Genomic DNA, 57671 nt, shown 5'->3' with positions numbered 1-57671 from the left:
ATAACCATACCCTGCGATAAAGAGAGGCACTTAATGACTATCACAGCAGCAACACATGCGATTTCCATTGACCCTACCAGCGGTGAAAGACTGACGGCGACGCCGTGGGCCAGCGTGGAAGAGATTGATCATGCGCTGAACCTTGCAGCGAATGGCTATAGCGAATGGAAACACACTTCCGTTGAGCACCGTGCGCAAACGCTGCGCCATATTGGGCAAGCTCTGCGCCATCGTGCGGAAGAGATGGCGCAGTGTATCTCACGTGAAATGGGTAAACCCATTAAGCAGGCGCGGGCTGAAGTCGCTAAGTCAGCTGCGTTGTGTGACTGGTACGCCGAGCATGGACCGGCGATGCTCAGTCCGGAACCCACGCTGGTGGAGAATAACCAGGCGGTGATTGAGTATCGTCCGGTAGGAACTATTCTGGCGATCATGCCGTGGAACTTCCCACTCTGGCAGGTAATGCGAGGTGCCGTCCCGATTCTGTTGGCCGGAAATGGTTACCTGTTAAAGCATGCGCCTAACGTAACCGGCTGTGCTGCAATTATTGCGCAGGTTTTCGCTGATGCGGGTGTACCGGCGGGGGTTTACGGTTGGGCGAATGCCGATAACGCAGGGGTCAGTCAGATGATCAATGACCCGCGTATCACGGCGGTAACGGTGACGGGTAGTGTTCGTGCTGGTGCGGCGATTGGTGCCCAGGCGGGGGCCGCGTTAAAAAAATGCGTTCTTGAACTGGGGGGCTCCGATCCGTTTATTGTCCTTAATGATGCAGACCTCGATCTGGCCGTTAAGGCGGCGGTCGCCGGGCGTTATCAGAATACCGGGCAGGTTTGTGCGGCAGCCAAACGCTTTATTATCGAAGAAGGGATAGCGGCAGAATTTACTTCACGCTTTGTGGCCGCTGCGAGCGCACTCAAAATGGGCGATCCGCTGAACGAAGAAAACGATCTGGGGCCGATGGCGCGATTTGATCTGCGTGATGAGCTGCACCAGCAGGTTGAAGCCACCCTTGCCGAAGGGGCGCGGTTACTTCTCGGCGGGGAAAAAATTGCGGGTCATGGTAATTACTATGCCGTGACGGTACTGGGCGATGTTACTCCAGAGATGACGGCGTTCCGCCAGGAGCTGTTTGGTCCGGTTGCGGCAATTACCGTGGCGAAGAATGCGGAACATGCCTTAGCGCTGGCGAATGACAGTGATTTCGGCTTATCTGCCACGGTGTTTACTGCGGATGAAGTGCTGGCGCAGAAGATGGCGTCACGCCTGGAGTGTGGTGGCGTATTCATCAATGGTTACAGTGCCAGCGATGCCCGCGTTGCGTTTGGCGGTGTGAAGAAAAGTGGTTTTGGCCGAGAGCTTTCGCACTTTGGTTTGCATGAGTTTTGTAACGTGCAGACCGTCTGGAAAAACCGCCTTTGAGGGTGTAGGTGCCTCCGCTGGGGGCACCTGTCTTATTTCTGCAATTTTTCTGTCATTTACTCTCCGTACACTCGCGTCTAACGCTTTGATACAGAAGAGTAATATGAACATAACGCAAATTTTCAGTCGTCTTATACCCCGTCAGTTTGGTCTGTTAACCGGCATTTTTTGCATTATTGCGCTGTTCTCTATTTTGCAGGTCACGTCCTCCTTAATGCTTTCGGCCTCAGTCAGCGGCGCACAGCATAATGAAGAACGTAATCAACTCGCGCTTATACAGCAGGCGAAGGTTGATGAAGCGCGGGTGGCGTTATTATCTGCCAGCGATTTACTTAACCGTGCGGGAGTTTATTTTATGCAGGATGCCGCCACCGGTTCGGACGGGAGTTGGCGTCCGTTAATGGAAGAGGCGTACCGGGCGCTGGCGCAGTCAAAAAGTGCATGGGATGCCTGGCGGGATATGAAACCGCAGCCGGATCTGGATCTAACGGAGAGCTATCAGCGTTTTTATAGCGGTATTCAGGAGCAGGCGGATGGGCTGATGCAGTCAGGTTCCATTGATGCTTTTTTTGCCGTACCCGCGCAGGCCTTTCAGACGGACTTTAACGCTAATTACGCGCGCTTTCAGCAGAACAGTGGGCGACATGCGGAAGCTGGGCGTCAGCAGCTGTTGACCAGTCTTGAGCGTTTACAGAATCTATTTTTGTTTATTCCTCTCGTGCTGGTGGTTATCGCCTTTCTGGTCTGGCGCAGTATGTCCCGTTGGGTGATTATGCCACTGCGACGGCTGATCGATCATATCGATATTTTAGCAGCGGGTGACCTGTCTCGCCCGGCCCCGCAGGTGAGTCAGTTTAATCGGGAAGTGACGCAATTAAGTTCGCGTATTGCTGCAATGCAGCAAGGTCTCTGCGCGCTGGTGCAGCAGGTGAACGACGCTACCACTGCAATGGTAGGAAATATCAACGAACTTGCGCAGAACAATAAACAGCTATATCAGCAGTCGGCGAAACAAAGTGAAGAGTTAAGCAGCGTGACATCGCATATTTCGTTGCTGGAAATGCATGTTGAGGATAACAGCAGCTTTGCTGAACTGGCGAATCAACGCGCTGTGCAGGCGCGAGATGTTGCGGCAGGCGGGGACCAAATGATGGCGACGGTAAATACGTCAATGCAGGCGATTGTGACACGTTCGTCAGAAATGCGAGGTATTACAACGCTTATCGATAATATTGCATTTCAGACAAATATCCTGGCTCTTAACGCGGCAATCGAGGCAGCACATGCCGGGGAGCAAGGGCGCGGGTTTGCCGTGGTTGCGAAAGAAGTTGGGCTGCTGGCGCGAAAAAGCGGTCAGTCTACGCAAAACATTCAGACACTGATTAAACACTCGTTACAGGGCATTGAAGAGGGCTTTCACGCGGTTAACGGGCTGGATAAGAATTTGCAGCAGGTTATCGCACTGGTTGAGAATCTTGGCGCGTTGCTGAACGACATTTCGACTGCAACTTTAAATCAAGGGAACAATATTCACCAGTTGACTCGAAAGCTGCATGTCCTGAACGGCGAAGCCCGGCAAACCAGCGAACTGGTGAATGCTGCATCTGACTCTTCCTTGCAGCTACACCATGAATCCCGCCAGCTTATGCAGGCCGTGGCCAGATTCCGCCTTCCGGCCTGACGCTGCGTATTCAGCTCTGTTATACTCGCAGGCCTTTCATACCTGCGAGCAAGGAGCATGTTGTGGCCAGGGCCATGGACAATTCAATTTTAGAGACCATTGTGCAGCAGGTTCGTCCGCTGATTGGTCAGGGTAAAGTCGCTGATTATATTCCGGCATTAGCCTCTGTCGACGGTTCAAAACTGGGTATTGCTATCTGTACCGTTGATGGACAGCACTATCAGGCGGGAGATGCGCAAGAACGTTTTTCTATTCAGTCGATTTCAAAGGTGCTCAGCCTGGTCGTGGCAATGCGTCACTATCAGGAAGAGGAGATTTGGCAGCGTGTCGGCAAAGATCCTTCTGGCCATCCTTTTAACTCCCTGGTGCAGCTGGAAATGGAGCAGGGTATCCCTCGCAATCCCTTTATTAACGCCGGGGCGCTGGTGGTTTGCGATATGTTGCAAGGGCGTCTAAGCGCACCGCGTCAACGGATGCTGGAAGTGGTACGGGCGTTAAGCGGTGTTTCGGATATCGCTTATGATGCGACGGTCGCGCGATCAGAGTTTGAACACTCGGCGCGTAATGCCGCAATTGCCTGGCTGATGAAATCCTTCGGCAATTTTCACCATGACGTGACCACCGTTTTGCAGAATTACTTTCACTACTGCGCGCTAAAAATGAGCTGTGTGGAGTTGGCGCGAACCTTTGTCTTTTTGGCAAATCAAGGGCATGCCTTTCATCTTGCGGAACCCGTGGTGACGCCGATGCAGGCCAGGCAGATCAATGCGCTAATGGCGACCAGCGGCATGTATCAGAACGCAGGGGAGTTTGCCTGGCGGGTCGGGCTTCCGGCGAAATCTGGTGTGGGTGGCGGCATCGTGGCGATCGTGCCTCACGAGATGGCGATTGCTGTCTGGAGTCCGGAACTGGACCCGGCGGGAAATTCACTGGCCGGTATCGCCGTGCTGGAGCAATTAACACAACAGCTGGGGCGTTCGGTTTACTGATGAATACGCTCGATCCTCTTTTTGCCCGGTTGGCGAAATCAACGTTTCGCTCACGGTTTCGTCTTGGTCAGAAAGAAAGGCAGTATTGTCTGGATAAAGGGGCGCCGGTTATCGAACAACATGCTGCGGATTTTATTGCTAAACGACTGGCGCCTGCGTTTCCCGCCAATGATGGTAAACAGACTCCCATGCGTGGTCACCCGGTATTTATCGCTCAACATGCTACGGCAACGTGCTGTCGAGGGTGTCTGGCGAAATGGCATGATATACCTCAGGGCGTAGCGCTAAACGATGAACAAAAACGTTACGTTGTCACGGTTATTTATCACTGGTTAGTGCTTCAGATGAACAAGCCATAGATAACATTATCCTATGATATGACCCCTTGTGTTGTGTAATTGTTAAAAGCAGTATGAAGGGGTCAATCTAAGGAGAAATCATGGCTTCCGGTAAACCCTGCTTTGTGCTGAGTGCGGCACAGATTCTGTCGCGAATCGACGAGCTCAGCGATGTTCTTGAGCGGTGCGTCAATGACGGCGCCTCCATCAGTTTTATGCTGCCCTTTAATCGCGAAAAATCAGAGCCTTTCTGGATGAACGTCGCGCAAAGTGTTTCTCGCGGAGAACGGATCGTTCTTGGTACGCAGAACGCGCAGGGGGCGCTTGTCGGTACCGTCCAACTCATTATCGATCAACCTGAAAATCAACCTCATCGTGCTGATGTTGCCAAACTGCTGGTTCACCCCTCAGCGCGGCGCGGTGGCCTGGCTCGTGAATTGATGAACGAACTGGAAAGTTGCGCGCGTCAACAAGGTAAAACGCTGCTGGTGCTTGATACGGCGACGGGCAGTGGCGCGGAGTTGTTCTACCACAATTGCGGGTGGAAAAAGGTAGGGGTGATACCTGACTATGCCCAAATGCCCGATGGGACGCTGACCGGGACCACACTTTTCTATAAAACGCTCTAATTTGTCGCCGGGGATTGATCAAAACAGGGTTTCAATGTATTAAAGTTTGCTAACCTATTGGACCAATTCAATCAGGTTGTATGACTAATCATAAAGGGAACCCATTGTGCAAACACTAAATCGTCGCGATTTCCCCGGAGCTCAGTATCCTGAACGCATTATTCAGTTTGGTGAAGGAAACTTCCTGCGCGCCTTTGTAGACTGGCAGGTTGATTTGCTGAACGAACATACCGATCTGAACGCTGGTGTGGTCATTGTTCGTCCTATCGAAAGTACCTTCCCGCCATCGCTGAGTACGCAGGATGGCCTCTATACTACTATCATTCGTGGTTTGAATGAGAAAGGCGAGGCTGTCAGCGATGCTCGTCTAATTCGTTCAGTTAACCGTGAAATCAGCGTTTATAGCGAATACGATGAGTTCCTGAAGCTGGCACATAATCCTGATATGCGTTTTGTGTTCTCTAACACCACGGAAGCAGGTATCAGTTACCACGCGGGCGATAAGTTTGACGACGCGCCAGCGGTAAGTTATCCGGCTAAACTGACGCGTCTGCTGTTCGAACGCTTCAGCTATTTTAACGGCGCATTGGATAAAGGCTGGATTATCATCCCTTGCGAACTGATTGATTATAACGGTGATGCGCTGCGTGAACTGGTTCTGCGCTACGCTCAGGAATGGATGCTGCCGGAAGCGTTTATTCAGTGGCTGGATCAGGCCAATGCATTTTGCTCTACGCTGGTGGACCGTATTGTTACCGGCTATCCGCGTGATGAGGTAGCTAAGCTCGAAGCTGAACTGGGCTATCATGACGCTTTCCTCGACACGGCAGAACACTTCTATCTGTTTGTCATTCAGGGGCCGAAGTCATTAGCCGCAGAACTACGTCTGGATAAGTATCCGCTGAATGTCCTGATTGTGGATGACATCAAACCGTACAAAGAGCGCAAAGTGGCGATTCTCAACGGTGCTCACACTGCGCTGGTTCCTGTTGCCTGGCAGGCAGGATTGGACACCGTGGGCGAGGCGATGAATGACGCAGAAATTTGCGCCTTCGTTGAAAAAGCTATTTATGAAGAAATCATTCCGGTACTGGATTTACCGCGCGATGAGCTGGCGTCCTTTGCCAGTGCGGTGACGGGGCGTTTCTGCAACCCGTACATCAAGCATCAGCTGTTGTCGATTGCCCTGAACGGCATGACTAAATTCCGTACCCGCATATTGCCGCAACTGCTGGCCGGGCAACAGGCCAGCGGTCAATTGCCCGCACGTCTGACGTTTGCGCTGGCGGCGTTGATTGCGTTCTACCGCGGGGAGCGTAACGGTGAGTCTTATCCGGTCCAGGATGATGCGCACTGGATTGAACGTTTCCAACAACTGTGGAGCCAACATCGCGATCGCCAGATAAGTACTGAGGCGTTGGTGCGTACTGTACTGGCGGTCAAAGAACATTGGGAGCAAGACCTGACCCAGGTTTCTGGGCTGGTGGAGCAAGTTTCTGCCGATCTGGATGCCATCCTGGCAAAAGGCATGCGTGAAGCCGTGAAACCACTGTGCTAAAAAATGCTTAATATTCATTTATAAGCTTTTTATTTTAGCAGGCCGCAAAGGTGTTTAATTCAGGGAGAGGTTACTCTCCCTGAGCCATTTTGTTTTGTAATACAAATTATGTTTTTTTCCGTAGTTCACCCGTGCAAACTATACTTTTTTTAATTATAAAACTATAGAATTACACCACACACCGTAATAGCATCGTGATGAAAGTAGTCCCCATGGGTATTATCACCACCATTATCTCTAACGACATATAAAACTAAGTGCATTTTATCTGTTTCCGCATATAACATTTTTGATTCAACCTGTAAAAAAAGTTATAAATAAAGCTATATAAAAACCATGAAAAAATGAAGGCTTTTAGTGGGTGGGGATTACAAAAATTTCATTAAAAGATACCAATTGAAATTTTTGATGAGATATTTGTCGCGTAAGTTATTATCAGTAAGGAAATCTTAGGAAATAATTATGTTTTAAGTTTTTTTCGTTGATTAAATAGTTGTTGATTTAATTTTGAGCCTGTTGATAATCGATTCAGCTTCTCAGAGAGACTCTGCTCTTTTGAAATGCACAACAACTCGTTATATTTTTATCAGGAACAACATAATGAAAAAAATCGCCGCTATCGTTGCATTCAGCAGCGTATTTGCTGTCTCTGCTGTTCAGGCAGCCGGAAATGGCACTATTAATTTTACTGGTGCGGTAAATAACCAGACCTGTAGTGCTACGATTAATGGCGCAACAGGTAGTACTGCGGCGGCTGTGACGCTGCCAACTGTTCAGGCAAATATTTTAGGTACCGCAGGTAATGTCGCGGGTCAGACATCTTTTAAAATGGATGTCACTGGGTGTGCGTCGACTAACCCAGCAGGCGCTGGCACTGTTAAGGCCTTTTTTGAAAGAGGAGCAAATGTAGACAGTAATGGTCGTCTTGTTAATACCAATACAACAGGTGCGTCCAATGTTGTGCTGGAGCTTGTCGACGGTTCCGGGAATACGCCAATTAAGGCAGGCGACATTGCGCAGAACACGGGTAACTACGTGCCTATTAGTGGTGGTAATGCAACTCTGCCATATGCCGTACGCTATTATGCAACGGGGGCAGCTACCGCTGGTGCGGTTGCGTCTAGCGTAACGTATTCGCTGATCTATAACTGATATCAGAATATTACTTAAGAAAATTTGGTAAAAGTATTTCTCCGAATAGTATAGATAAACATTTTCAAAGTGTTCTATAAACTCCAGTAATTTTCTTACTTCGTAACAAGCCGGAGTGGAAGGTTTTATGTCGAACCTTCCTCTCCGGATTTTATAAAAATAAAGAGCATATCGTTAAATATTCTGTTCTAAAGGCAATAATACTATGAAACTGCACCGATTCTTTTCTGCTACAGCGCTTTTACTGGCTACGGGAATACCAGCGACGTATGCCAGTATTCAAATCAATACCACCCGAGTCATTTATCATGCTGCGGAAAAAGATATCAGCGTGCAAATTACGAATCCAGGAAAATATCCGGTATTGCTGCAAAGCTGGACCGATGACGGTAATCCAGAAATTAAACCGGACGCAATGCGCACTCCTTTTGTTCTGACTCCTCCATTGACGCGGGTGAATGCCGACGCAGGACAAACGTTACGCCTGTCATATACCGGGACTGCTTTGCCCGCCGACAGAGAGAGCGTTTATTGGTTAAACGTGCTGGAAATCCCGCCTGTAGGTGAGAAAGGGACAAATCAGGTGCAGGTGGCCTTTCGATCAAGGATCAAGCTGTTTTATCGCCCTGTCACACTTGACGACAAAGGCGCTCGTACGGCAATCGCGCAGCTGCGCTGGCAGGCGCAGGGTAATCATATCATCCTGAGTAATCCGACGGCGTACTACGTTTCTGCCGTGGCTGTAACCGCGACGCACGCAGGCAAAAAAACAACGATCCCCGCCGATATGCTGGCACCGCACGGCAGTCTCGATCTGACGCTTCCCTCTGGTGTAGTGGCGGATGGCCTTACCGTGGAAGCGATTAACGATTACGGCTCATCGGTTACAGAACCTGTAAACCGGTTGTAATACCAGGGGATACTCATGCGTAAAACTTATCTTGCTGAAATGCTGTCGGCAGGGCAGCCCGTTGCCTGGATATATGCGTCATTACTGATCATACCTGTTATGGCAACGGCAGCGCCAGACGATGACGTTGAGTTCAACACCACATTTCTTGGCAGCGCGTATACAGCGGGTATCGACTTGCAGCAGTTCAGGCAAGGAAACAGCTTGCCGGCGGGAGAGTATTTAGCGGATATCTGGCTAAATGATGAGTTGGTGGCAACGCAGAAAATGACATTCAATAAAACGTCTCAAGGAACGGTTGCTGCCTGTATGACTCCTGAGTTGCTGGCTCACCTGAATATTATGCCGTCCGCATTGCACGACATGGATAAGCTGACCCGCGGCAACTGCGTGCCCGTAGAGCAGGTGATTCCATCAGCGAAACTCACATGGAATAACAGCGAGCAAAAGCTGGTTATTGCCGTACCCCAGCAGGATCTCGCGAAAACGGCGCGCGGTACCGTGCCGCCATCGCTCTGGCAGGATGGCAGTCTGGCGGCATTTATAGGTTACAACGCCAGTGCCTATCAATCATCATCTGGCGGTGAAACGTTTAACTCTCAGTATTTGAGTCTGAACAGCGGACTTAACGTTGGAGGCTGGTATCTGCGACATAACGGTAGTCTGACCAATCAGACCGGAAGCGGCAATCGTTATCAAAGCATTAATACTTACCTCCAGCATGATGTCAGCTCTGTTCGCGGTCGTTTCCTGGTGGGTGAAGCTAATACCTCAGGACGTCTTTTTGATTCGTTGTCATATACCGGCGTCTCGCTATTCAGCGATGATCAAATGTTGCCTGAATCACAGCGCGGTTATGCACCTGAAATCCGCGGGATCGCCCGCAGCCATGCGCGCGTCACCGTACGGCAGAGCGGGAATGTGATTTATGAAACTACCGTTCCGGCAGGGGCTTTTGTTATTAACGATCTTTATCCTACCGGTTATGGTGGCGACCTCAGCGTGACCGTACGCGAAGCGGATGGTAGTGAAAGCACATTCCTTGTGCCTTACGCCTCGGTAGCAGATTTGTTGCGTCCTGGCGCATCGCGTTATGAAGCGGTGGCAGGGAAATACCGTCAGTCGAATGGGCGTGACGGTCAACCTTTTTATCAGGCGACCTGGCAGCAGGGTATTACTAACTTCTTGACGTTGTATGGTGGAACCCAATTTAGCGATGGCTATCAGGCGTATCAGGCCGGCAGCGCGGTATCGACCCCGCTGGGTGCCGTGGCGCTGGATGTGACCCAGGCTATGACCTCCACGAGCAGAGACAAACTGAGCGGGCAAAGTTATCGCATTACCTACAACAAACTCATTTCTGACACGCAGAGCAATATTGCGCTGGCCGCATATCGTTTCTCCACGCGTGATTATCTGGATTTTGCTCAGGCCATGGAGTACCAGAACTTTCAGAAAGGGGATGCGATTTATGCCGGGTTACTGTACCGGACCAAAAACCGATACAGCCTGACGTTAAGTCAGGGGTTGGCGGAAGGTTGGGGGACATTCTCTGCCACCGGGCTTTCGCAGAATTACTGGAATCGCAATGGGAACGACATGCAATACCAGTTTGGTTACTCAAACCGCTGGAAACGATTGAGTTATACCCTGACCGCTACGCGTAACCGTGCCCCAGAGGGAAACATGGAAACCAGTTGGCTGGTTTCCTTCAGTTTGCCGTTGGGTGAGGAGCGCCCTGTCACGTTTAGTAGTTCGGTTTCCCATGATAACGGTGGCTTGGCTGCGCAAGTTGCGCTGGCCGGAACTGGCGGAGATAAGCAGCAGATGAGCTGGGGCGTTTCGGGAACCCACAGTGAACAAAGTGGCAGTACCGGTAGCGTGAGCGGTCAGTACCTTTCACCATGGACATCCGTCAATGCGTCTGTAGGTGTAGGTCGGGATAACCATACCTTGTCTGGTGGGCTGTCAGGTTCGATGGTGGCGCATCCACACGGAGTAACCTTTACGCCTTATACCAGTGACACCTGGGTGGTAGTGAATGCCCCAGGTGCTGCAGGTGCGGAAGTACTGAGTTATCCGGGATTAAAATTGGACCGCTGGGGCAATGCCGTCATGCCTGCCTCAATGCCATATCAGCGAAATTCGGTCAGCCTCGATCCGAAAAATCTGTCTCACCAGGTTGAACTCGAAAATACCACTCAAAATGTGGTGCCGCGCTCAGGTGCGGTAGTGGTGGCGGAATTTGCCACGCATCAAGGCTATGCCCTACTGCTGACGCCAGCGCAACCAGAAGTAAGTTTATCCTTCGGCGCGACGGTAACGGATAGTCAGGGAAATACCGTCGGCATGGTAGGGCAAGGTGGAATGGTCTACGCCCGGGTAAATACAAAAACAGGCCAGCTGTTTGCCACCCATGATCTAACAGGCAAAGCCAGTACCTGCATTATGCCTTTCAGCGTGACGGATGAAGCGAAAGCGATGCAGCAGATAACCTATTCGTGCGGACGCTAAGGCAACAGCCGCTTTGATTTACGATCTTGGAGAATACATGTTCAGTTTGATTCGTTCCAAAATACATCTGCGGATAGTTCAGTTGCTCGTTGCGACGAGCGGGCTGTTATTTGCTGGCCATAGTCTTGCCGTCTGTTCGACTGGAAATCAGCAGTATACCGTTCAGGTTCCACTCCAGGCTGCAACGTTTAGTGCCGGAGAGGATTTTCCAGTAGGGAGTAATATCCGCGTACAGCAGGTTCGTGGCTATACGGCTGTTCCTGTGACTTGTACTAATTCTGGTGCATATTCGCGCATGAGTCTTTCAGGAGGCACGCTATACCCCGGTCAAAGCAACATCTATCAAACGGGGATTAATGGATTAGGGGTGCGTTTTCGTAACCCTTATGAGAATAAATATTATCCGTTTAATACTACCTGGATGGGTACTTACAGTCCTGATGGCTGGTTAGTGTTCACTATTGAGCTGGTCAAAATGGGGCCAATTACTGCCGGAACAGTGAATAGCGCACTTTTTCCGCAAGTGAGAATTGATGCTATAGATGCCGACAATAATCCAACTCGAGTGGCATGGCATACGATTACCGGCGGTTTTACGCTGCAAACGCCAACGTGTACGACGCCCAACTTTAATTGGGATCTGGGAACGACTAACACCACGCTCTTACGAAATCAGGGCGACGCCAGTGTGTGGGTGGATACGCCAGTGACTTTGACCGGGTGTTCTACATTCCTGGGTAATAACAGTAATGGAAGCTATACCCAGTACAATATTCAAGCCGGCTTTAATTCAGGGAGTGTGTCTCAGTCTGGCAGTATTGCGCCCAACAAACTTACCATGACGCTGACGCCGAATACCTCCGCTATTGATTCCGTAAATGGAATTGTCGCTCTGGATAATACGGCCACCGCATCAGGATTTGGCGTACAGCTCGCCTCGAAACAATCAGGAACGTACGTTGCGCAGAATCTCGCGGGCAGTATGGTTGTCACGCCGACGGTTGGAGACAGCAGTGGTTCAGTCCGTTTTCCGTTGGGGGCGCGTATCATCCGAACCAGCGATTCGGTGCAGGGCGGGTCGATCAAAACTAGCCTGACTTACACTATTAATTACCAGTAATCGCAGCATGATAAACAGCTATAAGCAACGTTATGTTTGTGAGCCGGTTTATACCATGGCGGGGCGTCTGGTTGCCATGGAAGTGCTGACATCGTTTACGACACCTGAAGGGAATGCGGTCTCATACAACGATGTGACCGATATTCTTACGCCGGAGTATAAATGGCTAAATTTTGTGCGCCAACTGTACGGTGTTAGCTGCTGGCAAAATTGGTTGGTTCGCCACCACATCGTTATCTCACTGAATGTGGATGCTGATACGGCTGTTTGGCTTCTTCGTGACAAGGCCGTACTTTCTATGATCGCTAAAATGCCGTTTATTCGTCTTGAGGTACATGAGCATTTCCCCACCTCAGACAAAGAAAAACGGGGATTACTGCATCATTTACGACCCCATGCCTCAATGTGGCTGGATGATGTTGGCTCCGGAAGCCATAACAATTTTGGTTTGCTGATCAGGGGATATTTTAGTGGGGCGAAGATTGATAAGTCTTTTTTCTGGCAACACCATGTCAGCGATAAGGCATGGCTGGGAAAGGTTATCCGCGATCTGACTCGTTTTGCAGGAAATGTCATCGTGGAGGGAGTAGAACACACCGGCCACACAATGGCTCTGATGACGACCCCGCATTGCTGGCTTCAGGGGCATCTGTTTCAGCGTACCGATATTGATCGCATTCCAGAAGTTCCATTATGGATTAACTCCGTCTTAACCACGCCATCAGGCTAATTTTTACAGGATAAAAAGGTGTATCTCGTCATTACTCAGGATCGTTTTTTATTTTATTCAATTTCCTGTATTTTGGGTCCGGATATGACAGAGCATATCCGTTGTGTAGAAGATATTTGTCTGCAACGTCATCGGCATGCTCATGTGATATTAGATACTTTTAAAAATAATGTCATTTATACGCCACTGGCCGAGCGGATTGCGCTGATTGAACCTGAACGCATGTATATTATGTCACCTTTTGGGATTAAAAAATGCTTTACTGGAATGAAGGTGAGGTTTATCCCACGAGCAATTCAGGTACAAGATTTAAGAGAATTGGTTGTTCATGGTAGGTTCTATGAATGGCAACCTAAAATATATTTAACCAGAAGACAACATCATATCATAACAATGACATTATTGCATAAGAGTCAGCGTGTGATTACGTATGACTTGAATATTTCCATAAAAACGCTCTTTAGCCACAAGTATAATATTATGTTATTGCTCAACCTTAAAAAGTTTAGTGGGTTATTGAGCCATCCGTTTTCTCTATACCTGCGTTATGAACAGCATGATATGCACGGTATGGCAGAGTAGTTTTGCATTGATAACTAACGTGCTTTCCAAAAATCAGCGGGGGTGCTCGACGTGATTTTTCGAAAGGCTTTATTAAATCCGGATAATGACTCATAGCCCACGCGTGATGTTACTTCTTCAACTTTGTAGCCTCTGCGCAATAAGTTGATGGCGATGTTAATACGCAGTCGGGTTACCAGCTCATTAGGAGTATAACCGCATATATCATCTATCTTTCTGATAAAGGTTGAGCGACTCATATTTACTTTACCGGCCATCATATCAATTGACCAGTCGAGTGTAGGGTTATGCATAATCTGCAATAAAAGATCAGAGAAGGGGGCGTGTTGTGAAATATCCAACAGTTTTATATCGACAAGATGTTCATCAACAATTTGCTCAACAATGTAAACCAATAAAAGATCGGTGAGTCGTGCGAGAGCCAGTTCGCACCCTGACTGTGAGACTGAACACTCCAGCTGTAAAATAGCAACTAGTTGGCTTATTTTCTGGCTGGATGTATCATCTTTTTTGATTATCATGAATTCCGGCAGTAGAGCAAAAAGAATTTCACCCTGTATGGTTTTTGGGTGCAAAAAACCGCACAGAAGGGCGGTATCGCCATCTTTAGGTTCACTGATGGAATACATCGATTTTTTTGGAATATTCTCGGCATTCGCCTCGGGAGAAGAGACCAAATAAAATGGCATATTAAAGAAAAAGAATACAATATCACCTTCGGACAGGTTTACGACAGTGTTACGATCGGTGAAGCGAAGCCAGCATTGCCCTTCCAGCACCAAATGAAAACTGGGCATACCGGTTGGGTATGTTGAGGCTTTCCAGTCGTCGCAGTACCTACCGAGATGAAAAACGGAGGTAGCAACATGCGTCTGATTCGCGAGCCATTCTTTAATGTACATAATTTATTCTCTGATTTTTATGTAATTTATATCCCAATGAATGACTGTAATGACCACTAAGAAACTGAAGATACAATACCCGTCCGGTCATTCAATATAAAGTTAGCATACGTTATCTGTTTCTAATGTGAGGTATTTTCCGAATGGTAATGATAAATCTAATTTAGTTACAACATACAATAAGCACTTTCAAAAAACACCGTTCCGTAACTACGGAGTTGACTAAGTTTTTAGCAGGGAAGAAGCTGGTGTGGTCAGAAGCTTGCAACATTGATCGCAATCAAGTTTAATGCGTTGGCTCCCAACCATTTCTAAGATAACCATGATCGTTAGACCTCAACAACACTGGATACGCCTGATATTTGTCTGGCATGGCTCCGTATTATCAAAAATCTTTACCCGGCTGCTTCTTAATTTCCTTCTTTCTATTGTGGTTATTATCATCCTGCCATGGTATACGATGCTGGGTATCAAATTTACCCTGGCACCGTTCAGCATTCTCGGCGTGGCGATAGCGATCTTTTTAGGTTTTCGCAATAACGCCTGCTACTCACGTTACGTTGAAGCCCGACACCTGTGGGGGCAGTTGATGATTGCTTCCCGATCGCTTCTGCGTGAGGTAAAAACCACGTTACCTGACGATGCAGAACTGGGACAGTTTGTGCGTCTGCAAATTGCATTTGCTCACTGTTTACGCATGACGTTACGTCGAAACCCACAGGCGAAGCCGTTAGCGAAATATCTTAGCGAGAAAGATTTGCAAACGGTATTTGCCGCACAATCACCGGCAAACCGCATCTTGTTGCTGATGGGCGAGTGGTTGGCCGTACGCAGACGTAATGGTCAACTGTCTGACATATTATTTCACAGTTTAAACAATAGGTTAAATGATATGTCTGCAGTACTGGCCGGTTGTGAGCGGATTGCTAATACCCCGGTGCCGTTTGCTTATACCTTGATCCTTCATCGTACTGTGTACCTGTTTTGTATCATGTTGCCATTTGCATTGGTGGTCGATCTGCACTACATGACACCGTTTATTTCAGTGCTTATTTCCTATACTTTTATTTCGCTCGACACGCTTGCAGAAGAGCTTGAAGATCCGTTTGGCACTGAGAACAACGATCTGCCGCTGGATGCGATTTGCAATGCAATCGAAATCGATTTGCTGCAAATGAATGATGAAACAAATGTGCCAGCAAAGCATATGCCGGATAAGCACTATCAACTCACTTAGCGACGTTCGTTTTGCCACCACGCGGGCTGCATATCGGAAAACGAATGAAACTCCGGTGCAAGGTCTTCATCGTTAGGATCGTCAAAAGCACCGGCTAAAAGCGCAATGACCGGGGCGTCATCGATGGCGCCCACGGAACTGCCGCACTGAGGGCAAAAGGCCCGACTGGTCGTTTCTGATGAGCGCCAGGTTTTCGGTTTTCCGGCTTTTCCCGTCCATTCTACATTTTCTGCATCAAACTCAATCCAGACGACGGTAGGGGCGCCCGTATGTTTCCAGCATATATCGCAGGAGCAGGTATGGGAATTATTAGGACTGCTGGCTGTGAAACGGATCGAGCCACACAGACACCCACCAATGTAGACTTTAGACATAACAACCCCCCGTCAGAAACATATTGCAAGACACTAGCAGAAGCCAGACATAGCCACTAGATCCTTATGATAAAAAGGCGAGGGTACGCATGGCTGATAGTTTATTCCTGTGATCTGCCAGATGATAAACGCTTAACTATTGCGTCTGGCAACAATAAACAATCGCGGAAATGCCAGTAAAATTTTGCCGTTCTCCTGCAACGGATATTGTTCCTGGAGCAGTTCATGGTAGCGCGCCAGGTAATGACGTTGCTCGCTTTCGCTCAAATCCTGCAACCAGGGGCGCAGGCCCGTCGAGCTTACCCAGTCGATAATTGCCTGATGCGAATCCATAATGTGATAATACGTTGTACGCCAGATATCTACATCACAACCCGCTTCGGTCAAAATATCATAGTAGGCGTGAACGCCAGGAAGCGGAGCACGGCCACGGTCTGGGTAATCTTGTTCATAAGCCACTTCGCGCATCAATACATGCGTTGGCTCCAGCCAGTTATCTGGCATTTGCACGGCCAGAACGCCATTGTGACTCAGTTGTGAGACCAGGTGCGGGAATAACTCATAGTGATCGGGTACCCACTGTAACGATGCATTGGCATAAAGCAGATCCACGGGGTGCTCTGCCTGAAACGTACTGATATCCGCTTCAATAAAATGGCATTTTGGTAATGTGTTGCGCGCTTCATTCAGCATCGCGGGTGAGGTATCAACCCCAGTTATTTGAGCTGAAGGCCAGCGCTGATGCAGTAATGTTGTACTGTTTCCCGGGCCACAGCCAAGATCGACAACTGAACGAACACTTTCTAACGCCACTCTGCTAAGTAATTCCGCTGCGGGTCTTGAACGTTCAGTTTTATATTGCAAATAAAGCGAAGGGTTCCAGTCGGCCATGTATGAATCTCCAGTATAAGAAGAAAAGGCGGAAAGGGGGTTCATTAGTCCTTGCCGATAAGCAGCTTCTTTTAGAAGATTATATGAAAATGAATGATAAGGGCAGATTTATGCTGGAAACATCGAGACTGATTCTCCGTCAGTGGGAAGCGAAAGACAGAGCGCCATTCGCCGCGTTAAATACCGATTCCGATGTGATGCGTTTTTTTCCGGCTCCATTGCTACGGACGGAAAGCGACAATCTTGCCGCAAGATTCCAGGAAGGCATTACAGAGCGTGGCTGGGGATTTTGGGCCGTTGAACTACAAGAAACACACCAGTTTGTGGGCTGCGTAGGTTTACATCCACAACCTGATAAGTTTCATTTTTCACCCTGTACTGAAATAGGCTGGCGTCTTGCGAAATCATTCTGGCATCAGGGGTTTGCATTGGAAGCTGCCGAAGCCTGCCTGACTTTTGCTTTCGAGGAACTGGCGTTAACTGAGGTGGTTTCTTTTACTTCGGTGCTGAACAAACCGTCTGAGAACCTGATGATACGCCTTGGCATGAGTAAAGCAGAAGAGTTTGTGCATCCCGCGTTGCCGCCAGATCATCGATTAGCACAACATGTTCTGTATCGTCTGATACGCAGCAGCGCCGTTTAACACTATGTTTCAGCTGCACAAGGACGACCAAAAAAACTCAGGTTCTTTCTTACTCCATCTTAGTGCGCATAATGTATATTATGTTAAATTGAATTTGAACTGTATTAGGCTTCTAACCCCATGGACCCGTTCAGTCTTCACCCCTTCTGCTTTCTCTGTCGAATAACCAATCATGAAGGTCTGAGCAACAAAGTTCGCTCCTGCAGTTGAAATGCTTTGAGCACAAGCACTCTGGATGCAAACGCTATACAGAGTGCAATCTCAACGGTTTAACGCTGACAAAACACCGACGGCGAACGGCTGGTATAGAACTGCCATGTACTGCTATTGAGTCGCAATATGCTGAAATAAAATGGTTCTTTGGGTTTAAGGAAAAAATCTGGCAACGTTCTCGCTAACAATGGATGAATGTTAGTGCCACCGGAACTTGAAGCGACATTTCCGGATTCCATAAAGTAATCATCATCCTTGCGGGTAAAGGTAAACCAGACATTTTGATTTACCGCCAGCTTTTCACCGTTATTATCAGTGATTTTTCCGCGTAAAATAGCCACCCCATTGCTGCCATTAAAAACGTATCTGACTGAAATATCACCACGAATATCTGGATACTCCATTACTAATTCTCCGGAGCAATCAAAATGTGACCGCTGCCAGTTTTGTAACGTCATCGTGACTGCAATTGTTAACGCTACTGCTAAGATGATGCCAACACACCATTTTATATTACGTCCCCACATGTCTGGACTCCGCGAAATAATAATGGGTCACACAATCATTATCCTGCCATCGGCTAAATTGCTTTCGACAAGTTAATGCGGAGATCCGCGGGAAATTAGGATACAGCGTGAGATAAACCCAGGGATAACTTTGACAATCCAGCGTATTTGTTTTGATAAACTGCTGGTGCTGATCAAATTTAAGCACATCCTGATTGACGTACCAGTGGCATCCCTCCCCTACGCCTAAAGACACATAGCGACTGAGTTTGGGATCAAACTGTGCCTCCCAGGTCACTATTGCGGCTATAACGCAACACACAACACCCGCCAGAATCCAGCACAGTGAGCGCATACGCAGTGATTTTGTCACTGTATTTACCGGCGTTACCGATGGCGTGACAGAGAGATCGCTAAGCGGTTCTTCAATCTTCTGTTCCAGCACTTCCAGTTGTGGCTCAAGGCGGATCCCGACTTTCGGTACGGTTACGATAAGTTCTTCATTCAGGCCAAGTTCTTTAAACGCGCGACGCAGCAAGGAAATATTCTGATAGAACGTATTATTGGTGACCTGCGCACCGTTAATATACCAGACATGCTCAAAGAAATAATCACGTTCAATAACCTGCCCCTGTTGTTGAATTAATAATAGTAAACAACGGGTTGCCGGATTGCTTAATGTTATACGTTTGGTCTCATCTGATTTCGCGTAGAGTACGTTCCGCTCTGGCCAGAATACAACGGTACTGTTAAGCAAAAACACGTGTGCCATTATGTTCCCTGAATATGGATTTTTGTCAATTTAGCTAGAGCGAGCACTGCCAGCGTTAATTTACGACAGTTGAAAATCCCCAACGATTTCCTTCATCGTTAATCACAGTAAAGTTTATCTTATTATTCAGCATTTCAGGAGGTGCTGACTTAAAAATTACCTGCCGGGAACGCGGTGAAACCACTATTCCAGTTATGGAATAGTCTCCTGAATCTACATTAGCCAGAGATATGTTCCAGGAACTCTGATTAACAGCGTAAATCCCCCCGTTTTCATGGTGAAAACTCAGAAGATTGATGCTTTTTTCAGTCAACACGCCTATGTTTTTCGGTCTCCATAGGACTTTTAGCTGATTTCTTAACGTTAAGCGCACTTTTTCACCAGTTGGGCTATTTTTCAACTCCGCTGGAACCTGGTACACGTTGAGCCAGAATAACGACTCATAATCGTTGGCAAGCCCCGCCCCAGTCGTCATCACCTTTATCTCGCGTTGTTCACCGGGGAGAATTTTTAGCACCGGGGGAAGCACGATAAAAGGCGAGCTGGCCTGAGATGGCCCTTTCTCTGGCGTGCCGTCATCTACCCAACTTTGAACCACCACGGGATAATTACCGTCGTTGACTAACATCACCGAGCGTTGAGTCTCTCCGTGGTTGAAGATGACCCGAGTAGTACTGATGTTAACCGCCGCATGTAGGCCAAATGCCAACATCCAGAGGCTACTGAATACGCAATAAAACTTGTACATGTGACTGGTAGCCCCCCGCCGTTAACGTATCTGCACCAAAACTTGCCAGACGAGCTTCGAAGCTTTCGCTGTAGTAATTGATGCCATCCTGGCTGCCATTTTGCTGCGTATTGCTGCCAATGACTGGCATCCAGCCGCCTTCGCTACCGCTGCCGACAGTTGATACCGCCATAAAATTCACCGGACTACCCGCGCGGTAAACACGCACGCCAACGCCGCGAGCCCGCCCGGGAGCGCCATATTGCGTATCTAATAGCCAGGTTACGGTTTTACCAGTAATCAAATTAAAACCCCAGGCGCTGTTGACGCTGCTTTCCGGTGCAAGCAGCCCCATTGCGACATTGCTCTTCCCGGTCGCCACACCGGAAACCACCGTTGATTCGCAGGCAAATCCTATCTGGAAGGGCGCTGATGAATACTCCCCCTGCTTGAGCTGGGCCACGGAAATTGGCGGCAGATGCACAACGGGCGTAAAATCGGTAACCTGACACATTGCTGCACGTTTGACGAAGATCCCGTTATTGTACAGGCTAATCACTGACGGCCAGTCATTCGCCCAGCCAGCCCAATTTCCTCCACGGTGTGGCTGACCTATCTTGATACCCCACGAAGTCGTACCGGGCCCACGAAAAACCACGTAAGCATTTGGATTCACATAACTATTGTAAGTAGCAGACTGCGCCTGGTTGGCGTAGTAGCGTGTATCCAGCGTTTTAATCAACTCGGCACTTATCGTCGAGAAGTTCTTGGCCTTAATCAGGAAGTTGCCATTGGTATCAAGATCCAGGTTTTCCAGTGGGCGTTGCTGCCAGCTGTCGGTAAAGACGCTGCCTGTCGCATCGTGCGTCAAGCGTAATGCGACGTTTTTCATGATGGTCAGATACGCGCCAGGTACATCCGTTGCTTCATACCAGCCAGCCACGGTGTCATCGCCGTTAGTTGACCAGGCTTCATAGAGTTGCCCGGCTGTGTCCGGTGTACAACGGAAAAATACCTGCTCAGGATCGTAACCGCCGCCTTTATGGGCATAAGTGGTAAAAGGGATCCCGCCGCTGGAGGTCAGGATCGTCCCTGCCGGCTGAAAACTGCTATTACTGGTGATATCGACAGACTTACTCAATCCCGGCAATAGCCCGTTCCAGGCATCGTTGCCGCCGCCGGAGCGCCAGTCATTGGCAATGCCGTCCGTACTTGCACTAAGCCTGTGCGTGCCTTGTGCGCCACTACTTCCTGATTTATATGGATAAATAATGTATTCACATGCGGCCTGTATCTGACAAGAAAACAGCGCCAGCACCAGAAAAAATAGTCTCATGAGCGCCCTTTTGTTACGCAAGCGACCGTTAATGCAATTAACGGTTCTGTACGTTGTTGTTGGTTAAGTTTCCACGGCAATGAACAATCACTGCTTTCCAGCATCAATAGTCCCTCTTCGTCTTCAACGCGGGCATATACCTGGTTCGCCTGGGCAACCATCCCGACTACACGACCTCGACCGTCGGTCACTGCCGCTCCCATCGGTAACGTCACGTCACTCTTCACAGTGATGAGTAACGGATAGCCAGAGAGCGTTGCAAAACGCAGTTTTACTGCGGCCCCCGCCATTGGCGCAATGCGCCGTTGACTCTCCTGAAGCTCTGCGTTGGAGTTCATTCCACTACCGTCGAGAGTCACGTTGTTAAAGCGATAAGGTGTCAATGAGGGGACCAGCGCATAACCCCCGCTGTTGACGGTTGCACCCTGTCCGCCCCCGACTCTGGCTCCCGCAGCGCCTGGCGCTTCCACCAAGGCAAATGTGTCGCCAACCCACGGGCCGGCAACAATGCCATGGCGATGTACAACGAGCGCCCCGCGTACCCCTGCAGACCATTGCTGATAGTTTTGTGACTGTGAGACGCTGCCGTTTAGCGTGCCGAAAGCCGTATTTTTTTGCAGTGAACCACCCCAGTCGGTCACGCTGTTTGACTCACCTTGCCCCTGTTGCCAGCCAGTAGACAGCGCGTAATTAAGGGTTTCATCCTGGTCAAGCGCACCAGACAATGCCAACTGCGCATTGCGCCCAGCCTGTTGAGCCTGACTCGCCGACAGCGCCAGCGTATGTTCACGTTCGCCTATACCCAAAGGCATTGAGACGGTAAGCGTTGCCATGTTTTCTTTTTGCACTTGTGAACGGTCGCCGTTACGCCACCAGGTGTCCTGTCGGCTGAATGACATACCTAGTGTCATTCGTCCAAAGGTGGTGTTATACCCAGCCTGCAACTGAGTGCTGCTGCCACGGTCACTGTAGTAATCCATCATTGATCCCGACAGCCATAGGTTTCCGTAGCTGCTCAACCTTTGGTTCACAGTAACAGTAAACTGGTTTTTTTGACGCAGCGTATCCGAGCGCCATTGCGTATTGCTTCCGCTGACGCTTCGCTCACCCAGAACGTCACCGTAGTCACGATACCCTTCTGTGGAATAGCGATAACCCGCCAGCGCGACGTGAGTTCCTATCGGAGTGAACGTTTTGCTCCAGTTGGTTTGCAGCCGCCAGCCACTCATGGTTTGAGAAGCAATCCGGACCCGCGAACCGGTAACATCGACACCAAAAGCGCCCATCGACGTTGCCAGAACGCCTCCCATCAGGAGTGCCTGATAGTCGTCGCCGATCCGCAAAGCGCCATTAGCGGTCAGGAGATTCGTCATCCCCCGCTCAAGCGTGAAATCGGTAAACAGACCATCGGCCGCGCTGTAATCCCGGGTCTTACCTGCCACCAGACCGTAGCGCCAGACGCCGGGACGCAGTGATAAAGGTACGCTGGCATATGGCACGGTATAGCTACTCTTTTTGTTATCGGCGCCGGTGATTTCAACTTGTAAGTCACCGTCCCAGGCTGTATTCGGCAAATTATCAAGTACAAAAGGGCCTTGTGGTACGCTGGTTTCGTAAAGCGTTCGACCATTCTGCTTGACCACAACGCTTGAAGGTGTAGATGCCGTACCACGAATTTCTGGGGCGTAGCCGCGTCGCGACTGTGGCCACATTCGTTGATCGGTTTCCAGTTTGACACCTGTAAACGCCATACTGCCAAGCAGATTTCCCGAGGTGTAGCTTTCGCCTACCGTCAGTAAACTTTCCAGAGATGCGACAGGGTGTTGAAGCCAGGTTTGCAGCGCATCCCAGCGTTGGCTTTCTCGATCGCCATCGCGCCGCCAGTTGGCAGACGACTGTTGGCGAAATTGCCAACTCCCCATGTTGAAGCCGCTGCTCAGTCCCAGCCAACCATAATCACTTTGCTGACCGTTATTTTTATTGTGATAGGCGTGCAGATTGTAGTTACTGAACAACACGCTCTCGCCGCTTTGCCACTGCGACGGCGGTACATAATCCATGGGGGTACGTTTTAATGCCGCCTGAGGAACGCTGAGATTCAGACGCAATAAGCTCTGGTCAAAATCCCAGCGTCCACCGCTGATCCGAGCTTCAGGGGCGAAGCAATCCTGCGCTTGTTCCGACGCTGCTGTTACGCCCTGTTCATCCCAGAATTTCGCCGGAAGACAGGGTTCGGTACGCCCTGCTGTATTCTGGCGAAACAACACATCATCCCTCCCTACATACCGTCCATTGAGCCAGATATCCACGCTATAACGTCCCGCGACCACCGCATCCGGATCGTTGAGCATTGCCAGGCTTTTTTCGTAACCACTCCCAAGCAACAATGTTTCGTCAAAGGTGTAATTGCTGGCAAAAACAGGCATAGCTGCTGGCAAAAAAAACCACCACCAGCGTGGATTAGTTTCGGACATTGTCCTGTTTCTCCAATGCCACGCGCCCGTTTAATGAGGCTCCCTGATCGTTAATCCAGCGCATTTGCGCGTCGTTCAATTGCGAAATTTTTGCAGGCCACGACATTGTCGCCCACGGTGCGATTGTTTCGCTCTGAATGCGCTGTTTTTTTCCCGCACCGCTGACGTCAAGTGACGAGAGCGCAAGATAGAAACCACTGTTATTGCGTAAATGCAGCTTGCCATTCTGCAGCCAGATCCGGCTGGTGTTCGCCATCTCCAGCGGCGAACCCACCAGCCCTTTGGGTCTTACCAATACTTTTACGCGACTACGTACCAGCACCAGAAGCTGGTTATCGTTTTGCGCATCCTTATTTATGGGCGGGATCTGAATGAAGTTAAACCACCATAGCGATTCCCTGTCCTGTGCAACGGGTTTGCCGATGTAACGCAGCCGCACAGTTTGCCCCGCGTGGGCCGCCATCCGAAAGACCGGTGGAGTGGTGACAAAAGGAGCGGCCGCAGTTTGTGGTACGGATTGTGCATCGCCATCATCAAGCCAAACCTGAACGACACCAGGGACGTCGCCGCGATTAGTTAATTGCACACTGACTTCCCGGCTGTCTGCCGGATAGATTATCCGGTTGCCGGTCATCACTATGCTTGCCTGCACGCAGAAGCACATCATCATTCCAACTAAACCAATAGCCAATCCTTTCATCACGCAGATCTCGCTTACAAATAGGAAATGGCGTATTGCACAGTGCCGACAACTGTCCCGGCGGTTGCTCCACCGTTCGGGCTAAAATACTGCACGGCAAAGTCGTGCTCACCGGAGGTATTTCCGGCCGCAACGGTGATTCCTGCAACTGGAGTTCCAGTACGCAAATCAATCGGTGTAGTGCCCGCGCTATCGGTCAGCAGTTGTAATTCAACATTTTGCGCTGTACCCGTATTAGCCAGGTTTCCACGCTCGGTCATATTATTTGCAACGAAGACGGTTTTAATATCCAACGCATTAGAATCAACAGTACAACCAGTAACGCCGAGGGTGAATGTTGTCAGGCCTGCTGAAGATGCTGCTGCTGCGAGATCGCTTTTCGCAACCGACGGCAGTAATACTACCGGCCGTGCATTTACACCGTTAACCGTGACCTCGCAAGTTTGTTCGGTCACTTCGCCTTTAAAGGTGATGGTATTTGCTGAATCAGCATACGCGATCTGCGCAAACAATAACGCAAGGCCACCAGCTGCAAATATATAACTGGCATGAGGGATATTGGTTTTCATATTGTCTATCCTTAATTAATAGATACACTGGTATCGTAATAAAATAATGCAATAACCCTTCTCCGCTTAGCGTGGAGTATTTATTCAGGGATGCAGCGACATCAGTAATGTCTTATGGCACCGTAGGAGTAACCCTACGATGATTGTTAGTTTAAGAATAATCCCAAAAATTAAAACCTTTGTTTTCTCAAATCATATTAGGTCGGTCTTAAATAAGATCTAAATCTCGATGCTTTCTATGTAAATCATTGTTTATATTAAATTTTATCTACAGGCGTAATTTCCCTAAGAAAAATTTTCTTAACCCGAATTAAACACGATAAAGACCATATTCATCACAGGTTAATGCAGCCATAGCCAACCTTTTGACCGTTTAGTCTTAAAGTTAACCTTCGTTATTACCCGTGTTCGTACTGGTGTTAACATAACTTTCCCGGGTTAATTCAACCTGGCAAAGTAGCACATAATTTTAAGATGAGAGGAATGTTTAACCGAGATAACGTTATATTTTCCTCATAAATTGAAGCTTCAATGCAGTCTACCCAGCGTTGTCTTCGGTGTAAAAATAAATTGCCACCCCCCTAATGTAAAGAAATGAAAATACAATCTTATTCATAGAAAAGTATGAGTGAAGTCGGCAAAGGAAAAACCATAGTTATGATCATCACAGAAATGTAATGTGAGAAAAAAACAACACATCTAACCCTTACTACGCTCAAACTTGCGACGCAGCAGACCTTGAATATGCCTGATAATTCAAGAGAGCAAGTGTGTCTCTTGCACACAAATAGCAAACTTTTAAACCTGCGAACACATTATTTCGCGATATGAATATCCACGAAGATGACGCTAAATACGTCATTGATAATCTGAGCATTTTATTAAATGGAGTTGTACAAGCAATAACAACCAAGCACTAAATACGACTCATTCTCACATGTTTTTTATAAACATGAGAACGAATGATGATAGCTAATACAAGTAAAGATAGGGGTAATGACTTATGGCCTCACAATATGACTTTACTGTCACCCTGCACGATCTTGCTTTTATTCTTAAGCAGATCAAAATATCCGAAGCGGCAACTAACCCAGACGGGAGCGTTAATGCTGAAATGCTTCGGGAATTAGTTTCCAGCCCACTCTTGCCCTATGGACTTCGCACGGTAGATGGCTCATGGAATAACCTTTTACCAGGTCAGGAATTATACGGCTCTGCCGATCAGACAATGCCGAGATTAACCGCATTAAACTGGCAGGATGCGGATCAAATGACCAGTTATATCCAAATTGGTGGCACTGTTATTGATGCCGACCCACGAATAATTAGCAATTTAATTTCAGACCAGACGGCCTCAAACCCGGCCGCGCTGGAGGCTTTTAACGCATTAAAAGATGCGCCCGGCGGCGGGACTGTTACTGGGGAGGGCAGCTTATCCATTCCCAATCAGTCTCCCGATATCGGTCTCTCCCCTGCTTTTAACGGCTGGATGACCTTCTTTGGCCAGTTTTTCGACCATGGTCTGGATCTGATTCCGAAAGGAGGCAACGGTATCGTTTTCATTCCGCTCCAGCCCGATGACCCTTTATATGTTGAAGGGTCGTCGACAAACTTTATGCTATTAACCCGGGCAACGGTGGATGAAAACCGAGAGACAGTAAACCTGACGACCCCCTTCATCGACCAAAACCAAACCTACACCTCCCATCCTTCACATCAAATTTTCATCCGCGAATACGTCATTATTGATGGGAAACCTGAGCCTACCGGGAATTTATTGGGTGGTGCAAACGGTGGACTGGCGACCTGGGCTGACGTTAAAAACCAGGCTGAAACCCTGCTTGGCATTAAACTCACCGATCAGGACGTGTTTAATGTTCCCCTGCTGGCAACGGATCGCTACGGTAATTTGATTTTAAGTGAAAACGGAAAGGTACAGATTGTTACCACCGGGGGGCTGGTTGAAGCCAACGGAGGCCTGTTACCCGCGGAGACGTTCCGCACCGGTCATGCGTTTCTGGATGACATCGCTCATACTGCCGTGCCAAAAGCTGGTCTGCTGGCAGATGATGACAGCGCCATCGGCGGAGAAGGACCGCAACCGGCAGGAACCTATGATAACGAACTGCTCGATCGCCACTTTATCACCGGTGACGGGCGCGGGAACGAAAATATAGGTTTAACTGCGGTGCACGCCGTTTTTCACAGCGAGCATAACCGCCTGGTTGAGCAGTATAAAACCACTCTGCTGGAAACCGGCGATATCGACCTCATTAATCAGTGGTTGATGCCCAACCACCAAATCACGGAATTACCTGCCGATACCAATACTCTGGTATGGAACGGTGAGTACTTATTCCAGGCAGGCCGCTTCTCCACGGAAATGCAATATCAGCACCTCGTATTCGAGGAGTTTGCCCGTACCGTACAACCTGCCGTCGATCCGTTTGTCTTCTCCAACACGGCGGATATTAACCCGCTGATCTTTGCAGAGTTTGCGCATGTTGTTTACCGTTTTGGGCATTCAATGCTGACAGAAACCGTGGCGCGTACCGACATTGATATGCAAAGCGGTGATATTGACCTGATTTCAGCATTCCTGAATCCGGTAGCATTTAATCAAATCAACGGGGCCACCGTCACGGACGATCAGGCTATCGGCGCAATCGTGCGTGGTATGACGCGTCAGGTGGGTAACGAAATTGATGAATTTATTACCGATGCTCTGCGTAATAATCTCATCGGCCTGCCCCTCGATTTAGGCGCGCTTAATATAGCCCGTGGCCGTGACACCGCAATGCCGACGCTGAACCAGGCCCGCGAGCAGTTTTTTGCTTTAAGCGGCGATAGCCAACTAAAGCCTTATACCAGCTGGGCTGACTTCACTACCTACCTGAAAAATCCCGCTTCAATCATTAACTTTATGGCCGCCTATGGCCAGCACGAGCTGATCCTCAACGCTACCAGCCTTGAAGGTAAGCGCGCAGCGGTTAACTTCCTGTTATTTGGTGATGCTAACAATTCCCCGCCTGCGGATGCGATGGATTTCTTTAACAGTACCGGAACTTGGGCAACCAAAGAGACCGGTCTGAATATGGTCGATTTCTGGATTGGCGGGCTGGCTGAGCGCAAAAATGAATTTGGCGGCATGCTCGGCTCAACCTTCAACTTCGTCTTTGAAACACAAATGGAAATGCTTCAGGACGGTGATCGTTTCTACTATCTGAGCCGCGTTCAGGGGCTGAACTTACTCAATGAACTGGAGGCCAACTCGTTTTCCGCGCTGGTAATGCGTAACAGCGATCTTGGTGATGAGGGTTCCTCCCACCTGCCCGCTAATCTGTTCCAGACACCGGACCATATTTTTGAAGTGAACCGCGTGCTGCAAACGGAAATCGATCCGAAATGGGGTAATCCGCTGAAAGATCTGCTCTCGCCGTTGTTGGTGCGTCGCGACCCAGGGGTGGATGTTGACGGCGATAGTTTTGCCGATGGTGGGTATCTGAAATATACCGGCGATGGGCATGTGGTGCTTGGTGGGACGGCAGGCAACGATACGTTAATCGGCGGTAAAGGGATCGACAGCCTGTGGGGCGATGGCGGAGATGACCGACTGGACGGCGGTGACGAAGCAGATGTGGTCCATGGCGGTGACGGTGATGACATTATTACCGATACCGGAACGCCTGTTGGTGATGCGGACTTCCTGCATGGCGATGCCGGACATGACGTTATCTTTTCCGGTAACGGAAACGATCTGGTCTTTGGTGGCAGCGGCAGCGACTTCGTGGTGGTCGGCGAAGATGCGCAGGAGGTCTTCTCGGGTCAGGATAACGACTTTGCGCTTGGTGGCTCGGGTGGTGATTTCCTGATGGGCAACGAAGGCGATGACTGGCTGGAAGGCGGCGACGGGTTTGACACGCTGGCGGGTGACAACTCTGAGTTGTTCTTCAACAGTACCATTATCGGTCACGATGTCCTCAACGGTCAGGGTAACGACACCGACTACGATGGCGAAGCCGGTGACGACATCATGGTTCAGGGCGCGGGGATCCAGCGCAATAATGGCATGGCCGGTTTCGACTGGGCTATCCATAAAGGCGACCCAAATGGCGCTAACTCTGACCTTGGGATCCCTATTTTCGTCAACCAGCAGGAGTTTATTCTACGCGACCGTTTTGATCTTGTTGAAGGGCTGTCGGGCTGGAAACACGACGATATCCTGACCGGAACAGAACAGCCGATAGGTACTGCGCCTGTTCAGGGCGTTCCCCTCTCTAACAACCTGACCCAGGAAGGTGCGGACCGGATCAACGGTCTACAGGCTATTCTCGGCGTAGAGCGTTCTACAAATCCGGACGCGGTGCTACTGAACCCTGATGATGGTAGCGATATTTTACTCGGCGGTGGTGGTAGCGACCGCATCATGGGTAAAGCTGGTAACGATATCATTGATGGTGATGCGTGGCTCAACGTTCGTATTGCCGTTACGGGTATGGCGGGACTCACCAGCGCCGAAGGTATGGCCGAACTGAAATCGTACATGCTGGCCGGCACGCTGAAACCGAATCAACTGTCGATTGTGCGCGAAATTCTGCATGAAGGTAACGGCACGGAAACTGACGTCGCGGTGTACCGTGATGTCAGCAGCAACTATGTCTTTACCCGTATGGCGGACGGTAGCCTGCGCGTCGATCACGCTACGCCGGATGCCACGCTGAACCTGAATGATGGCATCGATCGTCTGTTGAACATCGAAAAACTGGAGTTTGGCGATGGGAAGCAACTGTGGGTGACGGGGCAACAAGCGACGGGCGATCTGACCATCAGCAATCCTAATCCTTCGGTGGGTGACCTGCTGCGCGTCAACGTGGCGAACTTGCTGGATGGTAACGGGCTGGCGGCGGATGTGGCCATCACTATGACCTGGCAGGCATTCGTCAACGGCCAATGGCGAGATCAGGCAACAGGCGTTGAGTTCAGAGTGCCTGGCGCTATTCAGGGCGCACCGTTGCGTGTGGTCGCCAGTTTTAACGACCGCATGGGTGACGCTGAAACCCTGGTGTCGGCACAAACTCAGGCAATCCTCCCGCGCAATCAGGCCACGACCGGTGTGCCAGTAATTAACGACCTCACCCCAACTGAAAGCCTGACGCTGACCGCGGTGGTTTCAGGCATTTCTGACGCTGATGGTCTGAGCGGCGGTAATTTCACTTATCAATGGAGAATGAGTTCGCCAACCGGATTCATCAACATTAACGGTGCGACATCCGCTACCTATACGCCGGGCCAGGCTATGGTCGGCAGAACGTTGCAGGTGGTCGTTACCGTCGTCGACGATGAAGGCAACCCCCCTGTTGTCCTGACGTCGACCACCACCCAGCCTGTGGGCGATCTGATTGTTGGTACCAACGGGGCTAACACCCTCGTCGGTACTGCCTGGAGCGATATCCTGCGCGGTGAAGGCGGTAATGACACCTTACTTGGCGGTGCAGGTGACGATCTGCTCATCGGCGGTGCTGGAAACGACAGCCTCTCTGGTCAGGCGGGACAAGATATTCTGCAAGGTGATGCCGGTAACGACACGCTTGATGGCGGGCTTGGTGCCGACAGTATGACCGGCGGCGCGGGCGATGATACCTACATCGTTGATGATTTCGGTGATGTGGTTATCGAAGGTGTGAATAGCGGTACGGACGTTGTCCGAACCAGCCTCAGCAGCTACGACCTCACCGATAACGTGGAAGAACTGGTATTTACCGGCAGCGGCAGTTTTATCGGTACCGGTAATGCCATTGCAAATACCATCACGGGCGGTTCTGGTAACGACTATCTGTTTGGTATGGGCGGTAACGACCAGTTGTTTGGTGGTATCGGGAATGACTTCCTCGATGGCGGAGATGGCGCTGATAACCTGCAAGGTGGTGTTGGCAACGATGTCATGATTGGCGGTGCGGGCGCGGATACCCTCTCCGGCGGTAGTGGGGACGATATTCTCAATGGTCAGGAAGGTAACGACATTCTGGACGGTGGTACCGGGAGCGACATCTTCGCCTTTGGGGCCAACTTTGGGCAGGACCGAATTACCGGTTTTGACAGTAACCCCAACGGCGGGCAGGACTTCCTTGATCTCGTCTTGTTAGGTATCAACGCGGGTAATTTTGCCAGCAGCGTGTCTATCACCGGAAACAATGGCAACACCATTGTGACTATCGGTACAGACACCATCACATTGGTGGGCGTCAATTCGACCACCGTGAATATTGGTGACTTTTATCTGGAAATGCCCACTACCCTTGCCAGCAACAATGGCAATAGTTCATTGATCGTATAAGGAGAAGACTATGTCGCGCCAGCATACGCCAACAGAACTGAATGATGCATTAAAGGGAACGAAACCCACTTTTCTGATGCTGCTGTTTTTTAGTTGTGTGATTAATATGCTTATGCTGGCGCCGGCAATTTATATGCTACAGGTTTACGATCGTGTGCTGGTCAGTAAAAATACCACCACGCTGTTAATGTTAACCTTATTGATTGTCGGCTTGTACATCGTTATTGCCATGATTGAATCTGCCCGCGCGCAGGTTATGGTCAGGCTTGGCAACAGGCTGGATATAAAGCTAAGTCAGCTGGTCTTTAACGCAGCCTTTAAAAGAAAGATGGTTACCGGTGATAACAACCCGGCGCAATCTTTAGCCGAACTGGATCAGATCCGTCAGTTTCTTTCCGGGAATAGTCTGTTCGCCTTACTGGATATTCCGTGGACGCCGATATATCTGTTCATCGCCTTTTTGGTCCATCCCCTGCTGGGATATCTTTCTCTCGGCGGAATAACATTATTATTTATTCTGACGCTGGTATCTGAAATCTCTACCAAGCGTCCGATTCAGCAAGCGCACGCCTTAACCATTAACAATGCCAGCAAACTGAATAAACAGCTGCAAAACGCCGATGCCATTGAAGCGATGGGGATGCTTTCGACCCTGAAGTCCAACTGGCAGGAGCAACATAACAAAGTGCTGGCGCTACAAACACAGATTGCCGACAAAACGGCCGGGTTAAGCAGTCTCAGCCGCTTTGTGCGGGTATTGCTGCAGTCGATTGCGCTGGGCGCCGGGGCTTTACTGGTGATCGGCGGCCATATTACCCCGGGCTTGATGATTGCCGCCTCGATCATTCTTGGCCGCGTCCTCAACCCGGTAGAACAAGTCATTGGCAGTTGGAAGCAGTTCGTGCAGTTTCGTAGCGCGTGGCATCAGCTCTCAACCTTGCTAAAGGAGTATCCGGCGCCGAAAGAGGTACTGACCCTGCCGCGTCCGAATGGCAACATCAGCGTCGAAAGCGTCTTCGCTGCAGCCCCCGGCCAGCCTTCTCCGCTACTGCGTAATATCTCATTCCAGCTGGAGCAAGGTGAAGTGCTGGGAATTATCGGCCCTTCAGCCTCAGGAAAAACCTCGCTGGCAAAGGTTCTGGTTGGTGTCTGGAAACCGTTATCAGGGAAAGTCAGATTAGATGGCGCAGATATATGCCAGTGGGATAAAGCGCTGCTGGGCCCGTCTATTGGCTATCTGCCGCAGGATGTGGAACTGTTTGACGGTACCATCGCACAAAACATTGCCCGCTTCGCGCAGAATGACAGTGAGCTTATCGTCGCCGCCGCATTACTGGCAGGCGTTCATGAGATGATCCTGCGCTTGCCGCAAGGTTATGACACTCTGCTGGGCGCAGGTGGATACCAGCTCTCCGGTGGGCAGCGACAGCGCATCGGGCTGGCGCGCGCCGTGTATAACAATCCTGCGTTTATCGTGCTTGATGAACCGAATGCCAATCTTGACGACGCGGGCGAATTTGCACTCGTTAAAGCCATCAATGCTCTGCGTACCCAGGGACAAACCACAGTCATTATCTCACACCGCCCGACGCTGCTCGGCGTGGTCAATAAGGTTTTGCTGCTTAACGATGGCGTTATACAGGAGTTTGGTACCCGCGATCAGGTTTTTGCCCATTTGCGTCAGGCCAACGTACTGAAACCGGTGGCTACGCCTTCTCCATCCACGACTGAACAGCAACGTGAGGCTTGATGATGAAAAAGAACCCCCACAACACGGCCTCTGCTGGCGTAGATACCAATATCTGGTCGCCGATTATCCGGGGCGTGATCGTCATTGTGCTTGGTGTCGGTAGTTTTATCCTCTGGGCAGTGCAAGCTCCGTTAGATGCGGGCGTGGTCGCCGATGGTACGGTTACCGTATCGAGTAACCGCAAAACCATTCAGCATCTGAGCGGCGGTCGGGTAACCGATATCTTTATCAAAGAAGGCGACTTCGTTAAGAAAAATCAGGTCCTCGTCCGGTTGGATAAAATGCAGCTTGAAATGCGTTTCAGCGCGTTGAATGCCCAGTATATTTCTGCAAAAAGTATCGAAGATCGCCTGTTAGCAGAACGCGATGACCTGGATGTGATCCGCTTTAATACTACGCTGACGCAGCAATTCTCTGGCAATAAACGGCTATCAGAAGTCAGAAATCTGCAGGCTAAACTTTTCGATACCCGTCGCAAAACGATTCAGGATGAACTGTCGATGATTCAGGAGACGCTCGATGGTCTGGTTGGACAGACGGATAATCTCAATAAAATAAAAGGTTATCGCGACCACCAGTTTTCTCTGATTAACCGGGAGTTAGGGGCTATTCGGGCGCTGAGCGAAAAAAACTATTATCCCAAAGCACAATTACTGGTGCTGGAGCGCGAGGCAGCAGAAATATCTGGCAGCGTTTCAGAAGATATTCTTAACATTGCCAAACTGAAATCGCAGCAGAACGAATTAAAAATTAAAGCCTATCAGGTGCGTCATCAATATTTACGTGAAGTTGAGTCTGAACTGACGGAAAACCAAAAAGAAGTGGCAATGCTGGAGGATGAATTGGTATCAACGCGTCATGAGCTGGATAACACCGAGATCCGCTCACCGATTAACGGTATTGTGCTGGATGTTAAAGTCAGTACCGTGGGCGGCGTCATTCAGCCTGGAGAACATTTGATGGATATCGTCGCCGCCGGACAACCGATGCAAATTGATGCCAAAATACCCGTACATGCCATTGATAAACTGGTCCCCGGTTTAACTGTTGATGTGCTGTTCCCTGCCCTTAACCATGCGCTGTTACCTTCGGTTCCGGCCCAGGTTCTGACTATCTCTGCGGACCGCTTAATTGATGAAGCCACTCAGCAGCCTTACTACCTTGCGGAAGTACTGGTTTCAGCAGAGGGCGCGCGTTTGCTGGGCGATTACAAAATTAAAGCGGGAATGCCCGCCAGCGTGACGATCAAGACCGGTGAACGAACCCTGATGAGCTACCTGTTTAAACCGTTGATTGCCCGTCTGGAACTGGCTTTTAAAGAGTATTGATCCATCCATTGCCGGTATGACGTACGGCTTGTCGCGCCATACCGCTTTCTGCCGTTGCTGGCAGCTTTGCTTTCTTGTAACCTTCTTCCCGTCTCACTACTGACAAAATCTGGAACCACTGAACTGGACTTCATATGAATGCTCATAATTCTAAAGACCCTTTACATGGCGTGACGCTAGAAATGCAGGTCAATGCCCTGGTTGAACGTTATGGTTGGGCTGAGCTGGCGCAACGCATTAATATCAACTGCTTTAAAAATGAACCGAGCGTTAAATCCAGTTTGAAGTTTCTGCGCCGTACGCCATGGGCACGGGCAGAAGTAGAAGCACTGTACCTGGACTCTCTACATGACCAGGCCTCAAATAACACTCCCGAACCGGCCTTCGATCCCTGGGCTAACAGCCGCAATAAGAAGAAATAAGAGCAAAATCAGATGGCAGCATCCGGTTTCTTTTCAGGAAATTATCAGAAAAAACTGGCGAAGATTATCGCCCGTTCTCGTGCCAGACTACCGCTGACCAACATGAAATGGTTTGCTGTACTTGTGGGCAGTATGTTGTTACTTGGCAGCTGTTCTTCTTCACAACCGCCCGGCCCCAAAACCACTCCGCAACCTCCGGTGAGCAAACCTCAGCAGAGTAAGGAGCCAGTGCGTGGGATCTGGCTGGCGACGGTTTCACGTCTTGACTGGCCGCCGATCTCATCTGTGAACATCAGTTCACCTGCTGTACGCATCAGCCTGCAGCAAAAAGCGCTGACGGATAAGCTGGACAACCTGAAACGACTTGGTATTAACACCGTTTTTTTCCAGGTTAAGCCCGATGGGACCGCATTGTGGAAGTCAAAGATTCTGCCGTGGTCAGATACCCTGACCGGCACGATTGGCCAGGATCCGGGTTACGATCCGCTGCAGTTTATGCTCGATGAAGCGCATAAGCGCGGAATGAAAGTTCATGCCTGGCTTAACCCCTATCGCGTGTCTGTAAACACCAAACCTTCGACGGTCACTGAATTAAACAGCACGCTGTCACAAACACCGTCCAGCGTATACGTTCTGCATCGGGACTGGATCCGCACCGCGGGCGAGCGTTTTGTGTTAGACCCCGGTATTCCCGAAGTGCGTGATTGGATAACCAGCATCGTGGCGGAAGTGGTTGAGAATTACCCTGTTGACGGTGTGCAGTTTGATGATTACTTCTATACCGAGTCTCCTGGCTCTGCGCTCAATGACAGCCAGACGTTCAGAAGATACGGCCAGGGATTCGCTTCCAAAGCTGACTGGCGCCGCGATAACACGCAACGGCTGATTGCCCAGGTATCACGGACTATCAAGAAACTCAAGCCTGAGGTTGAATTCGGTGTCAGCCCTGCGGGCGTATGGCGCAACCGTTCGCACGATCCAGCGGGCTCCGACACGCGCGGTGCGGCAGCGTATGATGAGTCTTATGCCGACACCCGCCGTTGGGTGCAACAAGGCTTGCTGGATTACATCGCACCGCAACTCTACTGGCCTTTTGCCCGCGATGCAGCGCGCTACGATGTACTGGCAAAATGGTGGGCAGATGTCGTGAAATCAACCAACACTCGCCTCTACATTGGTGTAGCGCTGTATAAAGTTGGTGAACCATCGAGAAAAGAGCCAGACTGGACGGTCAAAGGCGGTGTGCCGGAACTGAAAAAGCAGCTCGATCTAAACGAGACCGAACCGTACATTAACGGCACGATCCTGTTTCGCGAAGATTACCTTAATCAACCGCAAACGCAGGAAGCTGTGACCTATATTCGCAATCGTTGGGGACGTTAATGGTTGTTCTGAGCGGGAAGCCTGAGCCAGACGCTCACGTAGCGGGTAAATTTCCCCACAAAAATTCCGGCGAACATGCCGCCAGTAATGATAGCCAGGGCGCTCATTGCGGGTTGACGTAAAACGTCGGGGGAAATGGCGTTAAGTACGCCAAGTACGTACTTAACGCCGAATGCCAGCAGCATAAATGGCAATGCGGAATAATCTGCCGGACGGTGAATACTCCGTGGTGCGCTACTGCGGCTCAAACGGCCGGGGTTAATTAATATGTAGCCAATGATTGCGCCGCTGATGATACCTATCGCCCACTGAATATACGTAATGAGGGTCGGGTCGCGATAAGTGATTAAATCGTAGATATCCCAGACTAAAAAAATAGCGGGGATCAGCGCCAGCTTTTCCAGCGTGACAGTGGCGGGTGTTCTGGCTTTAATCCCTCGATACAGTAGAAAGGCAAACAGCAGATACACCCAAACTGGCGTGTTTTTCAGCATATTCACGACAAATTCAGCCATAACGTTGCCTCGCTCAGATTTAATTCTTCGCTAAGTGTAGCGGCTGTATCTGCGTTACCGGGACATTAAACGGCGGACATTATCATTAATCTGTTTCTGTATCGTATTCAGCGTAGTTTGTGTTATCTGATCGGCGTATTTGTCTTTGGCTGTAACGCTTAGCGCTGTTGCATGGTGGCAGATCTTGTCGATTATAGCGTTCACATGCTCAGCTGATAGCTCAGCTTCCTGTATGCCAAGCTGCTGCAGGTGCTTTCTTTCGATATCCAGCGCTTCTCCCAGCACGTCCATTTGGTGATACCCGCCGGGTCCTTCGCACCAGGTCACGTCGTAAGCCGGAGCCAAAGTCCAGTTTCCTGCGGCTGACATTAAATAGGCAAAGTTTTTGGGATGGTCATCACGGTTGTTAAATGCCACGTTGAAAACCACGCGTTCGAACGCTTTCGCTTTTTCTCTGACATCATTGGTACAAATCTGTGTGGCGCGCAGAAAATCCCGGTAATCTAAAGCACCGGGTATCTGGTAATTTGCACCGGTAAATGCCGCCAGGCTCTGCATAGGAATACGGACCGACTGGTCACGGTCGAAACGGCGGGTAGCAAATGCCGCCTGCCCGTCAGGCAGATTAAAATACGCGGTATCAGGCGTAGTGATCCCACATTGCCGCAAACATTCAGCATATACCGCTTCGATGGCACATACCTCAGCATGCTCATGCCTGGCAGGAAATTTAATCAACCAGCTTTCGCTCTCCGGGAGGGGCGCAGTGGTGAACTTTGACGTGACACTGTCACGATAAAGTAACGCTTTTGGCCTGGCCCCTTGTGGTGAACCGCCCATCTGGAGCAGTTTTTGCAAGAATTCCCCGCCTTCGCCGCTCAGGACTTCCTGAACCTCAGATGCCAGTTGTTCGAGAGGAACATCCTCTTTTGAAAGCGTCTCGACATCTGACTGAACGGGCCGGAACGTCATGGCGCCCATTGCGTTATTGCCGACCCAGGTTAACCTCTCCAGAGGTCCGATGCGCGCTGCGTTGAGTCCGCGGCGTTTAAATAACCGATCCATCAACAGCATACCCCAACCATCAGGTAGCGAATCGTACACGGGTCCTGGTAATCCCAACTGATGAGCCGGGAAATCCCTGCGTAAACGAGGACCGTTCAGCGGTAACCTTAACCGGGACAGCTCCAGCCCCTTACGTATAGCGTCTTCACTGTATTCAAAGGCGATCAACGGGCGTCCGGTCAGGGCTGAGGAAGACACCAGTTTTCCCCACAACCATTTTTCACCCCAGCCTTCATAAAAGACATCGACTTGCTCAGGCATCAGTATTTTTCCTTTTCACCCGCTGGCGTGCCGCGCTCTTCTCGTAACGCAAAATATCATCCAGACTGTCGATCCTGGGTTTGAATAAGCCCTCCAGCGCGTCACCATAGCCTAACACCATCGCGACTTTGACCAGATTCTCAAATCCTACATTTTTACCCGCCTCCAGATTCGAAACGGTATTCACACCGACACCTGAACGCGCGGCAACATCTGCCTGCGTCATTTGCTGCGCGAGCCGTTCCTTACGCAATCTGTCGCAAAGTAGTTTGACGATATCGGCTGCTGTATTGAGCGTTAAATCCATAATATTGGCTCTTATTGAAATAAAAACGACTTTACACCCAATATTATAGAGTTAAGCGGAGAATGATTCAAAGTTTTGTAAGACACAATAAAAAGGAGTTAAATCAATAAATCGTGGTTAAGCACCATTATTCTGGAATTATCCGGGCACAAGATCTGTACCCGGATAGGATGTGGTTATCAGGCAACGGAAGGCTCAGGTAATCTGAAAGAAGAGACCAGCAATGCCAGCTGTTCCGCCTCCTCTTTCAGCGCCTGCGTCCGTGCTGCGGCATCATCAATTAACGAGGCATTCTGCTGAACGGTGCTGTCCATTTCGGTAACGGCGAGCGTAACTTCGGAAACACCTTTACGCTGTTCTTCACCCGCAACGCGTATTTCCCCCATCAACTGGCGTACCTGACGCACATTGCTGACCAGTTCTCCCAGACGTTCGCCGGCAGTGTGAATTTGCTGACTTCCGCTACCAACATGAGAAACGGATTCATCAATCAACGCTTTAATTTCCTGGGCGGCGGTGGCACTGCGCTGAGCCAGCGTGCGCACTTCGGAGGCCACGACGGCAAACCCTCTGCCAGCATCACCCGCTCTGGCGGCTTCAACCGCGGCATTCAGGGCGAGAATATTGGTCTGGAACGCAATGCTGTCGATGACCGCGACAATTTCCACCATTCTGCCGGATGAGGCGCTGACGTTATCCATCGTAGAGATAACGCCCTGCATCACATCACCGCAACGGTTGGCCGTTTGCGCTGTGTTATCGGATAGCTCATCCGCCAGCTGTGTATTACTGGCGTTTTGATGAACGGTCGCATTTAACTGCTCCATAGCCGCTGAACTCTCTTCCAGCGCAGCGGCCTGCTGCGTTACGCGAGATGAAAGCTCCATATTACTGTCAGCCAGGCTAACGGCGTTATTCGCCACCACTGTGCTACTGCTTCTGACGGTAATCAGGATGGCCGAGATTTTATCGACGAACAGGTTAAACGCCTCGGCGATAGCCGAAATCTCATCTTTGCCGCGAACATCCAGACGACGGGTAAGATCACCTTCTCCCTGCGCGATGTCATCAAGAGCCTGACGAGTATCATCGAGACGTGAAATTAGTCGACGAACCACCAGCCATGATCCCACCAGCAACAGCGTCATGATAGGGATCAATACCTCCAGAACGTCCTGCATCATCACTTTGGCAAGACCGACAATACGTGATTCTGGTGTCACAAGCCCTACGACCCAGCCGGTATCTGGCATCGGGAACAGCATGACCTGTGACGCTGTATTCAGGATGAGATCATTTTCCAGCGTTATTGTCTTCACCCCATCTGTCGGGCGCAAAGATTTCAGACCGTTTTGCACCGGGATAAGCCACTGCGCGCTTTGCGCCAGATCGTTAATGGTTTTATGTTTGGCCAGGTCGGCCTGCGGGAAATAGAGAATTTGTCCCTGCTTGTCTACCACAAACGCGTAACCGCCAGTACTGTTGCCCTGCTGCTGCATGAAAGTTGCGACGTTATCCAGACGGATATCGGTGGTCGCGACACCGGCAAACTTGCCCGCCTGCTGATAAGGCACACTGCATGTCACCATGTTGACGCCTGAACTGGCATCCTGGTAAACATCAGACCATAGGCAGTTGTTTTGTGATTGCCCTTTGGCGTGCTGATACCAGCTTTCATTGTGGTATCCGCTTGATCCTTCGACGTTATAATCGTTGGAATAGACAAGCTTTCCTTCGGCATTACGCGCCCAGAAAAAGCTTCTTTTCTCCACACCTGCGGTGAAGGCGTCTGGTTCTGGCCAGATGCCGCCGCCGGTAATAATCGAGTCTTTACCTTCACCAATCAGATGCGGAACGACGCTTTGATACAGAGATTCATCGTTAGGCAACACTTCAGCCAGTCGCGACATGCTGACTGTCTCACCTTCAATTCGGGACAATACGGTACTCAACTGACGGGTTAAACCTTGCCCTGTTTCTTCGATCAGGGCGGTGTTGATTTCAACGACGCGCGGCTGACCACGCCAGAGCATAATCACCACGATAACAATAGTCGTTACTGCAAGCAGCAGAATGCCGCCGATGGTTAAACGCGTTGAAATACGAGTAGGATACCAGGCCATACAAACTCCTTCTGCAAAAGGCTAACTTTTATCCAGTATCGGCACAGGCCTTTATATCTTTATAAAGATTTCTTAAGTATTGCAAAAGAAAAAAGTGACAATGTCACAAATAACAAAACCCAGCACTTTGGCTGGGTTTTAATAACGGCTTAATTTTATTTAGATAATTCTTTTTTGATTTCGTCTTTTATTTTACTTAATTCGCTCTGCGGATGTTTCTTACAAAGTTCAACGGTCAGAGGAACTGCAGTCGTAACGGTTTCGTTATAGTCTACGTAATCGCCACCTTTGAAGTCTTCGTCTTCATTGAGCACCCAGAAGGCCACCGGAGCCATAGTTTGTGGGTTCAAATCAATAAACTCCTGACAGTTCATGCCTTTCGGAGTCACTTCAGTTTTAGCGTTATCAGTTGCTGCATTGACGCTGACACTGGTTAACAGCGCTGCGACCAGAATACCTGCTGTAGAAAGGGAGAATTTATTCATTGTAGTACTCCATGTATAATATAAATAATATCTACACTTGCGCTTAACACCGTTAATGTAGCTCGTGAAAAATAATACCCTTATAGTCATAAGAATAAAGATTGGTGTTATTGATATGGCTGAAATTTATATTTTCAATTACTGATTCTTATGTCTTAGGGATAAATGTTGCCCACAATGTGATCGTTCCGACGAAATCAGCAGATTCATACCCCGCTTCCTCTGCCGTTGCACCAAAACTGAACTACGCTGCACAAATGTTGATCATTAGTTAACGAATTTGAGCTGAATTTTAACAAAAACAGCCAGCATGCTGCTGTTACTGACATGGCACGCGTCGTGCATTGTTAATTCGCTAACAGAGATACGGAATCTGACAGACAACTAACAGCGAGAAGGTAATGACAGCCAAACCAGAGTTATTTACCCGCATAGAGCAAACCTTTAGCCAGCTGACGCCCAGCGAAAAGCGCGTGGCTGGGTGGCTGTTAGCCCATGCTGTGCAGATCCCATTTGAAACAGCGGATGGCATCGCTAAAGCGACCGGAACCAGCGGCATTACCGTCGGACGTTATCTGCGTAAACTGGGCTTTCGTAACCTGGAGGATGCAAAAGCCAGTCTGCGTGAGCTGCCTGTAGTTCCTTATCAGCCCTGGGGAATGAATGAACGACTGGATTCCTGGCACCAGCAACAAAGCCTGCCAGATCGGGCGCACCAGTCGCTGTTACTGGAAATCGACGCCATTACCCACGTCTACCAACTTGCTCAGGGTGAGACGTTTCTACGCATTGCACAGCAGTTGGCGCATGCGGAAGCCGTGTACATCCTCGGGATCCAGTCCACCCGCGGGATCGCTAACGCCTTTTTTAGTCACCTGGAATATCTGCGACCGAAAGTCAGCTACTCCGAAGGCCTTTCCGGCAGTTGGGTAGAGTCGTTGAACTCGGGATTCAGCAAGCCTTACGTGGTTATTACCGATATGCGCGCCTACTCCGCTATTTCGCGACAATATTGCCGTGTCGCCACTGAACGCTGCATTCCGCTGGCGCTAATTACCGATGTGTGGTGCCCATGGGCCAGGGATTATTCCATTGATTTGCTTCAGGTAAAAACCGACACCGGACATTTCTGGGACTCACTGGCACCGGTGAGCTGTCTGTTCAACTTATTACTTTCTGCGGTGGTGGCGCAACTGGGTGACGCCCTCGCAGGACGCCTGCAAACTAATCGCCAGTTACAACAACAATTTGGTCAATTCGAACAATAAACAGGAAACGTGCTATGTCAGAACTCCCAGAACTGGTCGATCTGTCGGTGATATTTCCGTCGCTGCATATCGATCTTAAATACGCTACTGCCGACAACATTACCGGCGCACCTATCTACAGGGAAGCGCGTTGCCTGTTGCACACCGAGGCGGTAACCGCGCTGGCAAAAAGCATCAGCATTGCGCAACTGGCGGGCTTGTCGCTGGTGGTGTACGACGCGTATCGCCCCCAGCAGGCGCAGGCGATACTGTGGAATGCCTGTCCCGACCCGCAATATGTTGTCGATGTCGCGATTGGTTCCAATCACAGTCGGGGTACGGCAATTGACGTCACGTTGATGGACGATCGCGGCCATCTCCTTGATATGGGGGCCGGTTTTGATGAAATGCACGACCGTTCCCATGCCTGGCATCCATCTGTTCCTCCGGCAGCGCAGCGTAACCGCCTGCTGCTCAATGCCATTATGTTTGGTGGTGGTTTTGTCGGTATTAACAGCGAATGGTGGCATTTTGAATTACCTGATGCCGCCCGTTACCCGCTGCTTGACGATCAAATTGATTGTTACACTGTCACGTCTATAACAACACAACATCCCCTTTAATTCTGGAGCCTGGTTATGAAGACTACACCTGCGTTAAACGCTTTTTTCCGCCCCGCTCTGATAGCCGTTGCGTTAGCGGTTGCCCTGCCCGCCGCGCAGGCTGCTGTTCCCAAAGATATGTTAGTGATTGGTAAAGCCGCCGATCCGCAGACGCTCGATCCCGCTGTGACCATAGATAACAATGACTGGACGGTCACCTATCCCTCTTACCAGCGGTTGGTTCAGTACAAAACAGATGGTGGTAAAGGTTCCACAGAAGTTGAAGGCGATTTAGCCAGCGGCTGGAAAGCCTCGGACGACCAGAAAGAGTGGACGTTTACCCTGAAAAACGATGCCAAATTCGCCGACGGAACACCGGTGACGGCTGATGCGGTAAAGCAATCCTTCGAACGATTGCTCAAGATTGGTCAGGGACCTGCGGAGGCTTTCCCGAAAGATCTGAAGGTTGAGGCCATTGATAACACCACGGTGAAGTTTACCCTCAGCCAGCCGTTTGCTCCGTTTCTGTATACACTGGCAAATGACGGTGCCTCAATCATTAACCCGGCCATCTTAAAAGAGCATGCCGCAGACGATGCCCGCGGATTCCTGGCACAGAACACGGCAGGCTCTGGTCCCTTCATGCTGAAGAGTTGGCAAAAGGGACAACAACTGGTGCTGGTGCCTAACCCGCATTATGCCGGTACAAAACCGACGTTTAAGCGCGTCTCAGTCAAAATCATTGGTGAAAGCGCCTCCCGTCGCCTGCAACTGTCCCGTGGCGATATCGACATTGCCGATGCGCTTCCTGTTGACCAGCTTGCTGCTTTAAAACAGGAAGGCAAAGTGAACGTGGCGGATTATCCCTCATTGCGCGTGACTTATCTGTATCTCAACAACAGTAAGGCCCCGCTCAATCAGGTGGATTTACGCCGCGCTATCTCGTGGGCCACCGATTATAAAGGCATGGTCAACGGGATCCTAAGCGGCAATGGAAAGCAAATGCGTGGCCCAATCCCCGAAGGCATGTGGGGTTTTGACGATAAGGCCATGCAGTACAGCTTCGATGAAGCCAAAGCCAAAGCAGCGTGGGACAAAGTTGCCACCAAACCTGAAAGCCTGAGCTTCCTGTACTCAGATAATGATCCAAACTGGGAACCTATCGCGCTCGCTACCCAGGCAAGCCTTGGCAAACTGGGCATTAAGGTGAAGCTGGAAAAACTGGCGAATGCCACCATGCGTGACCGTGTGGGTAAAGGGGATTACGACATTGCTATCGGCAACTGGAGTCCGGATTTTGCCGACCCGTACATGTTTATGAACTATTGGTTTGAGTCAGATAAGAAAGGCTTGCCGGGTAACCGTTCGTTCTATGAAAACAGTGAGGTCGATAAGCTGCTACGTAGCGCGCTGGCTACGACCGATCAGGTGGCCAGAACCAATGACTACCAGCAGGCGCAAACCATCGTGATTGATGAAGCGGCCTACGTCTATTTATTCCAGAAAAACTATCAGTTGGCGATGAACAAAGACGTCAAAGGATTTGTATTCAACCCCATGCTGGAACAGGTCTTCAATATCTCCACCATGAGTAAATAAGCCACGTTTACGCGGAGCCGCTCTGGCTCCGCAAGGGGAAGCTAATGACGTTCTGGAGTATTTTACGCCAGCGATGCTGGGGACTTATTCTGGTGGTTATCGGTGTTTGCGTAATCACCTTTATTATTTCACATCTGATACCTGGCGACCCCGCACGGCTGCTGGCGGGCGACCGCGCCAGCGATGAAATTGTCGAAAATATTCGCCAACAGCTGGGGCTGAATCAACCGCTGTATGTCCAGTTTTTTCGCTATGTCAGCGACATTTTTCACGGCGATTTAGGCACCTCCATTCGCACCGGGCGTCCGGTACTGGATGAACTGCGCATTTTCTTCCCCGCTACCCTTGAGCTGGCTTTCTGCTCTTTGTTGCTGGCGCTGGTGATAGGTATCCCGCTGGGTATTTTATCTGCGGTCTGGCGTAACCGCTGGCTTGATCACCTTGTTCGGCTAATGGCAATTACCGGTATCTCCACGCCAGCATTCTGGCTGGGGCTGGGGGTTATCGTGCTGTTTTACGGTCATCTGCAAATTTTACCCGGCGGTGGACGTTTAGACGACTGGCTGGATCCACCTGCTCACGTCACCGGGTTCTACCTGATTGATGCACTGCTGGAAGGCAACGGCGAAGTCTTTTTCAATGCGCTTCAGCACCTGATTTTGCCGTCGCTGACACTGGCTTTTGTACATCTTGGGATCGTTGCCCGCCAGATTCGTTCCGCCATGCTGGAGCAACTGAGTGAAGATTACATTCGTACCGCCCGCGCCAGCGGGTTACCGGGCTGGTACATCGTGCTGTGCTATGCATTGCCTAACGCACTCATCCCATCAATCACCGTCCTCGGCCTGGCGCTGGGCGATCTGCTCTACGGTGCGGTATTGACCGAAACGGTCTTTGCCTGGCCAGGTATGGGCGCTTGGGTAGTGACCTCAATTCAGGCGCTCGATTTCCCGGCGGTAATGGGATTTGCCGTGGTGGTCTCGTTCGCCTATGTGCTGGTCAACCTGGTGGTGGATTTGCTCTATTTGTGGATAGATCCTCGAATTGGACGTGGAGGTGCTGAATGATGCTCACACAAGAAACGCCGACCGCCCCTCAGACAGCACGCCGCCGCACGGACTGGGCCAAACTGTTCTGGATGATGAAAAGTAGCCCGCTGACGCTGGTTGGCGGGGTCATCATCGTATTGATACTGCTGCTGATGGTGCTGTCGCCGTGGATAACGCCACACGATCCTAATGCCATCAATTTGAGTGCGCGCCTGCTGCCCCCGTCAGCCGCTCACTGGTTTGGTACCGATGAAGTTGGCCGCGATCTGTTCAGCCGCGTTCTGGTAGGAAGTCAGCAGTCGGTCGTTGCGGGTCTGGTGGTGGTGGGTATCGCCGGGGGATTGGGATCACTGCTGGGCTGCTTGTCGGGTGTCATGGGCGGGCGCGCCGACGCGATAATTATGCGGATGATGGACATTATGCTGTCCATTCCTTCGCTGGTGCTGACGATGGCGTTGGCCGCCGCGCTGGGCCCCAGCCTGTTTAACGCCATGCTGGCGATTGCCATCGTCCGTATCCCTTTCTATGTGCGCCTCGCCCGCGGTCAGACGTTAGTGGTGCGCCAGTTTAGCTATGTACAGGCTGCCCGGACCTACGGCGCTTCACGCTGGCATCTGATTAGCTGGCACATTTTACGCAATTCTCTGCCGCCACTCATTGTGCAGGCATCGCTGGATATCGGCAGTGCGATCCTGATGGCTGCCACGCTCGGGTTTATCGGTCTGGGTGCGCAGCAACCCAGCGCTGAATGGGGCGCGATGGTCGCAATTGGCCGCAATTATGTGCTTGATCAGTGGTGGTATTGTGCTTTTCCCGGCGCCGCCATTCTGATTACCGCCGTGGGCTTTAATCTCTTTGGCGATGGTATTCGCGATCTGCTTGATCCGAAAGCCGGAGGAAAACAGTCATGACACAACCCGTACTGGAAATCGAAGATTTACATCTGAGTTTCCCCGGCTATAAAGCTGATGTGCATGCGCTGAACCATGTATCACTGCACATCAACCGCGGAGAAATCGTTGGTGTGGTGGGTGAATCCGGTTCCGGTAAGTCCGTGACCGCCATGCTCACCATGCGTCTGCTTCCGGAGGGAAGCTATCGTATTCACCAGGGACGCGTTTCACTGCTGGGTGAAGATGTGCTCAACGCCAGTGAGAAACAAATGCGTCAATGGCGCGGCGCACGCGTCGCGATGATCTTTCAGGAGCCCATGACGGCACTGAATCCGACCCGGCGTATCGGCCAGCAAATGGTGGAGGTGATCCGCCATCACCAGGCGTTAAGCCGCACGGATGCCCGCCAGAAAGCCGTCGCTCTACTCGAAGAGATGCAAATCCCGGACGCGCCGGAGGTTATGAAACGATTTCCGTTTGAGCTTTCCGGCGGGATGCGCCAACGCGTGATGATTGCGCTGGCCTTTTCGTGCGAACCAGAGCTTATTATTGCCGATGAACCGACCACCGCGCTGGACGTCACGGTGCAACTGCAGGTGCTGCGTTTGCTGAAGTTAAAAGCACGGGCCAGCGGAACAGCCGTGTTATTTATCAGCCATGATATGGCGGTGGTTTCACAGTTATGCGACCGGTTGTACGTCATGTATGCCGGGAGCGTGATTGAGAGTGGCCCGACGCAAACCGTTATTCAACGTCCGACGCATCCCTATTCCATCGGCTTGCTGAAATGCGCGCCGGAACACGGCGAACCACGCGAATTGTTACCTGCGATCCCCGGCACCGTACCGAACCTAACCTGCTTACCTGCCGGATGCGCATTTCGTGAGCGCTGCTTTGCCGCTGGTCCTCGTTGTGAAGAAACGCCTGCGTTAAGTAGTCAGGGAGGCGTAGATCAACAATCTGCCTGCTGGTATCCACAACTGGAGACAACACATGTCTGATTTTTTACTGGCGCTGCAGGATGTTCATGTCAACTTTCCTGCGCGTAAAAACTGGCTTGGCAAGGTTACAGAACGGGTGCATGCGCTCAACGGTCTGGATTTACAGATTCGCCAGGGTGAAACGCTGGGGATTGTTGGCGAATCCGGTTGTGGAAAAAGTACGCTGGCGCAACTGCTGATGGGCATGCTGAAACCCAGCCAGGGAAGCTATTCTCACCGTGGTGATAAACAGCATAACGGTATGCAAATGGTCTTTCAGGACCCTCTTTCATCGCTGGATCCTCGCTTACCGGTGTGGCGCACGATCACTGAGCCGGTATGGATCCAAAAACGAAGTCCGGAACGTGAGCGCCGCATGCTTGCTGAAGATTTGGCCCAACAGGTAGGCATCCGCCCGGAATATCTCGACCGTCTGCCGCATGCGTTTTCCGGCGGACAACGCCAGCGTATTGCCATCGCCCGGGCGCTATCGTCAGAGCCGGATGTTATCGTCCTCGATGAGCCCACTTCAGCACTGGATATCTCTGTGCAGGCGCAAATTCTCAATCTTCTGGTGTCACTTCAGGCGCGCAGAAATCTGACCTACGTATTGATATCGCATAACGTGTCGGTGGTCCGCCATATGAGCGACCGTGTGGCGGTGATGTACCTCGGGCAAATTGTTGAGCTGGGCGATGCGCAGCGGGTTCTCACTCAACCTGCCCATCCTTACACGCGATTATTGCTGGACTCTGTCCCTAAAACGGGCGCGCCGCTGGCGGAAGATTTGGTGTTGCGGAAAACAGAACTCCCGGGGAATCGAACCCTGCCACAGGGCTGTTTTTTTCGTGACAGATGTCCGTTAGCGACCCGCGGTTGTGAGAAGAAACAGGCATTACTGAAAAGTGATACCGGATGTGACGTTCGCTGCTGGCGGGCGGTTACATGACCTGAGCCGTAGTGAAAAGTCAGGTGCGATACGCCTTTTTCAGTGAATCCACCAGCACCTCGGAAGCAGTAGATAATTTATGATGTGCCGAACGCAAAACCCCGATCCGACGCTGGATCACTGGAGTATCCAGATCGATACAGGTTGCGCCTAACTCTGTCATTTGCGTGCGGCATAGTGCAGGTACGGCGCTACCGCCCAGACCGTTAGCCACCAGACGGCCAACGGTTACTAATTGATGGCTCTCCAGCGCTACTTCCAGCGTATGTCCGCTTTGCACCAGTTGTTCTTCCAGCATCAGCCGCACGGCTGACGGACGTTGCAAGGTGATGAAATCCAGCGTCAGCAGTTCGCGCCATGCAATACGATCCCTGTCTGCCAGCCGACAGGTTGGCGGCACAATCGCGATAAAACGATCCACGCCGAGCGGCGTGAAATGCAGATGTCCCGAATAGTCCGGCTCGAAGGCTATGCCCATCTCGACCCGCCCTTCACTGACCATTTCAATCACGTGTTCATTGATCACATCATGAACCGTTACGTTGATACCAGAATAAGAATCACGAAACGTTTTCAGTACCGATGGCAGGACGTTAGCGGCAAATGAGGGCATGGCGGCGATCGAGATTTTACCGCGCTGTAGCGTAAAGCGTTGGCGCATGGCTTCTTCCGTATTCTCCCAGTCCGCCAGCAGCTGTCTCCCCATATTCAGCAGCGTTTCTCCCTCCTGCGTCAGAGTCACTTTGCGGGTGGTTCTCAACAGTAACGCCCCGCCCAGCGAATCTTCCAGTCCTTTAATCGCCAGGCTTAATGCGGGTTGCGACATGTTCAGTCTTTCACTGGCATGAGCAAAATTCAGAGTGTGAGCTACCGCTAAAAACGCGCGTAACTGTTTGATGCTCATTCCCATTTCGCATTCCTTTAACTTGTTGAATACCTTTAATTAACATTAAATTGATAAAAAAACCCAATGAGTGAGTCACAAATTTAAAATTAACAAATCATTTTTCACCCCCAATGATGTCGGCAAGGACAACTGGGGAGGCAAGTGTATGGCTGGACTGGATAAACGTGTTGCCACTTATCAAGAGGCGCTGGAAGGACTGACCGACAACATGACGCTGCTGGCGGGCGGTTTTGGTTTATGTGGGATCCCTGAAAACCTGATTACCGAAGTACGCCGTCGAGAAGTACAGGGACTTACCGTTGTATCAAACAACTGTGGCGTGGATGGCTTTGGCCTTGGCGTACTGCTGGAAACGCGCCAGGTGCGCAAAGTGGTCGCGTCCTATGTAGGGGAAAACGCCCTGTTTGAGAAGCAGGTGCTTAGCGGCGAACTGGAAGCCATCCTGACGCCACAGGGTACGCTGGCAGAGCAGTTGCGCGCGGGCGGCGCGGGGATCCCGGCATTTTTTACCGCGACTGGATATGGAACCCCCGTAGCGGAAGGGAAAGAGGTTCGCGAGTTTGCCGGACGCCCTTACATCCTTGAACAGGCGATAACCGGTGATTTTGCATTGGTTAAAGGCTGGAAAGCCGACTGGTACGGCAACGTCATCTATCGCCACACCGCACAGAACTTTAATCCGCTGATGGCCGCCGCCGGGCGCATTACCGTCGTGGAAGTCGAAGAGATTGTCCCTCCCGGAGAACTGGACCCTGCAGCGATTCACACTCCCGGAATTTTCGTTAACCGCATTATTCAGGGGCAGTTTGAAAAACGTATTGAACAACGCACCCTGCGCCAGAAAGGAGCCTGACCATGTTAACGCGTGAACAAATGGCGATGCGCGTCGCCCGCGAGCTGCGCGACGGTTATTACGTCAACCTTGGAATCGGCATTCCCACTCTGGTGGCAAATTATATCCCTGATGGCATGGACGTGATGCTGCAATCAGAGAATGGTTTGCTGGGTATGGGGCCGTTTCCCACAGAAGACGAAATTGATGCCGACATGATTAACGCCGGGAAACAGACCGTGACGGCGCGCAAAGGCGCGGCGATTTTCGACTCTGCGCAATCCTTCGCCATGATTCGCGGCGGCCACGTTGATCTGACGGTGCTCGGTGCGTTTGAAGTAGATGTTAACGGCAATATCGCCTCATGGATGATCCCCGGGAAAATGGTGAAAGGCATGGGCGGCGCGATGGACCTGGTTGCCGGAGCCGACAACATCATCGTGGTAATGACCCATGCTTCCAAAAGCGGTGAGTCCAAACTGCTTCCCGCCTGCACCCTGCCGTTGACCGGCGTGGCCTGCATCAAACGCGTGCTTACCGACCTGGCTCTGCTGGAAATTGCCGACGGGGCGTTCATTCTGCGTGAACGCGCCCCGGGTATCAGTGTGGATGAAATCGTCGCCAGAACCGCCGGCAAGCTGATCGTGCCCGAAACTGTCCCCGAAATGCAATTTAACTGAGGAGCTGACCATGCAGGATGTTGTAATTGTCGCGGCAACGCGCACCCCGATTGGCAGTTTTCATGGTGCGCTGGCACCACTTTCCGCTGTGGAGTTAGGTACAGCGGTTGTCCGTTCGCTGCTGGAAAAAACGGCTGTGGCGCCTGAACAAATTGATGAAGTGATTTTAGGTCAGGTGCTCACGACAGGCTGCGGCCAGAATCCGGCCAGACAAACGGCGTTACGCGCAGGACTGCCGTCAACCACACCGGCGTTAACCATTAATCTGGTGTGCGGTTCTGGCCTGAAGGCGGTGCATCAGGCGGTACAGGCAATTCGCTGTGGCGATGCGCAAATCGTGATTGCCGGAGGCCAGGAGAGCATGAGCAATGCGCCCTATTTTCTCGACGGCGCGCGGGCCGGTCTGCGGTTGGGTCATACCAGTATGAAAGACAGCGTGGTGCATGACGGCTTGTGGGATGCGTTCAACGACTATCACATGGGTATTACTGCCGAAAATCTGGCGGATAAGTTCGTAATCAGTCGTGAGCAGCAGGACGCTTTTGCCCTGCGCTCCCAGCAAAAAGCCGCCGCTGCCATTGAAGCGGGTCGTTTTAGCGCGGAAATCACGCCGGTTAGCGTCCCACAAGGCAAAAAGCCGCCACGTGTGGTGGACCGTGACGAACAGCCTCGCCCGGATACTCAGGCCGACAAGCTGGCGCAACTTAAACCAGCATTTCGGCCAGGAAACGGCACGGTGACCGCCGGAAATGCATCATCCATCAATGATGGTGCCGCCGCGGTGATGTTGATGAGCGCCGGCAAAGCCGCAGAACTCAATTTGCCAGTGCTTGCCCGGGTAACAGGCTACGCGGTTTCTGGTGTCGATCCCGCCATTATGGGCATTGGGCCGGTAGAAGCGTCACTCCAGTGCCTGAAGCGAGCGGGCTGGACGTTGAATGATGTCGATCTCATTGAGGCCAACGAAGCCTTTGCCGCACAAGCGCTGGCGGTTGGCGAATCCCTGAACTGGGACAGCGACCGGGTGAACGTAAATGGCGGCGCGATTGCACTGGGCCATCCCATCGGCGCATCTGGTTGCCGAATCTTGGTGACACTGCTGCACGAAATGGCCCGCAGTAACGCGACCAGAGGGCTGGCTACGCTGTGCGTAGGCGGCGGTCAGGGCGTAGCGCTGGCGGTAGAGCGTTTGCAGGAGGTCTCTCATGCAAAGTAAGCCTGTCTGCGTTCTGGGGGCGGGGTTAATGGGGGTCGGTATTGCCACCCACTTCGCCCGTTATGGTCACGATGTCTGGCTGTATGACACCGATAGCAGCCGAATTGCAGAAATTAGCGCCGTTGCCAGCGGTATTCTGGATGAGCTGATTACCGCCGAACAGTTTGCCGTAGACGAAAAAGACCAGGTTGTGAGTCGTCTGCACGGTACGACTTCGCTACCGGAGATTGCTGCGTGCGGGTTACTGATTGAAGCGATCCCGGAGCGGCTCGAGCTCAAGCACGCGTTGTATGCGCAACTGGAAGATCTGATCGCGCCTGAGGCCGTCATTGCCAGTAATACCAGCGGCCTGCCGCCGGATGCGCTGGCAGAAAAGCTCGTCCATCCTGAGCGGCTGCTCATCGCCCATTTCTGGCACCCGCCACATTTTATTCCGCTGGTCGAAATTGTCCCCGGCACCGCCACCAAAGCGGAATACCTGCGTGAGCTGCAACAGTGGCTGCTCTCGATGCAACTGGAAGCCGTCGTGCTCGATCGCGCCGCACCAGGGTTTGTCGGCAATCGACTGCAGTTTGCTTTGCTTCGTGAAGCGCTTCATATCGTTAAAAGCGGCATCGCCAGCGCAGAGGTGGTGGATCAGGTCATGCGTGCCTCGCTCGGACGTCGCTATGCGATGGTTGGTCCGCTGGAAGCGGCAGATATGACCGGACTCTCTACGGTGCAGGATATTTGTCGGCATCTGCTCCCGGAACTGGCAACCGGCAGCGAGATGATGTCGTTGGTCGCTGACAAGGTAGCCAACGGTGATACCGGTTTACGCAGCGGTCAGGGATTTTATCGCTGGGATGATTCGCGCAAGGAGTACATCCAGCAACGCAGAGAGAATCAACTGCGTTTTGCCCTGAAACCATAACGTCTCTTTCTGTACCCCAATATAATAATAAGGAGTCATGATGAGTGTATTAATCGCCCTGGCAGCGCTGGGCCTGCTGATGCTTGCAGCCTATCGCGGATACAGCGTCATTCTGTTTGCCCCCATCGCGGCATTAGGTGCTGTATTACTCACTGAACCCAGCGCCGTCGGCCCTGCTTTCACCGGCCTGTTTATGGAAAAAATGGTCGGTTTTGTGAAGCTTTACTTCCCGGTGTTCTTGCTGGGTGCAGTGTTTGGCAAGTTAATCGAGTTATCTGGATTTTCACGTTCCATTGTTGCCGCCGCTATCAACATCCTTGGTCGTCGTCACGCCATCCCGGTGATCGTGCTGGTGTGCGCGCTGTTAACCTACGGCGGGGTTTCACTGTTCGTCGTGGCGTTTGCGGTGTATCCATTTGCGGCGGAGCTGTTCCGCCAGAGTAATATTCCTAAGCGCCTGATCCCGGCCACCGTTGCGCTGGGCGCATTCTCTTTCACTATGGATGCTCTGCCAGGCACGCCGCAGATCCAGAACATTATTCCGACCAGCTTCTTTGGGACTAACGCCTGGGCTGCGCCGTGGCTGGGGCTGATAGGCTCGCTGTTTATTATTTTCGTCGGTCTGGTTTATCTCGAACGTCAGCGTCGTAAAGCGCAGGCAAAGAATGAAGGCTATGGCACTGAACTGTTAAACGAGCCGGAAACGCCGGATAACATTAATCTGCCGAACCCGATCATCGCGATCTCTCCGCTGATCCTGGTTGGGGTATTTAACCTGCTGTTTACCCGCTGGATCCCACAGTGGTACGGCGCCACGCATCAACTTGAACTTCCGGGTCTTGCCAAACCGATTACCACCGAAGTCGGTAAAATCACCGCTATCTGGGCAGTGGAAGCGGCGCTGATTTCTGGGATTCTGCTGGTGGTGCTCTTTGGCTACCGCAACATTAAAGGTCGCCTGGCTGAAGGCAGCAGAACGGCAGTTGGCGGCGCGATCCTCGCGGCGATGAACACCGCGTCAGAGTACGGTTTTGGCGCAGTGATCGCCGCCCTGCCGGGCTTCCTCGTGCTGTCAAAAGCGCTGGCGGCTATTCCTGACCCGCTGCTCAATGAGGCTATCAGCATTACCACGCTTGCCGGGATCACCGGTTCGGCGTCTGGCGGGATGAGTATTGCGCTTGCCGCCATGTCTGACACTTTCATCGCTGCCGCACATGCCGCCAATATCCCACTTGAAGTCTTCCACCGCGTGGCATCTATGGCCAGCGGCGGTATGGACACCCTACCGCATAACGGCGCGGTCATTACCTTATTGGCTATCACCGGCCTTAGTCATCGTCAGGCGTATGGCGGAATTTTCGCTATTACCATCATTAAAAGTCTGGCCGTACTGTTTGTCATCGGCGTCTTCTACACCACCGGAATTGTTTAAGGAGAATCATCATGAACTTAACGGGAAAAACCGCCCTGGTTACCGGCTCGACCAGCGGTATCGGATTAGGTATCGCACAGGTGCTGGCGCAAGCTGGCGCCACCCTGATCCTCAACGGGTTTGGTGATGTTGATGCCGCCAAAGACGCTGTTGCGCAGTATGGCAAAACGCCAGGCTATCATGGCGCGGATCTGAGCGATGAAGCGCAAATTGCCGACATGATGCGCTATGCAGAGAGCGAATTCGGCGGTGTGGATATTCTTATCAATAACGCCGGGATCCAGCATGTTTCACCGATAGAAACCTTCCCGGTTGATAAATGGAACGCGATTATCGCGATTAACCTCTCCTCCGTTTTTCACACCACGCGTCTGGCGCTTCCCGGTATGCGCGCGCGAAACTGGGGGCGCATCATTAATATCGCTTCTGTTCACGGCCTGGTGGCTTCAAAAGAGAAATCTGCCTACGTAGCAGCGAAGCACGGTGTGGTGGGATTAACCAAGACCATCGCGCTGGAAACCGCGCAGACGGAAATCACCTGCAATGCGCTGTGTCCCGGCTGGGTGCTAACGCCGCTGGTCCAGCAGCAGATCGATAAGCGTATTGCCGAAGGCGCAGAGCCTGAGGCAGCCCGTGACGCCCTGCTGGCTGAAAAGCAGCCGTCGCGCGAATTCGTTACCCCAGAGCAGTTAGGGAATCTCGCGTTATTCTTATGTTCAGACGGTGCGGCGCAAGTGCGTGGCGTAGCGTGGAATATGGATGGCGGTTGGGTAGCGCAATAACATCATCAGGTGCCGGATAAGACATCGTCGCATCCGGCACGACTTTATTAAGACTTCAGTTTGTAATCCAGCGTTATTTCCGCTTTCAGAACCTGAGATACCGGGCATCCGGCTTTTGCTTTCTGGATGATGCCGTCAAACGTGGCGGCGTCTATCCCCGGCACGCTCACTTGGCTATGCAACGCGACTTTAGTGATCGCAAACCCGGCATCTACCTTATCCAGAGAAACATCGGCAGTGGTATCAATGGCATCTGGGGTAAACCCTGCTTCACCCAGCATCAGTGAAAGCGCCATCGAAAAGCAGGCTGCATGGGCCGCGCCAATCAACTCTTCAGGATTGGTGCCTTTCTCACCTTCAAATCGTGTATTAAACCCATACGGTTGCTGATTCAACACGCCACTTTCGGTCGACACAGTGCCTTTGCCGCGCTTAATGTCGCCTTCCCAGTGTGCCTGACCTTTCTTATGGATAGTCATTATCGCTCTCCTGTGTTGTCGTCGGAGTTACTAGTATAGGACGCCCGGGAAAAAGCATGTTACATACGGGATAGTTCTCATTTGCCGCTTAAGCATTGACCTTTCAGATAAAATGACCGACCATCCAGAAAGCCGTTATGTTGAACATCGGCTTTATATCAGGTTGTATTTCGTCCGTTCTCATACGGGCTCGCCCTTGAAACCAGTAACAGGATTAAGGAGTTAGAATGAAATCGAACCGTCAGGCCCGTCATATTCTCGGACTGGACCACAAAATCTCAAATCAACGTAAAATCGTGACCGAAGGTGACAAAACCAACGTGGTCAACAATCCTACTGGAAGAAAGCGCCGCGCTGACGGCAAGTAGCCTTTCGCACGTCTGACTGAGTAACGAGATAAACACCATTGCAACCGCAGTGGTGTTTTTGCTTATAAAACCCCTTAACCCATTCACAATGCTTTATACTTCGCCCGTTTCCCTGGCGGACAGGCCACATACGATCATAAAGAGCGCCAGGGACGGTTATTCAAAAAAGAGTGAGTGACATGGAAAACGAAACTAAAAAACTGCGTTCCCTTTACATCCCTTACGCTGGCCCGGTACTGCTGGAATTCCCTTTACTGAATAAAGGGAGCGCCTTCAGTGTGGAAGAACGCCGTAACTTCAACCTGCTGGGGTTACTGCCGGAAGTCGTCGAAACGATTGAAGAACAGGCTGAACGCGCCTGGATCCAATATCAGGGCTTCAAAACCGAAATCGACAAACATATTTACCTGCGCAACATCCAGGACACCAACGAAACCCTGTTTTACCGACTGGTGCATAATCACCTGGATGAGATGATGCCAGTTATCTATACCCCAACGGTCGGCGCAGCCTGTGAGCGTTTCTCTGAGATTTATCGTCGTGCGCGCGGCGTGTTTATCTCTTATCAGAACCGCCACAATATGGACGATATCCTGCAAAACGTCCCTAACCACAATATCAAGGTCATCGTTGTCACCGATGGCGAACGTATTTTAGGTCTTGGCGATCAGGGGATCGGCGGGATGGGCATTCCAATCGGTAAACTGTCGCTGTATACCGCATGTGGCGGAATTAGCCCGGCCTATACACTTCCGGTGGTACTGGACGTGGGGACCAACAACCAGCAACTGCTGAACGATCCGCTGTATATGGGCTGGCGCAATCCGCGTATCACTGATGATGAATACTACGAATTCGTTGATGAATTCATCCAGGCCGTGAAGCATCGCTGGCCGGACGTGCTGTTGCAGTTTGAAGATTTCGCCCAGAAAAACGCTATGCCACTGCTGACCCGTTATCGCGATGAAATTTGCTCATTTAACGACGATATTCAGGGCACCGCGGCGGTTACCGTCGGTACGCTGATTGCGGCTAGCCGCGCGGCCGGAAGCCAGCTGAGCGAACAAAACATCGTCTTCCTCGGCGCGGGTTCCGCCGGATGCGGGATCGCCGAGCAGATCATTGCACAAATCCAGCGAGAAGGTTTAAGCGAAGAAGCGGCGCGTCAACGCGTATTCATGGTCGATCGCTTCGGCCTCTTAACCGACAAAATGCCGAACCTGCTCTCCTTCCAGACCAAACTGGTGCAAAAACGCGAAAATCTGCAGCACTGGGATACACAAGAAGATGTCCTGTCGTTGCTCGATGTGGTCCGCAACGTTAAACCTGACATCCTGATCGGGGTTTCCGGACAGGTTGGTCTGTTTACCGAAGAGATCATCCGCGAAATGCACAAGCATTGTCCGCGTCCGATCGTCATGCCGCTGTCTAACCCGACTTCTCGTGTAGAAGCCACGCCGCAGGATATTATCGCCTGGACCGAAGGCAACGCGCTGGTTGCGACCGGTAGCCCGTTTGCACCGGTAGTGTGGAAAGAGAAAACTTACCCGATCGCCCAGTGTAATAACGCGTACATCTTCCCGGGTATTGGCCTTGGCGTGATTGCTTCTGGCGCATCGCGCATCACTGATGAAATGCTGATGTCGGCCAGTGAAACGCTGGCACAGTATTCACCGCTGGTGCTCAACGGTGAAGGACTGGTGCTACCGGAACTGAAAGATATTCAGACGGTTTCTCGTGCCATTGCCTTTGCCGTCGGTAAAATGGCCCAGCAGCAAGGTGTGGCGGTGAAAACCTCCG

General features: G+C 51.0%; 51 protein-coding genes (1 of these 51 only partly in view). 34 read left to right on the top strand and 17 right to left on the bottom strand.

The features are described 5' to 3' along the window. Positions 1 to 33 precede the first annotated feature (33 nt). The 12 genes from sad (at position 34) to OGV98_RS09535 (ending at position 13625) form a co-directional block, all read left to right on the top strand. On the top strand, positions 34 to 1422 hold the full coding sequence (gene sad, locus OGV98_RS09590) for a succinate-semialdehyde dehydrogenase (RefSeq protein WP_202580460.1): 1389 nt from the start codon (positions 34 to 36) through the stop codon (positions 1420 to 1422). 103 nt (positions 1423 to 1525) lie between these two features. Further along, entirely contained in the window at positions 1526 to 3103 is a 1578-nt protein-coding gene (locus OGV98_RS09585) for a methyl-accepting chemotaxis protein (protein ID WP_279278946.1), read from the top strand. A 62-nt stretch (positions 3104 to 3165) separates the two neighbouring features. Beyond that, positions 3166 to 4092 carry a glutaminase B gene (glsB, locus tag OGV98_RS09580; protein ID WP_003032436.1) on the top strand — a complete coding sequence of 309 codons (927 nt, stop codon included), beginning with the start codon at positions 3166 to 3168 and terminating at the stop codon, positions 4090 to 4092. After that, entirely contained in the window at positions 4092 to 4451 is a 360-nt protein-coding gene (locus tag OGV98_RS09575; RefSeq protein ID WP_003836300.1) for a DUF4186 domain-containing protein, read from the top strand. Before glsB ends, OGV98_RS09575 begins: the two co-directional genes overlap by 1 nt. 80 nt (positions 4452 to 4531) lie before the next feature. Next, a complete protein-coding gene (locus tag OGV98_RS09570) occupies positions 4532 to 5059 on the top strand; it encodes a GNAT family N-acetyltransferase (protein WP_003032438.1) in 528 nt (175 codons plus the stop codon). Between the two features lie 106 nt (positions 5060 to 5165). Beyond that, positions 5166 to 6617, top strand: a complete 1452-nt coding sequence (locus tag OGV98_RS09565; RefSeq protein WP_046670673.1) for a tagaturonate reductase — start codon at positions 5166 to 5168, stop codon at positions 6615 to 6617. Between the two features lie 600 nt (positions 6618 to 7217). After that, entirely contained in the window at positions 7218 to 7769 is a 552-nt protein-coding gene (locus OGV98_RS09560) for a fimbrial protein (RefSeq protein ID WP_003843639.1), read from the top strand. Between the two features lie 205 nt (positions 7770 to 7974). Beyond that, positions 7975 to 8679 carry a fimbrial biogenesis chaperone gene (locus OGV98_RS09555; protein WP_053088687.1) on the top strand — a complete coding sequence of 235 codons (705 nt, stop codon included), beginning with the start codon at positions 7975 to 7977 and terminating at the stop codon, positions 8677 to 8679. A 15-nt stretch (positions 8680 to 8694) separates the two neighbouring features. Further along, complete coding sequence (locus OGV98_RS09550; RefSeq protein WP_286551337.1) at positions 8695 to 11193, top strand: fimbria/pilus outer membrane usher protein; 2499 nt, start codon at positions 8695 to 8697, stop codon at positions 11191 to 11193. A 37-nt stretch (positions 11194 to 11230) separates the two neighbouring features. Then, complete coding sequence (locus tag OGV98_RS09545; RefSeq protein WP_136345964.1) at positions 11231 to 12313, top strand: fimbrial protein; 1083 nt, start codon at positions 11231 to 11233, stop codon at positions 12311 to 12313. Positions 12314 to 12320: 7 nt separating this feature from the next. Further along, on the top strand, positions 12321 to 13043 hold the full coding sequence (locus OGV98_RS09540; RefSeq protein WP_057101501.1) for an EAL domain-containing protein: 723 nt from the start codon (positions 12321 to 12323) through the stop codon (positions 13041 to 13043). An 18-nt stretch (positions 13044 to 13061) separates the two neighbouring features. After that, complete coding sequence (locus OGV98_RS09535) at positions 13062 to 13625, top strand: helix-turn-helix domain-containing protein (RefSeq protein WP_202580457.1); 564 nt, start codon at positions 13062 to 13064, stop codon at positions 13623 to 13625. Between the two features lie 14 nt (positions 13626 to 13639). On the opposite strand, the gene OGV98_RS09530 is transcribed toward OGV98_RS09535, so the two are convergent. Further along, positions 13640 to 14527 carry an AraC family transcriptional regulator gene (locus tag OGV98_RS09530; protein ID WP_003843648.1) on the bottom strand — a complete coding sequence of 296 codons (888 nt, stop codon included), beginning with the start codon at positions 14525 to 14527 and terminating at the stop codon, positions 13640 to 13642. Between the two features lie 322 nt (positions 14528 to 14849). On the opposite strand from OGV98_RS09530, the gene OGV98_RS09525 reads away from it, so the two are divergent. Continuing rightward, positions 14850 to 15764 carry a bestrophin family protein gene (locus OGV98_RS09525; RefSeq protein ID WP_061549107.1) on the top strand — a complete coding sequence of 305 codons (915 nt, stop codon included), beginning with the start codon at positions 14850 to 14852 and terminating at the stop codon, positions 15762 to 15764. Here the strand turns inward: OGV98_RS09525 and OGV98_RS09520 are convergent. Further along, positions 15761 to 16138, bottom strand: a complete 378-nt coding sequence (locus tag OGV98_RS09520; RefSeq protein ID WP_286551333.1) for a GFA family protein — start codon at positions 16136 to 16138, stop codon at positions 15761 to 15763. The two genes, OGV98_RS09525 and OGV98_RS09520, sit on opposite strands and share 4 nt — an antisense overlap. Positions 16139 to 16270: 132 nt before the next feature. Continuing rightward, positions 16271 to 17029, bottom strand: coding sequence for a trans-aconitate 2-methyltransferase (tam, locus tag OGV98_RS09515; RefSeq protein ID WP_210943625.1), 759 nt, complete (start codon positions 17027 to 17029; stop codon positions 16271 to 16273). Positions 17030 to 17139: 110 nt separating this feature from the next. On the opposite strand from tam, the gene OGV98_RS09510 reads away from it, so the two are divergent. Then, positions 17140 to 17673 carry a GNAT family N-acetyltransferase gene (locus OGV98_RS09510; protein WP_016150236.1) on the top strand — a complete coding sequence of 178 codons (534 nt, stop codon included), beginning with the start codon at positions 17140 to 17142 and terminating at the stop codon, positions 17671 to 17673. 269 nt (positions 17674 to 17942) lie between these two features. Here OGV98_RS09510 and OGV98_RS09505 read toward each other — a convergent pair whose 3' ends face one another. The 7 genes from OGV98_RS09505 to OGV98_RS09475 are packed head-to-tail and all read right to left on the bottom strand — an operon-like array spanning position 17943 to position 24970. Beyond that, on the bottom strand, positions 17943 to 18413 hold the full coding sequence (locus OGV98_RS09505) for a YqeJ family protein (protein ID WP_016150237.1): 471 nt from the start codon (positions 18411 to 18413) through the stop codon (positions 17943 to 17945). Beyond that, positions 18400 to 19164, bottom strand: coding sequence for a winged helix-turn-helix domain-containing protein (locus OGV98_RS09500; protein ID WP_016150238.1), 765 nt, complete (start codon positions 19162 to 19164; stop codon positions 18400 to 18402). The genes OGV98_RS09505 and OGV98_RS09500 overlap by 14 nt, the downstream gene beginning before the upstream one ends. 55 nt (positions 19165 to 19219) lie before the next feature. Then, the gene (locus OGV98_RS09495; RefSeq protein ID WP_096878425.1) at positions 19220 to 19876 is read right to left on the bottom strand and encodes a fimbrial biogenesis chaperone; all 657 of its coding nucleotides are present in this window, start codon (positions 19874 to 19876) and stop codon (positions 19220 to 19222) included. A 7-nt stretch (positions 19877 to 19883) separates the two neighbouring features. Next, positions 19884 to 21227: a fimbrial protein gene (locus tag OGV98_RS09490; protein ID WP_003843660.1), complete on the bottom strand. Its 1344-nt coding sequence runs from the start codon at positions 21225 to 21227 to the stop codon at positions 19884 to 19886. After that, positions 21224 to 23701 carry a fimbria/pilus outer membrane usher protein gene (locus OGV98_RS09485; protein WP_286551329.1) on the bottom strand — a complete coding sequence of 826 codons (2478 nt, stop codon included), beginning with the start codon at positions 23699 to 23701 and terminating at the stop codon, positions 21224 to 21226. The genes OGV98_RS09490 and OGV98_RS09485 overlap by 4 nt, the downstream gene beginning before the upstream one ends. Then, positions 23688 to 24401 (bottom strand): fimbrial biogenesis chaperone, encoded by a 714-nt coding sequence (locus OGV98_RS09480; RefSeq protein ID WP_226807690.1) that lies wholly within the window; start codon positions 24399 to 24401, stop codon positions 23688 to 23690. Before OGV98_RS09480 ends, OGV98_RS09485 begins: the two co-directional genes overlap by 14 nt. A 14-nt stretch (positions 24402 to 24415) precedes the next feature. Further along, positions 24416 to 24970 (bottom strand): fimbrial protein, encoded by a 555-nt coding sequence (locus OGV98_RS09475; RefSeq protein WP_044710750.1) that lies wholly within the window; start codon positions 24968 to 24970, stop codon positions 24416 to 24418. A 1003-nt stretch (positions 24971 to 25973) separates the two neighbouring features. Between OGV98_RS09475 and OGV98_RS09470 the strand changes: the two genes are divergently transcribed. The 5 genes from OGV98_RS09470 to OGV98_RS09450 all read left to right on the top strand — a co-directional run bounded on the left by OGV98_RS09470 (position 25974) and on the right by OGV98_RS09450 (position 36187). Further along, on the top strand, positions 25974 to 31304 hold the full coding sequence (locus OGV98_RS09470) for a peroxidase family protein (RefSeq protein ID WP_210943623.1): 5331 nt from the start codon (positions 25974 to 25976) through the stop codon (positions 31302 to 31304). A 10-nt stretch (positions 31305 to 31314) separates the two neighbouring features. Continuing rightward, positions 31315 to 33054, top strand: a complete 1740-nt coding sequence (locus tag OGV98_RS09465; RefSeq protein ID WP_016150245.1) for a type I secretion system permease/ATPase — start codon at positions 31315 to 31317, stop codon at positions 33052 to 33054. Next, positions 33054 to 34382, top strand: a complete 1329-nt coding sequence (locus OGV98_RS09460; protein ID WP_202580453.1) for an HlyD family type I secretion periplasmic adaptor subunit — start codon at positions 33054 to 33056, stop codon at positions 34380 to 34382. The genes OGV98_RS09465 and OGV98_RS09460 overlap by 1 nt, the downstream gene beginning before the upstream one ends. 134 nt (positions 34383 to 34516) lie before the next feature. Next, positions 34517 to 34804 (top strand): VF530 family protein, encoded by a 288-nt coding sequence (locus OGV98_RS09455; protein WP_003019974.1) that lies wholly within the window; start codon positions 34517 to 34519, stop codon positions 34802 to 34804. 12 nt (positions 34805 to 34816) lie between these two features. Continuing rightward, positions 34817 to 36187 carry a glycoside hydrolase family 10-like protein gene (locus tag OGV98_RS09450; protein ID WP_202580452.1) on the top strand — a complete coding sequence of 457 codons (1371 nt, stop codon included), beginning with the start codon at positions 34817 to 34819 and terminating at the stop codon, positions 36185 to 36187. Here OGV98_RS09450 and OGV98_RS09445 read toward each other — a convergent pair. From OGV98_RS09445 to hdeB, 5 genes are all read right to left on the bottom strand, one after another. Next, positions 36184 to 36702 carry a hypothetical protein gene (locus OGV98_RS09445; RefSeq protein ID WP_049016486.1) on the bottom strand — a complete coding sequence of 173 codons (519 nt, stop codon included), beginning with the start codon at positions 36700 to 36702 and terminating at the stop codon, positions 36184 to 36186. The two genes, OGV98_RS09450 and OGV98_RS09445, sit on opposite strands and share 4 nt — an antisense overlap. 54 nt (positions 36703 to 36756) lie before the next feature. Next, positions 36757 to 38028, bottom strand: a complete 1272-nt coding sequence (locus OGV98_RS09440) for a type II toxin-antitoxin system HipA family toxin (protein WP_202580451.1) — start codon at positions 38026 to 38028, stop codon at positions 36757 to 36759. After that, entirely contained in the window at positions 38021 to 38335 is a 315-nt protein-coding gene (locus tag OGV98_RS09435) for a helix-turn-helix domain-containing protein (RefSeq protein ID WP_003836258.1), read from the bottom strand. The genes OGV98_RS09440 and OGV98_RS09435 overlap by 8 nt, the downstream gene beginning before the upstream one ends. 179 nt (positions 38336 to 38514) lie before the next feature. Further along, entirely contained in the window at positions 38515 to 40458 is a 1944-nt protein-coding gene (locus OGV98_RS09430) for a methyl-accepting chemotaxis protein (RefSeq protein ID WP_049002427.1), read from the bottom strand. Positions 40459 to 40613: 155 nt separating this feature from the next. After that, positions 40614 to 40943, bottom strand: coding sequence for an acid-activated periplasmic chaperone HdeB (gene hdeB / locus OGV98_RS09425; protein WP_003019999.1), 330 nt, complete (start codon positions 40941 to 40943; stop codon positions 40614 to 40616). Between the two features lie 401 nt (positions 40944 to 41344). On the opposite strand from hdeB, the gene OGV98_RS09420 reads away from it, so the two are divergent. Genes OGV98_RS09420 through OGV98_RS09390 form a run of 7 tightly spaced genes read left to right on the top strand, consistent with a single transcriptional unit; the run spans position 41345 to position 48262 of the window. Then, positions 41345 to 42211, top strand: coding sequence for a MurR/RpiR family transcriptional regulator (locus OGV98_RS09420; RefSeq protein WP_003843679.1), 867 nt, complete (start codon positions 41345 to 41347; stop codon positions 42209 to 42211). A gap of 14 nt (positions 42212 to 42225) precedes the next feature. Continuing rightward, positions 42226 to 42813, top strand: coding sequence for a D-alanyl-D-alanine dipeptidase (gene ddpX, locus OGV98_RS09415; protein WP_003020004.1), 588 nt, complete (start codon positions 42226 to 42228; stop codon positions 42811 to 42813). A gap of 15 nt (positions 42814 to 42828) precedes the next feature. Beyond that, complete coding sequence (locus tag OGV98_RS09410) at positions 42829 to 44391, top strand: ABC transporter substrate-binding protein (RefSeq protein WP_003843680.1); 1563 nt, start codon at positions 42829 to 42831, stop codon at positions 44389 to 44391. A gap of 44 nt (positions 44392 to 44435) precedes the next feature. Continuing rightward, positions 44436 to 45458 (top strand): ABC transporter permease, encoded by a 1023-nt coding sequence (locus OGV98_RS09405; protein ID WP_032935738.1) that lies wholly within the window; start codon positions 44436 to 44438, stop codon positions 45456 to 45458. Beyond that, the gene (gene ddpC / locus OGV98_RS09400; protein WP_003020010.1) at positions 45455 to 46351 is read left to right on the top strand and encodes a D,D-dipeptide ABC transporter permease; all 897 of its coding nucleotides are present in this window, start codon (positions 45455 to 45457) and stop codon (positions 46349 to 46351) included. Before OGV98_RS09405 ends, ddpC begins: the two co-directional genes overlap by 4 nt. After that, complete coding sequence (locus OGV98_RS09395; RefSeq protein WP_202581312.1) at positions 46348 to 47334, top strand: ABC transporter ATP-binding protein; 987 nt, start codon at positions 46348 to 46350, stop codon at positions 47332 to 47334. The genes ddpC and OGV98_RS09395 overlap by 4 nt, the downstream gene beginning before the upstream one ends. Continuing rightward, positions 47327 to 48262 carry an ABC transporter ATP-binding protein gene (locus tag OGV98_RS09390; RefSeq protein WP_202581311.1) on the top strand — a complete coding sequence of 312 codons (936 nt, stop codon included), beginning with the start codon at positions 47327 to 47329 and terminating at the stop codon, positions 48260 to 48262. The genes OGV98_RS09395 and OGV98_RS09390 overlap by 8 nt, the downstream gene beginning before the upstream one ends. A gap of 19 nt (positions 48263 to 48281) precedes the next feature. On the opposite strand, the gene OGV98_RS09385 is transcribed toward OGV98_RS09390, so the two are convergent. Then, entirely contained in the window at positions 48282 to 49172 is an 891-nt protein-coding gene (locus tag OGV98_RS09385; RefSeq protein WP_003020016.1) for a LysR family transcriptional regulator, read from the bottom strand. 142 nt (positions 49173 to 49314) lie between these two features. Here OGV98_RS09385 and OGV98_RS09380 point away from each other — a divergent pair, with 142 nt between their 5' ends. Genes OGV98_RS09380 through OGV98_RS09355 form a run of 6 tightly spaced genes read left to right on the top strand, consistent with a single transcriptional unit; the run spans position 49315 to position 55024 of the window. Next, positions 49315 to 50022, top strand: a complete 708-nt coding sequence (locus tag OGV98_RS09380) for a CoA transferase subunit A (RefSeq protein WP_003020020.1) — start codon at positions 49315 to 49317, stop codon at positions 50020 to 50022. Between the two features lie 2 nt (positions 50023 to 50024). Next, on the top strand, positions 50025 to 50681 hold the full coding sequence (locus tag OGV98_RS09375) for a CoA transferase subunit B (protein ID WP_003020022.1): 657 nt from the start codon (positions 50025 to 50027) through the stop codon (positions 50679 to 50681). A 10-nt stretch (positions 50682 to 50691) separates the two neighbouring features. Beyond that, positions 50692 to 51897, top strand: a complete 1206-nt coding sequence (locus OGV98_RS09370) for an acetyl-CoA C-acetyltransferase (RefSeq protein WP_210943621.1) — start codon at positions 50692 to 50694, stop codon at positions 51895 to 51897. Then, positions 51887 to 52810, top strand: coding sequence for a 3-hydroxyacyl-CoA dehydrogenase family protein (locus OGV98_RS09365; RefSeq protein ID WP_202581309.1), 924 nt, complete (start codon positions 51887 to 51889; stop codon positions 52808 to 52810). The genes OGV98_RS09370 and OGV98_RS09365 overlap by 11 nt, the downstream gene beginning before the upstream one ends. A gap of 37 nt (positions 52811 to 52847) precedes the next feature. Beyond that, positions 52848 to 54242 carry a GntP family permease gene (locus OGV98_RS09360; protein WP_196491835.1) on the top strand — a complete coding sequence of 465 codons (1395 nt, stop codon included), beginning with the start codon at positions 52848 to 52850 and terminating at the stop codon, positions 54240 to 54242. A gap of 11 nt (positions 54243 to 54253) precedes the next feature. After that, a complete protein-coding gene (locus OGV98_RS09355) occupies positions 54254 to 55024 on the top strand; it encodes a 3-hydroxybutyrate dehydrogenase (RefSeq protein WP_003843689.1) in 771 nt (256 codons plus the stop codon). Between the two features lie 47 nt (positions 55025 to 55071). Here the strand turns inward: OGV98_RS09355 and osmC are convergent, their stop codons facing one another. Further along, entirely contained in the window at positions 55072 to 55503 is a 432-nt protein-coding gene (gene osmC / locus OGV98_RS09350) for a peroxiredoxin OsmC (RefSeq protein WP_003020036.1), read from the bottom strand. Positions 55504 to 55730: 227 nt separating this feature from the next. On the opposite strand from osmC, the gene sra reads away from it, so the two are divergent. Together sra and maeA are read left to right on the top strand one after the other, a co-directional pair. Beyond that, on the top strand, positions 55731 to 55871 hold the full coding sequence (gene sra / locus OGV98_RS09345; RefSeq protein WP_003020039.1) for a stationary-phase-induced ribosome-associated protein: 141 nt from the start codon (positions 55731 to 55733) through the stop codon (positions 55869 to 55871). 179 nt (positions 55872 to 56050) lie between these two features. Next, positions 56051 to 57671: the 5' portion of a malate dehydrogenase gene (gene maeA / locus OGV98_RS09340; protein WP_003836239.1), read on the top strand. It continues 77 nt past the right edge of the window; only the first 1621 of its 1698 coding nucleotides appear in the window; it begins with the start codon at positions 56051 to 56053; its stop codon lies beyond the right edge, outside the window.

This window comes from Citrobacter sp. Cf136 (genome assembly GCF_030333815.1).
GTDB classification, from domain to species: Bacteria; Pseudomonadota; Gammaproteobacteria; order Enterobacterales; family Enterobacteriaceae; genus Citrobacter; species Citrobacter freundii.
Note: the sequence above shows the minus strand (reverse complement) of the source record. Positions and strands in the feature narration are given on the sequence as shown.

What these genes read in the sequence shown, in the direction of transcription:
- sad (WP_202580460.1), top strand. Translation starts at nt 34, where the DNA reads ATGACTATCACAGCAGCAACACATGCGATTTCCATTGACCCTACCAGC.
- OGV98_RS09585 (WP_279278946.1), top strand. Translation starts at nt 1,526, where the DNA reads ATGAACATAACGCAAATTTTCAGTCGTCTTATACCCCGTCAGTTTGGT.
- OGV98_RS09575 (WP_003836300.1), top strand. Translation starts at nt 4,092, where the DNA reads ATGAATACGCTCGATCCTCTTTTTGCCCGGTTGGCGAAATCAACGTTT.
- OGV98_RS09570 (WP_003032438.1), top strand. Translation starts at nt 4,532, where the DNA reads ATGGCTTCCGGTAAACCCTGCTTTGTGCTGAGTGCGGCACAGATTCTG.
- OGV98_RS09560 (WP_003843639.1), top strand. Translation starts at nt 7,218, where the DNA reads ATGAAAAAAATCGCCGCTATCGTTGCATTCAGCAGCGTATTTGCTGTC.
- OGV98_RS09555 (WP_053088687.1), top strand. Translation starts at nt 7,975, where the DNA reads ATGAAACTGCACCGATTCTTTTCTGCTACAGCGCTTTTACTGGCTACG.
- OGV98_RS09550 (WP_286551337.1), top strand. Translation starts at nt 8,695, where the DNA reads ATGCGTAAAACTTATCTTGCTGAAATGCTGTCGGCAGGGCAGCCCGTT.
- OGV98_RS09545 (WP_136345964.1), top strand. Translation starts at nt 11,231, where the DNA reads ATGTTCAGTTTGATTCGTTCCAAAATACATCTGCGGATAGTTCAGTTG.
- OGV98_RS09540 (WP_057101501.1), top strand. Translation starts at nt 12,321, where the DNA reads ATGATAAACAGCTATAAGCAACGTTATGTTTGTGAGCCGGTTTATACC.
- OGV98_RS09530 (WP_003843648.1), bottom strand. Translation starts at nt 14,527, where the DNA reads ATGTACATTAAAGAATGGCTCGCGAATCAGACGCATGTTGCTACCTCC.
- OGV98_RS09525 (WP_061549107.1), top strand. Translation starts at nt 14,850, where the DNA reads ATGATCGTTAGACCTCAACAACACTGGATACGCCTGATATTTGTCTGG.
- OGV98_RS09520 (WP_286551333.1), bottom strand. Translation starts at nt 16,138, where the DNA reads ATGTCTAAAGTCTACATTGGTGGGTGTCTGTGTGGCTCGATCCGTTTC.
- tam (WP_210943625.1), bottom strand. Translation starts at nt 17,029, where the DNA reads ATGGCCGACTGGAACCCTTCGCTTTATTTGCAATATAAAACTGAACGT.
- OGV98_RS09510 (WP_016150236.1), top strand. Translation starts at nt 17,140, where the DNA reads ATGCTGGAAACATCGAGACTGATTCTCCGTCAGTGGGAAGCGAAAGAC.
- OGV98_RS09505 (WP_016150237.1), bottom strand. Translation starts at nt 18,413, where the DNA reads ATGTGGGGACGTAATATAAAATGGTGTGTTGGCATCATCTTAGCAGTA.
- OGV98_RS09500 (WP_016150238.1), bottom strand. Translation starts at nt 19,164, where the DNA reads ATGGCACACGTGTTTTTGCTTAACAGTACCGTTGTATTCTGGCCAGAG.
- OGV98_RS09495 (WP_096878425.1), bottom strand. Translation starts at nt 19,876, where the DNA reads ATGTTGGCATTTGGCCTACATGCGGCGGTTAACATCAGTACTACTCGG.
- OGV98_RS09490 (WP_003843660.1), bottom strand. Translation starts at nt 21,227, where the DNA reads ATGAGACTATTTTTTCTGGTGCTGGCGCTGTTTTCTTGTCAGATACAG.
- OGV98_RS09485 (WP_286551329.1), bottom strand. Translation starts at nt 23,701, where the DNA reads ATGTCCGAAACTAATCCACGCTGGTGGTGGTTTTTTTTGCCAGCAGCT.
- OGV98_RS09480 (WP_226807690.1), bottom strand. Translation starts at nt 24,401, where the DNA reads ATGAAAGGATTGGCTATTGGTTTAGTTGGAATGATGATGTGCTTCTGC.
- OGV98_RS09475 (WP_044710750.1), bottom strand. Translation starts at nt 24,970, where the DNA reads ATGAAAACCAATATCCCTCATGCCAGTTATATATTTGCAGCTGGTGGC.
- OGV98_RS09470 (WP_210943623.1), top strand. Translation starts at nt 25,974, where the DNA reads ATGGCCTCACAATATGACTTTACTGTCACCCTGCACGATCTTGCTTTT.
- OGV98_RS09465 (WP_016150245.1), top strand. Translation starts at nt 31,315, where the DNA reads ATGTCGCGCCAGCATACGCCAACAGAACTGAATGATGCATTAAAGGGA.
- OGV98_RS09460 (WP_202580453.1), top strand. Translation starts at nt 33,054, where the DNA reads ATGATGAAAAAGAACCCCCACAACACGGCCTCTGCTGGCGTAGATACC.
- OGV98_RS09455 (WP_003019974.1), top strand. Translation starts at nt 34,517, where the DNA reads ATGAATGCTCATAATTCTAAAGACCCTTTACATGGCGTGACGCTAGAA.
- OGV98_RS09450 (WP_202580452.1), top strand. Translation starts at nt 34,817, where the DNA reads ATGGCAGCATCCGGTTTCTTTTCAGGAAATTATCAGAAAAAACTGGCG.
- OGV98_RS09445 (WP_049016486.1), bottom strand. Translation starts at nt 36,702, where the DNA reads ATGGCTGAATTTGTCGTGAATATGCTGAAAAACACGCCAGTTTGGGTG.
- OGV98_RS09440 (WP_202580451.1), bottom strand. Translation starts at nt 38,028, where the DNA reads ATGCCTGAGCAAGTCGATGTCTTTTATGAAGGCTGGGGTGAAAAATGG.
- OGV98_RS09435 (WP_003836258.1), bottom strand. Translation starts at nt 38,335, where the DNA reads ATGGATTTAACGCTCAATACAGCAGCCGATATCGTCAAACTACTTTGC.
- OGV98_RS09430 (WP_049002427.1), bottom strand. Translation starts at nt 40,458, where the DNA reads ATGGCCTGGTATCCTACTCGTATTTCAACGCGTTTAACCATCGGCGGC.
- hdeB (WP_003019999.1), bottom strand. Translation starts at nt 40,943, where the DNA reads ATGAATAAATTCTCCCTTTCTACAGCAGGTATTCTGGTCGCAGCGCTG.
- OGV98_RS09420 (WP_003843679.1), top strand. Translation starts at nt 41,345, where the DNA reads ATGACAGCCAAACCAGAGTTATTTACCCGCATAGAGCAAACCTTTAGC.
- ddpX (WP_003020004.1), top strand. Translation starts at nt 42,226, where the DNA reads ATGTCAGAACTCCCAGAACTGGTCGATCTGTCGGTGATATTTCCGTCG.
- OGV98_RS09410 (WP_003843680.1), top strand. Translation starts at nt 42,829, where the DNA reads ATGAAGACTACACCTGCGTTAAACGCTTTTTTCCGCCCCGCTCTGATA.
- OGV98_RS09405 (WP_032935738.1), top strand. Translation starts at nt 44,436, where the DNA reads ATGACGTTCTGGAGTATTTTACGCCAGCGATGCTGGGGACTTATTCTG.
- ddpC (WP_003020010.1), top strand. Translation starts at nt 45,455, where the DNA reads ATGATGCTCACACAAGAAACGCCGACCGCCCCTCAGACAGCACGCCGC.
- OGV98_RS09395 (WP_202581312.1), top strand. Translation starts at nt 46,348, where the DNA reads ATGACACAACCCGTACTGGAAATCGAAGATTTACATCTGAGTTTCCCC.
- OGV98_RS09390 (WP_202581311.1), top strand. Translation starts at nt 47,327, where the DNA reads ATGTCTGATTTTTTACTGGCGCTGCAGGATGTTCATGTCAACTTTCCT.
- OGV98_RS09385 (WP_003020016.1), bottom strand. Translation starts at nt 49,172, where the DNA reads ATGGGAATGAGCATCAAACAGTTACGCGCGTTTTTAGCGGTAGCTCAC.
- OGV98_RS09380 (WP_003020020.1), top strand. Translation starts at nt 49,315, where the DNA reads ATGGCTGGACTGGATAAACGTGTTGCCACTTATCAAGAGGCGCTGGAA.
- OGV98_RS09375 (WP_003020022.1), top strand. Translation starts at nt 50,025, where the DNA reads ATGTTAACGCGTGAACAAATGGCGATGCGCGTCGCCCGCGAGCTGCGC.
- OGV98_RS09370 (WP_210943621.1), top strand. Translation starts at nt 50,692, where the DNA reads ATGCAGGATGTTGTAATTGTCGCGGCAACGCGCACCCCGATTGGCAGT.
- OGV98_RS09365 (WP_202581309.1), top strand. Translation starts at nt 51,887, where the DNA reads ATGCAAAGTAAGCCTGTCTGCGTTCTGGGGGCGGGGTTAATGGGGGTC.
- OGV98_RS09360 (WP_196491835.1), top strand. Translation starts at nt 52,848, where the DNA reads ATGATGAGTGTATTAATCGCCCTGGCAGCGCTGGGCCTGCTGATGCTT.
- OGV98_RS09355 (WP_003843689.1), top strand. Translation starts at nt 54,254, where the DNA reads ATGAACTTAACGGGAAAAACCGCCCTGGTTACCGGCTCGACCAGCGGT.
- osmC (WP_003020036.1), bottom strand. Translation starts at nt 55,503, where the DNA reads ATGACTATCCATAAGAAAGGTCAGGCACACTGGGAAGGCGACATTAAG.
- sra (WP_003020039.1), top strand. Translation starts at nt 55,731, where the DNA reads ATGAAATCGAACCGTCAGGCCCGTCATATTCTCGGACTGGACCACAAA.